Genomic DNA, 57,671 nt, shown 5'->3' with positions numbered 1-57,671 from the left:
GTAGCTGCCACCCACGTTTTAAATTCCACTACAAAAAAAGCTACCATTACGGATATTGACGGGTTTTTTAATATTGCCGCAAAGCTTAACGATACGCTTGTATTTTCTGCGGTACAGTACAAACGCAAGGAAATTGTGGTAACCCTAAGTCTCTTGGAGAGTAAACTTCTTATGATTCCTTTAGAAGAAACTCTAACGGAGCTGGATGAGGTTATAGTTATGCCATATAGTCTTTCGGGAAACATAGCCAGTGATCTAAATACTTTAAAAACAGAGCCTGTAGTTACGGCTTCAACTTTAGGATTGCCAAATGCCTATGTAAAGCCCATAAGCAAGGCCGAACGTGAATTTCAGGCCGCAACGGCAAACCCGTATATGAGTTTTGACCCGCTGATCAATATGATTACAGGCCGAAAAAAAATGTTGAAAGCCCGTGTTAAACGAAATGCAAAATATGAGAGAACGCAAAGAGTCAGGGAGTTTTATGCAGATTCACTTTATACAACAGAATTGAAAATCCCTCTGGAGAAGATTGATGAATTTATGTATTTCTGTGAGATAGACTCTTCTTTTCAGCAAATTGTAGACTCACATGACCGGCTGCGTATTTGGGCTTTTATGAAAAGGAAAAGTGTAGTGTACCGTGAGAATTATGAGGGAGAGGAATAAGTGATGTAGGTAATAAAAAGTAATTTTCAGTGTGGAAGATTGCTAAAAGCATATCCTATGAAACCATTGCAAAAATTAGTTTTTGTGAGTGTCATAACTGTGGTGGCAAACACATCATGTGCCCAAGAAACTATATCCTTAAACGGACGCGTTTTTAGCGAGAACGAAGAAGTTATGGCCACCCATGTGTTAAATACGTCTTCAAATAAGGCTACCATTACAGACACAGATGGTTTTTTTGACATAGATGTTCAACTTAATGATACCTTGGTTTTCTCGGCAATCCAATTCAAACGAAAAGAAGTGGTGGTAACCAAATCTATTTTAGAGAGCAAGTTGCTGGTTGTACCGTTGCAACAGGTGTTGAATCAACTAGAGGAGGTGGTGGTAATGCCTTATAATTTAACGGGAGATATGAGTAGGGATTTAAATAGAATTCCTGTTGGTCCCGTAATTACCGGTTTTTCTCTGGGCCTAGAGAATAGAAAAGCACGGCTAAGGCCAAGAGGAGTGGGGGAAAAACTTCAGTTGGTCAAATATTTGGACTTAGTTTCGGGTTACGATACGATAACGTTTAAGCCTAAGTTATTCTATGATTTAAAAACAGTTAAATTATATAATGATTTATCCGGAAGAACCAAAGATTTAAAAAGATACGCAACTTTTGAAAATCAGGATAAGCAGTTAGAAGAGATACGATTGTTTTTTACGGACTTCGTTTTTATAGAGACCCTTAAAATTCCGGAACACCAAATACCTGACTTTTTGAACTATTGTATGGTTGATGCGGATTTTAAGGAATTGGCAAACGCAAATGAGATGGCAGCTCTGTATGAGTTGTTAGAATCCAAAGGCCAATTGTATAGAAAAAACAACAACCTAGACTAGTACTATTTTGGCATAACATTTGCCTATTTTTGTAGTAGAAAATGAGATTATGAATTCTTTTAAACAACTATTGGTGGTATTGGTGCTACCTCTATTGGCCTTTACTGCTGCCCATAAGTTTTATGTTAGCGTAACCAATGTAAATTATTCGGAAAAGGACAAGGCATTACAGATTACGTCCCGCGTTTTTATTGATGATTTAGAGAAGTTGTTGTTAGAACGATATGACTTTAAGGCCCAATTGGCAACTGATGAAGAGTCTGCCTTGGCAGATGAATATTTAGAAAAATATTTGAGGTCCAAATTTGTGGTGCAGGTTAATGGTAGCCATGCTTCTTACACATATATTGGAAAAAAATATGATGCGGACGTGGTCATATTTTATCTGGAAGTCCCCAATGTGGATTTAGCCACCTTAAAATCCGTTCAAATAGAAAATGAAGTTTTGACAGATTTGTTCGAAGAACAGCAGAATGTTGTTCATTTAAAAATAGATGGAGATAAGAAAAGCTTTGTTTTAGTCAAATCTCGTACTAAAGGAATGTTAAAATTATAACATTTAGGTAACTATTCCTTAAAATATTATATTTTCCCACGCTTAAAACCACAGACACAAATGAATAGATTAAAGTACGGTCTAGCTACGTTACTTTTTGTATTTGCCAACATTTTAATGGCACAGAAAGGGGTTAATGCAGACAAAGAACCCGGTCATTACAATCAGAATAAGTTTAAACAGTTGTACGAGGAGTTTGCGACTCCCAACAACTATCGTTCCGCTTCGGGAGCTCCGGGCCCGGATTATTATCAGCAACAAGCCGATTACAAAATGGATATTGAGCTAGATGATAAAAATGCCAAAATCTACGGTACGGAAACCATCACCTACACCAATAATTCTCCAGACCATCTAGAATACCTTTGGTTACAGTTGGATCAAAACGTACGGGCAAAAACGTCAAAGTCGCCCTTACGGAATGGTGAAGGTGTACCTATAGCCGAACAAACCAGTGCTTTTGCACAAAAATATATGACAGAAACTTTTGACGGCGGGTTTAATATAGCGTACGTAAAGGACGCTAACGGAAAACCGTTAAAATATACCATCAACCAGACCATGATGCGTATAGATATTCCACAACCTTTAAAAAGTAAAGAACAAATTTCATTCTCTATCAAATGGGATTACAATATTCCAAACCATACTATAAACCGTGCTCGTTCTGGTTACGAATATTTTGAGAAAGACGGAAACCGAGCTTATGTTATAGCTCAATTCTTTCCTAGAATGGCCGTATATAGTGATGTAGAAGGATGGCAGAACCATCAGTTCTGGGGTAGTGGCGAGTTTGCCCTTACCTTTGGCGATTATGATGTGAACATTACAGTACCTGCCGATCACGTTTTGGATGCTTCGGGAACACTTCAAAATAGAAAGGAAGTTTTTTCAAAGGAAATGATGAGGCGTTATGAAAAGGCCAAAAAATCGTATGATAAACCGGTACTTATCGTAACCCAAGAAGAAGCAGAGGAAGCAGAAAAAGGGTTTTCGAAAAAGAAAAAGACCTGGAAGTTTAGAGCGGAGAACGTAAGGGATTATGGTTTTGCTACCTCTAGAAAGTTTATTTGGGACATGCAGGCCGTAAAGGTGGGCAGCAAAGATGTTATGGCGGTTTCGTTATATCCAAAAGAAGGTAACCCATTGTGGGAAGAGTATTCTACCAAAGCAGTGGCGCATACCTTAAAATCGTACTCATCACACACGTTTGATTATCCTTATCCAAAAGCAATTTCGGTACATGCCAAGCAACAAGGTATGGAATACCCTATGATTTGCTGGAACTATGGGCGTCCCAATGAAGATGGTACATATTCGGACCGTGTTAAGTACGGGATGATCAGTGTAATTATTCATGAGGTGGGACACAACTTTTTTCCTATGATCGTAAATTCTGATGAACGCCAATGGGGTTGGATGGATGAAGGTCTAGATACGTTCATGCAGTTTATGGCCGAGCAAGAATTTGGGGAAAAATACCCTGAAGCCATAGCGCCTAATGACAAGTACCCGTCAAGAAGGGGAGATCCTTCTAAAATTGTTCCGTACATGGCAGGTGATCAGAGTACCATTGCACCTATTATGTCCAACCCGGAAAATGTGTACCAGTTAGGTCCAAATGCCTATGGAAAACCGGCTACCGCTTTAAATATTCTTCGTGAGACCGTAATGGGCAGAGAGCTTTTTGATCATGCTTTCAAGACATATTCGCACCGTTGGATGTTCAAGCACCCAACTCCGGAGGACTTTTTCAGAACTATGGAAGACGCATCTGCCGTAGATTTGGATTGGTACTGGAGAGGATGGTTCTATACAACTGATTTTGTAGATATTGGTGTAAAGGGCATTAAGAAGTACTATGTTACGGATAAGCCCACCAAAAAAATGCAAGAGTACATGGCGGCAAGGGGTATCTCTGAGGCAGATTTACCACCTTTGGTTTACATGGCAGAGGAAGGTAGTGAAGAAATTGACCCTAACATAAAAGGAAAAATGCCATCGGAAAACTCAAAATCGCTTAAGGAGTTTATGATGGATAATTTAACTGCCGAAGAAAGAGCGGCTGTTAAGGAGCCTAAGTATTTTTATGAAGTTACTTATGATAAACCGGGCGGAATACCTATGCCTTTAATTGTTGAGTATACGTATGCGGACGGAACTACTAAAAATATTACCTACCCACCGGAAATCTGGCGCAAGAACGATAAAGAGGTGAGCGTAGTGATATCTTCGCAGACAGAACTTACCGGTGTTGTTGTTGATCCAAAGGCAGAAACGGCAGATATAGATACCTCTAACAATGCATGGCCTAAGAAAGAAGAGAAATCTGATTTTGATAAGATGAAGGAAAACGCCATTAAAGGCAAATAAATTTTTGTTAATATCACAAAAAGACCTGCTAGGTTTTCGTAACCTAGCAGGTCTTTCTATGTAAACTTCATTATATTTGTGATATGTATTCATTGCACTTTTTATTCATTAGCGGAGGCGAAATATTCTTTATCATGTTCATCGTGGTCATGGTTTTTGGCGCCGATAAGATTCCTGGCATAGCCAAAGGGCTGGGCAAGGGCATGCGTCAATTAAAGGACGCTACGGAAGATATTAAACAGGAAATTCAGAAAAGCGCCGATAAACAGGGGATAGACACCAGTTTTATAACCGACATCAAAAAGGATATTGATGAGGTTAAGGATAATATTACTTCAGGAATCGGTACCGACATCAAAAAAGGAGTAAGCGACGTTAAGAAGAGCGTTGATGATGTTACGGGAACTATCAAAAGAAGTTAGATTTGCTGGATCGTATTCTAGAATGGGACAGGGAAACTTTTATCTACCTGAACAATTTAGGCATTGAAGAGTATGATCAATTTTGGCTTATTGTAACCCAGTTTAGTACTTGGATTCCTTTATTTGCTTTATTCTTCATTCTTATTTTTATAAATTATCCAAAAAAGGAAGCAATTTATGTGGTGCTCACTATAGTTGCAATGATTTTTTTTGTGACTACCCTTACTGATTTAACCAAAGAAGTAGTAGCCAGATTACGGCCTAATAATGATGAAACTATGAATACATTGATCCGTATTCTTAAACCTTCCTCCAGTTATAGTTTCTTTTCCGGACATTCGTCTAGTTCTTTTTCGGCTACCACTATCGTGGTGCTGTTTCTAAGGAACCGCTTTAAATGGTGTTGGCTGTTTTATGTTTGGCCATTATTATTTGTATTCAGCCGTATATTTGTAGGCGTACACTTTCCTACGGATATTATAGTGGGCTCTACCGTTGGTGTTCTCTCCGCACTGTTCTTTTATAATCTATATGTTAGGTTTATAGCACCCTACTTAGGGTTAAGCCATCCCTAATAGGAAGTAGAACGGTTTCTACGCGAGGGTCTTCTTTTAACTTTTTGTTGAAGTCCAACAGAATAGGGGTTACCTTATCTTTTTTGTCCACAGCTTCAACTACTTTTCCGGACCATAGTACATTGTCGGATAGGATAACGCTGCCGGGTCGGGTCTTTTTCATGACCAGCTCAAAATAATCGGGATAATCCTTTTTTTCGGCATCAATAAAAACAAGGTCAAAGGTTGCATCTAATTGAGGTATAATATTTTTGGCATCCCCAATATGTTGTATAATTTGGTCTTTGTAGGCACTCCGTGAAAAATAACGCTCTTGTATCTCCTGTAGCTCCTCGTTAATATCTATGGTATGTAAACACCCATCTTTCTGCATGCCCTCCGCCAGACATAACGCGGAATATCCCGTATAGGTGCCAATTTCTAGAATGTTCTTCGGGTAGATTATTTTGGATAATACGCTTAGAACCCTACCTTGAAAATGTCCGGTAAGCATACGTGGGCGAACTACTTTAAGATGTGTCTCCCTGGTGAGCTCTTGAAGTAATTGAGGTTCGTTTTCTGAATGGTTTTGAATATAATCCTCTAAATCCGCAGATAAGAAATGCATGCCTGAAATTTCTGCAAATATATAGTATTTTAGAATTTCATAACCGTAGCCTATAACCGTAAATACTATGAGTGAATTTATAACACGAAGTGCCTCATTGGAAGATTTGGAAACATTGCTTGAATTTGAGCAAGGAATCATTGCTTTTGAAAGACCGTATGACCCAACCTTAAAGAAGGACCCGATTAGTTATTATGATTTGGGGGAATTGATAAAAAGTAATGAAGCCCAGATGGTAGTTGTTGAATTCAACGGGCGTTTGGTAGCATCTGGCTATGCTAAAATCAGACCGGCTAAACCGTACCTTAATCATGAAACCTATAGTTATTTGGGGTTTATGTACACGCATCCGGATTTTAGGGGGAAGGGGCTCAATAAAAAGGTGGTGAAAGCCTTGCGGGATTGGTCCATTTCAAAAGGTATTACAGAAATACGCCTTACCGTTTATGATGAAAATGATGCAGCTATTAAAGCCTATGAAAAAGCAGGTTTTAAAAAGCATATTATTGAGATGCGAATTGTTGATTTAAAGTAGCCCTGCAATAGCTTTAATATCCCTTCTGAAATCGTATTTTTGAAAAAAAGACCTTTATGACATTCGAGAACACCTTAGCGTTTGCCCAAAAGTTGGATTCTGAAGATAAATTACGAAGCTATCGCGATGAATTTTATTTTCCTAAAGTAAATGGAAAACAGGTTATCTATTTTACGGGAAACTCCCTTGGATTGCAGCCTAAGCGTACCCAAAAGTTTGTAGATGAGGTCATGACCGACTGGAAAGAGCTTGCCGTAGAAGGTCACTTTCACTCGGATAAACCATGGTGGGATTATCACGAGCAGTTAGCGGCCCCATTGGCCAAGGTAGTGGGGGCAAAAACAGAGGAAGTATCCGTAATGAACACCCTAACGGTAAACCTTCATCTTTTGATGGTTACTTTCTACAGACCTACGAGTAAACGTTATAAGATTCTTTGTGAGGAAAAAGCATTTCCGTCAGATCAGTATATGCTGCAAAGTCAGGTTAGAAATCATGGGTTAGACCCCAATGATGCTTTGGTAGAGGTAAAGAAAAGGGATGGTGAGCATTTCTGGCGTACCGAAGATGTTCTTCAAAAGATAGAAGAGTTGGGAGATGAGTTGGCATTGGTTCTTATTGGGGGCGTAAATTACTACAACGGTCAGGTTTTTGATATGGAAACCATTACCAAGGCCGGTAAGGCCGTAGGTGCCAATGTAGGGTGGGATTTGGCCCATGGTGCCGGAAATATAGAATTAAAATTACATGATTGGGATGTGGATTTTGCCGCATGGTGTAGCTATAAATATATGAATAGCGGACCCGGAAATGCTTCCGGTGTATTTATCCATGAGCGTTATTTGAATAAAAAGGACATACCCAGGTTTGAGGGATGGTGGGGAACCAAAAAGGAAACCCGATTTTTAATGAAACCGGAATTTGAACCCATGGCAAATGCCGATGCTTGGCAGTTGAGCAATCCTCCGGTACTATCCGTAGCACCATATTTGGCTTCTTTGGAGATGTTCGAGGAAGTGGGCATGGATGCCTTACTAGAGAAAAGAGATCGCATTGTGGCCTATTTGGAGTTTGTTCTTCATGAAATAGATGGCGAAATAGACGGAACCACTTTTGAGATTATAACTCCAGAGGATAGAGGTACCCAATTATCCGTTTTTCTTCACGGACAGGGCAAACCACTTTTTGATTATTTAATGGATAACGGAGTCATTACGGATTGGCGAGAGCCTAATGTTATTCGCTTGGCACCAGCTCCTTTTTACTGTTCGTATGAAGATATGTACCGCTTTGGTCAGATTTTAAAAGAAGGCATCAAGACGTTGTAATTTCTATATTCTTTCAATAGACGTTTTTACCCCATTTTTAGGGGATAGGAGCGATTTTTAGGTATTTCAAACTTTTTAATTAGTGTATTTCATCGATAATATTGACCATTCATCGGCTATTATGGTGGTTTATCTCGTACGTATAAAGTAAGTTTTGGCCCCAAAATTTAAAATGAACACTAAATTGAAAAATATGAAAAACAAAACGTTCCCTACTCGTCTTATGCTTTTATTGGCAGTAAGTACATTGGTAATGGCCTCCTGTTCCAATGATACCACTGAGCTTGATGCCGAAACTTCTGTAGCTCCCAAAGCAGAAGTTCCGGTTGATCAAGATGCTGAATTTATTACAAAATACTTTATGGGCGATGCCGTACAGGTGCAACTAGAAGAGGATGGCACCTATAGCTTGGCAGGTACGGACACACGCTTGTTCGAGGAGCAACTGACAGATTCCCCTGACAGCTATAATCCTAATCCTGTTCCCGGAGAAGAATTGTCCGGATTGGCGTTGGCGGGCGGCATTAGAAAATGGCCGGATAATACGGTGTATTATGTAATTAACGGTTTAAGTTCTAGCGTGCGCAGTGAGTTGCAAAAGTCTTTTGACGAATGGTCCAATAAAACCAACGTTAGGTTTAAAGAACGTACCAATCAATCTAATTACGTTACCATATCTTCTTCAGGTTCTAATAGTAATTCAGGGGTGGCAACTTTAGGAATGTACAATTCTCGTGGTTATATTAGATTAGGCACTCGTGCTACGGCCGTTGTCATCATACATGAACTGGGGCATACCTTGGGTTATATTCATGAACAGAACAGGGCAGATAGGGATGACCATATTATAATCCGTACGGAAAATATTCAATCCAATGCTCAGGACCAGTTCTATAAAAGTACTTCTGCAACCTTCCTTACCGGTTCTTTTGATGTAAATTCAATAATGATGTACGGTAGCTACACATTCAGTAAAAACGGACAGCCTACTATAACGGACCTGAACGGAAATACGCTGCCACAAAGACAAGCACGTTTGTCTACTTTGGATATTCAAGGAACCAATGCTGCTTATCCTTCTTCGGGTGGTGGTGGCGGTAATCCGCAACCGGAGGAAGACCTATGCGATACTACTGCTGATTACTCCTCAAGTAAAAGCTATAGGGTAGGGGATTATGTGCTTTATTATGGTCGTTTGTACCAACGGGACTATACGCGCTGGAATTATATTAAACGATGTAGCTAAAACCAAATATGGGCCAGAAACGAACTCAAAGACTATCTATAGAAGATGGTCTTTTTTTGATTTATAGGTTAGCGTTTTTAAAGTACCTTAAGTATTAAATTCGTTTCATGAAATCATTACGCCTTGTACTTGCCAATTCCCGTTATTTTGGGGCTGCCTGGGTATTTGCCAGTATAAATATTCTTTTTGGTACTTGGGCAATTTATATACCAACTGTAAAGGAGCAGCTTCAAATAGACAAGTCCCAATTGGGTTTGGCTATATTTTTTCTTTCTCTAGGGGTATTTACGGTGTTTCCTATGGCTTCATCTATCATTAATAAAATAGGGGTAGGAAAGGCAACATGGTACGGGGTGGTGTTGAGCAGTATAGCTGCCCTTTTGCCTTTGTTGGCACCTAGTTATTATACCCTTATGGCCGCACTTTTTCTATTAGGGGCTTCCAATGGGTTTACGGATATTTCTATGAATACCTTGGTAACGGAGCTGGAAAAGGAGGATAAGAAAAATTTTATGAGTGCTTCTCATGGCTTTTTCAGTTTGGGAGGGGTATTGGCCGGTCTTGGTAGTTTTCTTATCGGTCCTTTGGACAATCCACCTTTACATATGTTATTGGCGGTGATACTGGTTTTGGTCGTGAATTTTATTTTCCACGGAAAATATAAGAATGTAGTGGCAGCAGTTGAAGAAAAGGAAGCATTCAGTTTAAAATTATTTAAGCCGATGCTGTTTCTTGGGTTGATCTCATTTGTAGCGATGGGGAGTGAAGGCGCCATTGTAGACTGGAGCGGACTTTATTTAAAGGAAATAAGCCTGGCACCCGAATTGCTCTGGGGCGCCGGATTTTTAGGTTTTCAGGTTACCATGACCTTGGGGAGATTTTTAGGTGATGGTATAAGCGAAAAAATGGGCTCGGTAAAAATGGTAACTTTTGCTACTATTTTGGTGTTGGTAGGATACCTCATGGTTTTAAGTACCGAAACCTATATGGCCATTTCAGGGTTTGCTTTAAGCGGACTCGGTTTTTCCGTTATGGTACCCGAAGTTTTTCGTATTGGAGGCAAAGTGAAAGGTGTGGATTCTGCGCAAGGTGTTTCTTTTATTGCTGGCACGGGCTATACCGGATTTTTGGTAGCTCCGCCAATTTTAGGGTTTATTGCCGATAGCTCTTCACTCAAGACCTGTTTTCTGGTATTGTTCGCTTGCGCTCTTTTGGTATTGGCCGCTACTTTTAAATTGACCAGAAACCGAAAAAAACGTAATACTTAGTTTGTTTTTACTTCAATGTTGGTAAAATAGAGTTTAAAACTACCATCTTCATTTTGATGCATTTTGGCAATTTTGAGTCCACCTGCTTCGGTGTAATCTTCCCAAGTGGTGGTCATAGAAGGTTCTTCTTGGTTACCTTTTCTAAACACCCATTCTTTAACTAGATAATCATCGCCAAAATAGAAATCATAAGCATCTCCAGGGGTATAGCCACCTTCTTGCTTGTAAACTACCGTTAGTTTTTGCATGGGCTTTTTACTGATTGGTGCCTCTACATTTGGTGTAAGCTCATTGGTGCTTCCATCTTTGTCCCATAAAATATTTATAGGCGCTATGAGCCAATATTTATCATTAATGAATCCGCCATTGGTTTTATAGGCGGTACTATCCATGTCTTTTCGGTTGTAGACTAAAGTGTCTTTGGTAGATATGGCAGTAACTTGGTTAGTTTTTGGTTTCCAAATCCATGTACGTTCAAAGTGAGAAGTATCACGGTCTACATTAAAAGTAAATTTAAGCTCTTCTACCTTGTTCCAGTTTTTGTAACCATTGGCATAGGCTATTTTTTCTAGAATGGATAGCTCTTTTTCAGGTTGTGGTGCTTCAGACTTTTTGGTCTCTTTACAACCTATAACTAAAAAGGTTAAAAGTATGCAGGCAGAAAAGTACTTTGTCATAGCTAGAATTTTCCCCAAAGATAACCGCTTTTGTTTAAAGCAAAGACTGTAAAGTAAAATGGATGACGAGGTACTTTTATAAAAATGGAAAATCTATTTAGAAATAACGAGGAGATTTCATGGCTTTTAAACCTCGGTCAAAAAGTTCATAGATAAGAATGACCTCATGTGTGCCTCCGGAATAGGGTCTAAAAGTTGAGGTAGGTAAGTCATAAGCATACCCAATTCTAAAAGAATCGGAAATAGCATAATCCATTAGTAGCCCAAAACTGTCCGAGTCATTAAAACGATAGGAAGCACCGATCCAAAATTTCTCATAGAAAAGAAAATTTGCCGTTACATCGTATGATGCAGGTGCCCCGTTGGTGTATTTAAGTATTGCCGTGGGCTTGAATTTTGTGGTTTCTCCTATATCAAAAACATATCCACCAATGGCGTAATAACTATTACGTTCAAGAGCCACGAATTCACCATTGTTTAAATCGGTATTAAGAATACGAGGAGTTGAAACACCCAGATACCATTTATTGGAGCTTACATAAATTCCGGCTCCCATGTTGGGGTTCCATTTAGAAAAACCATCAAAGAAGAATGGGTCCGTTTCGTCCGGAGTATCTAATTTGTAGTTGGTAACACCACCTTTTAACCCTAAGGCCATATTAACGGTGCTACTTAAGGGAACGGTATATGAGATATCCGCATAAATGTAATTGGTTTTTTCATATCCCAATTGGTCGTTTATATAGGATAACCCAACACCTACATTACTGAACCGTATAGGCGTATGAACCGATAGGGTGCTTGTGGTAGGATTACCTTCTATACCTGCCCATTGGTTTCTGTGCAAGGCAGTAGCATTTAACGTTTGCCTGCTTCCGGCGTATGCCGGGTTTATGGACATGGTGTTGTATACGTATTGTGTAAATTGCGGTAGTTGTTGCGCATTTGAGAAAAAGGCACAGCTTATAGCTAGAACAACTAGATATTTTTTTAACGTAGTCATGACTGCCTTTTTTAGTTAGAACCGATATAGATATATCCGTTAACAGGTTTTATTTCATTGTTTCCAAAGCCAATGATATAGTAATATGTTCCTGATGAAAGCATAGCTGAGTTGCCCAATGAACTTTTAGGTGCATAGCCGCTCCAATCATTAGTGTAATCGCTATTTTCATAGACAATATTGCCCCATCTGTTAAAAACTTTTAGATGATAGGTGTAATCACAACCTTCTAATCCTGAAATTTCAAACACATCATTTATGCCATCGCCATTGGCGGTCAGGGTTTTGGAAACTACTAGATTTTCAATATCACAAGGCATATCCGCTTCAACTATAATAAGCTGGGTATGTGTAGTTTCGTTACCGTTGTTATCTACGGCAATCCATGTTCTTGTAATTTCGTAACCTGTAGTACAGTCTTCGTTATTTGTTGCGGTTTCCGTGAAAGTTACTACGGGGTCCGTATCGCAATTATCTATAGCCGTTAGCACATCTGCCTCGGGAATAGAATCACAATCTACAATAAGGTCTTGCGGAAGTTCTTCCACAAATGTTGGTGCTTCCTCGTCCATCATACATTCATCGGATATTACAGTGATAATTTGTGTATGGGTGAAGGTATTGTTGGCATTATCCGTTGCTGTCCAAGTTCGGGTTATCTCGTAACCGGTTTCACAATTTCGGTCATTGGTTGCGGTCTCCGTAAAAGTTACGGTAGGGTCCGGGTCGCAATAATCTATAGCAGTTAGGATGGCCGCATCCGGTACTCCGTTACAAGGTACCGTAATATCTTCAGGAAGATTTTCAGCAAAGACCGGTGCTTCTACATCGGTAATGCTAATGATAATAGTAGTGGGGTCTCCGTTTCCAACGCCACATTCATCAAACGTAAACGAACTGTTAGAGGTTTGTTGGGTTGTGTTGATTTCGCCGGTGTACAAAGCCACGGTTTGAGAATCCGAATTAAACGTACAAGCGGGAATACTTGAAAAGTAAGCATCATCTTTAATACGTACCGCATATTGAATAGTATAGGGCGCACTGGTAACATCAGTATAACCATCGGCTACATTAAAAGTAAGTTCTCTTGTAACCGAGTCAAAATTATAGGTAATCTCACTTGGCAACGGTTCCACACTTATAAAGTCCATTTCTTCGGGTATAGTAGTAGAGAAAGATAAATTTCTAATATTGTCGTTCCCCGTATTGGCCACATCCAAATATATCTGAATGGTTTCTCCAGTTCGTGGGTTTTCATCCGAAGCGGTGGCGTAAAGGTCTAGTGAGTTTAACGATGGTTCGTAAACTTCTACGGCCATACCTAAAAGATAAAGTCCATAAACCTCTTGGTCTGAAGTCATCCGAACCGTAGCCGATGTTTGATTGTTGGTAATTAGGGAGTTGCCCGTGTTTTCCAAATTAAACAAGCTGGCATCATACCCTAATGTATTTGAACTTGCGGGCATTCTGTCCAAAAAGTCACTGCCATTTGTGGTAATGGAACTATTGAAGAAATTATTGGCCGGTCTCATTGGAGTGGACAAAGGTTCCCATGAGTTAGAGGTATCCAATATCAATAACTGATCCCGAGAAATTCCTCTATCTCCTTCAAAAGAACCAATGACCATATTTGCTTTTACCTCACCATTAGGTACAGTTTGGAAACCATCAAAAGTAACATCAAAATTATTCTGTGTGCTTGTAATATGGGCATATCCATCAAAAAGGGTAATGTGTTTCTGTGGCATAAGCGGACTCTGCCAAACAAAGACTATTTGCCATCCACCGGATGTACCTGTTCTTCCGCCACCATGAGATAGTAATTGTCCTTCAGTGGCTTTAACATTGGCTACTTGGTAGGTGCCAAAAGGGTCGCTCAACCCTTGTACGTAACTCGTAATGTCCTTAACACAGATATAGGGGTCGTTAACAAAATGGTCGTCCCTACCGCGGTAAATAACTTCGTCTGCAGTTAGGGTGGCCTCATAGTTACTAGACCCTGGCAGCATTAATTTAATATTATCAAAACTCCAAGAAGGCTCAACGCCTCCATTGCCCGCAATTGGTGTTCCGGAACCATCTACTTCATATTCTTTATCGGCTGCAGCCCAATACAGAAAAACACGTTCTATGGTCAAGCAAGAACTGCCAGGAGAGGGGTTTGATAAATTAGCGCTACTAGAATTAAATGTAGTAGGATCACTATCTATATCTACAAATACGTTGTCCGAAAAATCATGGTTACTACCGTTCCCGTTGTATGCATTTGTTGCATGCCGGGAAAGTACGTTGTTTGCAACCATAGTAAAGTCACCTGTTATGGTTTCCGAATACCGAGGAGAGAACCCTCTTTGAAGTTGCGCACTGACGGAGTTAAAAGCGAATATGAGAAAAACGAACCCAAGAGCTCGTGTAATTTTTTTTTGGTGTAATTTTTTCTTCATAATTATAAGTTTTGTAAACATATAATTAGAAGCTACATTAAGTCTTTACCTGTAAAGGGTGTGCAATGGTGTAATTAAGGTCAAGTTCAATCTGTAGCAACTAGGTTATTTGGGATAAAAAAGTGCCGTAATTTTATAGCATATGTTTTATTTGTTCTGTACAAAGGTCACCTATACCCTTGTTAATTAGTAGACTATACGATGAACGTAGGTTTTATTCGTTAGCGGCATATATCTATAGATGAGCGGTTTATTTCTATCGATGAGAATAAATGAACGGTTTGGGACGGGTTGTAAGAAAAAGCGATGAAGGGTAATTACATTGATAATCATGTAACACTATTTTGGTACAGATAAATTGTTTAATTTTGAGATGTATAAATAATAGCAAATGAGTTCTAAAAAAGGAAAAGTTCAAGAAGCGATAGACGAAAAATTGTTAGAAGAAAGAAAGGTCTTCTTATGGGGCATGGTAGATGATGATTCCGCCAAGCACGTTATAGATCGTTTATTGTATTTAGATATGCAGAATAATGAAGAAATACAGTTATATATAAATAGTCCGGGTGGTTACGTTACTTCTGGTTTTGCTATGTATGACATCATAAAATCTTTAAAAAGCCCTGTTTCTACAATCTGTACAGGTCTTGCGGCCTCTATGGGTTCTATATTGCTTTCTGTTGGAAAAAAAGGTAGAAGGTTTATTCAGCCCCATGCGCAGGTTATGATTCACCAACCAAGTGGTGGTGCAAGAGGCCAAGCTTCAAATATTGAAATTCAGGCCAAAGAAATCATCAAGACCAAAGAATTGAGTGCGCGTATTTTAGCCGACAATTGTGGTCAGGACTATGAAAAGGTATTGAGAGATTTTGATAGGGATTATTGGATGAATGCCGAAGAATCTATTGCCTATGGCATTGTAGATGGTATTTTAGAATAGTAATTTTAATCTCCAAAAAAAAAGAAAAAGTCCTTCGTAATTAAATTATGAAGGACTTTTTTTGGGATATATAGACGCTCTCGCGAAACCATTATTGTATTTACAAAGCAAATTTTTGCGTAGGATGTTCCTTTTCCCCAAAAACTATATAACCTTAGTATAAATCGGGCTTTTCAATAATAGCATTGGCTCTTTTTTTTAAGGCTTCTAGTTCTTCTGCGGATTTTTTGTTCAACAGGCTCATCATCATGGCCATACGGTTATTATCTTTAAAATGTGCTCGCTTTTCGTCTAGAAAGTTCCAGTACAGAGCATTGAACGGACACGCCTTGTCTCCTATTTTTTTGGTGTGGGAATAATGGCAGCTACTACAATAATTGCTCATTTTGTTTATATAGTTGGCGCTACTAACATAAGGTTTGGTGGCTACAATACCACCATCTGCAAATTGGCTCATACCCCTTGTGTTGGTTATTTCTACCCATTCAATGGCATCAATATAGATGCCGAGGTACCAAGCATCTACTTGGTCGGGGTCCGTCATGTTTAAAAGTGCAAAATTACCAGTAATCATCAAGCGTTGTATATGGTGTGCATAGGCCTCGTCAAGACTTTGTTCAATGGCATGATGCAAACAATTCATTTTAGTTTTACCGGTCCAGAAGAAATCGGGTAGAGAGTTGGTGTTATTTAGTTCGTTGACCTTGGAATAGGTAGGCATCTCTTTCCAATAAATACCGCGCATATATTCTCGCCAACCTAGAATTTGACGAACAAAGCCCTCTACTTGAGAAATGTGAATGGTATCTGTATGTTCATGGTAGTATGCTATGACCGAATCAATGACTTCTTTGGGTGAAATCATCTTACTGTTCATAGCAAACGATAACCTTGAATGAAACAAAAACTTTTCATTTGTGTGAAGGGCATCTTGAAAATCACCAAAATGTTCCAGCAGGTTCTCGCAGAAGTAATCCAAGACGGCCAATGCTTCTGTTCTTGAACAGGGCCAATTAAAATTAGTAGGGTCTATGCGCCCAAATGTTTGTGCTCCACTTTCATTAATTTCGGATATAAGATGCTGCACATTATTATGAAAGTCCTTAGATGTTGGTATCGTAGGTTGACCTTTCCATTTTTTACGATTGCTATGGTCGTAATTCCACTTGCCGCCTTCTGGTTGGTTTCCGGTGGTTAGAATATGGTGTTTTTTACGCATCATGCGGTAGAAACTTTCCATGATAAGCTGTTTTTTGCCTGAGAAAAAGTTTTTGAGCTCAAATCTAGTGGTATAAAAATGCTCGGTTTCTATGGCTTTATAGTTGCAATCCAGATTTTGGCAAATGGATTGTAATTGTAGGTCCAAACGATATTCATCCGGTAATTGGTATTCAAAATTTGTCGCGGTGGTCTCCTTAATGTAATGTTTTATTATTTCTTCCAAGTTTTGAGGGTTGTTATTATCGGAAATTTTCAAATAAATACACTGATGGCCTTTGGACTTTATAGTTTCGGAGAAATTACGCATAGCTAAAAAGAATGCCACTACTTTTTGGATATGATGTTTAACATAGTCCGTTTCTTGGCGCATTTCGGCCATTAAGTAAATAACATTTTTATCTACAGCTTTAAACCAAGAATGGTTTTCGTTCAGTTGATCTCCTAAGATGAGTCGTAATGTCTTCATGAATATAATTTATATGCTGTAGTTATTTAGAAGAGGGTTTCTTGTAACCACAGATTTTGAAATTTTCCTTGAGGGTCATAAATACTTGCTTGGCGTTCTATGTTGAATTTTCTATTCCTAGGGTCGTTTCCTACACCACTTGTATACATCCAATTGCACCAATTGCTATGCACATCGTAATCTATGAGCATACTTTCAAAATAAGCGGCGCCAATACGCCAGTCTTGTTCTAGCTCTTTGGACCAAAAACTTGCTACGTTTTGGCGCCCGCGATTACTCATCCACCCTGTTGAAGACAATTCTTTCATATTGGCATTTATGAAAGGAGATTTGGTACGGCCTTCAATCCATTGTATTAATAATGTTTCAGAGCTATGCCAATTATATGGTCTTCCGGAAATACCTTTTAAGCAGAATATTTTATTTTGATGTTTTAAAGAAATGTATTTGAAATAGTCTCGCCATAACAGTTCAAAGATGAGCCAGTACGTACTCTCATTTTTGATAATTTCTTTTTCAAAATCTTTTACATGCCAGTAAATGGTTCGTGGAGATATACTACCATTTGCTAACCATGCGGAAAGTTTAGAACTATAATCCGAACCAATTAGTCCGTTACGAGTTTTTTTATAAACCGATAATTTCTGTTTTTTCCAGATATATTCTTCAATTCTTTTGATTGCTTGGTTTTCTCCGCCTTTAAAAGGAAAAGCAGTTCTGAAGTCTACTTCAAAACTCAAAAGACCTAAATCCGAAAGTTCTAAACTTTTATGACGCTGTTTAATTAAGTTGTTTTTCGGCTGGGGTAGAGGTACAGGAATAACTGGGTTGACTTTAGTTTTAGCTTCGCATGTTTTTCTAAAAACTGTAAAGACCTCGGGTATATTTTGGTAGTCTTGAAATGGAATTGCGTCCGGGTGAATTAAAAACTGACCGTATGAACATTTAAATTTTATATAATCGGGAGATGCTAGAATTACGGATTCTGAAACACTTCTTTCCTCTGTAGTCCATTCTTCTTGAAAGTAAACCGCTTCAATACTATACTTCTCAATTAGGTGTGGAATCGTATGTTCCGGTTTATCGTAAACTATTATCAAAGAAATATTAAGTTCACTAAGGTTTCTTTCTAATTCGTATACGGATTCTATTAAAAATTGAGCGCGATAATTTGAAGTCTTTTGAAAACCAAAAATATCTTTTTCATAATGCCTTGGGTCAAAACAATATACCGCAATAACATTGTCTTTAGTATTGCAGGCTTGCGATAAAGACGGATTATCGGCGATTCTTAAATCGTTTCTAAACCAGACTAAATTCATAGGATATATTTAATTAATAAAAGATTAAAATTCAATTTGCCATTTGTCTACATTTTTTACTACAATATTTTACATTTTCCCAATCGCGTTCCCATTTCTTTCGCCACACAAAAGGTCTGAGGCAGACCACACAAACTTTAGTTGGTAGATGTGTTTTTTTATGACTCATGCCAGAGAGAATTTGTCTTCTCATGAGGTTTGGCATAGGCCAACCTGTCAATAACTTTTGGTAAAGCATAGCCGTCCAAACCTACAGAGGAAATTGTATTTGCTTTGTCCAATTGTATCCAACCATCTTTTGATACGATTTCTTCATTGATGTATATATGCTTGATGGCGCCAATAATTAGGAGACATCCGTTTTCCTCTATAGTATATTCGTTTACAAATTCACAACCTATTTTAATAGAACTCTCAGCTACATAAGGAACCTTGAAATTATCCAAGAATTCTTCGGTCAAACCCGTTTTTTCAAATTCAGATGTAAGCGCATCATATTTTGCAGAGGTATGATGTGCATCTTTGTATATGGCCTCGTTAACTTGATTTACCGTGAAAAAACGATTCTTTTTGATGTTGTTGTAAGTGTCTCGGCGAACAGTTAATGGACGAGAAATAAAGCCTAACATTGCGGGATTACTCCCAATATGTACTACAGAATTAAATAAGGCCAAGTTTGTAAATTGAGGACCAGCTATTGAAGCTATAAGGTTTAGTGATTTATAACCAGTACAGCTATTTATGAGATTGGCGCGGTAACGAGAAGTTAGTTTACTTAAATCTTCGTCTTGATAGTGCAACATTGTTTGGCGTTTTGTTTAATAAAATTATGAAATATTAAAACAATATATCTTCTCTATGTGTAATTGCGTCAATTTTTAGGACTATAGGGGTACATTTAATTTTGATGTCTTATTTTAGTCCTTTATTAGCCTCTCAGCTTAAATATATGATACAATCTTCTAAGAATATAGCCATAATAGGCTCTGGCCTTGTTGGCTCTTTACTGGCCATATATCTCAAAAAAATGGGCCATACCATTACCGTTTTTGACAGGAGGCCGGATATTAGAAATATTAAATTTTCAGGACGCTCCATTAATTTGGCCATGAGCAATAGAGGCTGGCAATCTTTGGCCGAGGTAGGTATAGAGGATGAAATAAAAAAGATAGCTATCCCATTGGATAAGCGAGCCATGCATGTAATAGATAAGCCCATCTATTTTCAAAAGTATGGGAAAGAAGGAGAGGCTATTTGGTCTATTTCTAGAGGTGTGCTGAACAAAAAGATGATAGACTTGGCGGAAGATGCCGGTGTGGAGTTTCGTTTTGATGAGAAGGTCTGGAATGTAGACTTACCAGAAGCTACATTATATACAGGAGAGACCGAAAAAGGCGAGTGGAAAGAATACAACTATGATATAATTTTTGGTTGCGATGGCGCATTTTCTCGTGTACGGCATAAAATGCAACGCCGAAGCAGGTTTGATTATTCACAGGATTTTATTGACGTAGGCTACAAGGAACTTTCTATACCGGCCAACGAGGACGGCACTCACAAACTGGATAAAAATTCGTTTCACATTTGGCCTAGGGGTAAATTTATGCTGATTGCCATGCCTAATATTGATGGTAGTTTTACCTGTACCTTGTTTATGCCTTTTGAGGGAGAAGTATCCTTTGAAAGTATTGAAACAAAAGAACAAGCAAAAGACTTTTTCAAAACCTACTTTCCTAATGTTAGAAAAGAGATAGAAAACCTAACACAAGACTTTTTCAAGAACCCTACAAGTGCTATGGTAACTATGAAATGTTATCCTTGGACCTATTGGGACAAAGTGGCTTTAGTGGGAGATTCTGCCCATGCAATCGTTCCTTTTTACGGTCAAGGTATGAATGCAGGTTTTGAAGATATTTTTATGCTAAAGCAGAAAATAGAGAAGTACGGAAATGATTGGGAAGCTATTTTTAAGGAGTATCAAGAAGAACGAAAACCAAATGCAGATGCCATAGCGGAACTCAGTTACCGCAATTTTGTTGAAATGAGCAGTAAGACGGCCGACCCTAAATTTCTGTTACAGAAAAAAATAGAAAAGCGTTTTGCGGCCCTTCACCCGGATAAATGGATTCCGGCCTACTCTAGGGTTACATTTTCTAACAGACCCTATTCAGAAGCCCTAGAAATGGGTGATGCTCAGGAAGCTATTATGCAAAAAGTATTGGAAATGCCCAATATTGAGGATAAGTGGGATAGTGAAGAAGTAGAGCAGAAGATATTGAGCTTGATTTAATTTTTTCTATTCCGTAACTCGGATTGGCGCATGGGCATAGCATCTATTGTGTTGTATATAGTTTCTGGATTAACCGGCAGCGGTTTTTTTAATTTGGCACCGCCGTCCTTACCTATGAGTAAAATACCTTCATAATCGGTCATTAATTGGAATTGTTCATAGACGTGTTCAGCTTTTACATCCAATTTACTGCCATCCGTATTAAAAATATTTTTACGGTTCATTATTAGAATAATAAGATCACGGTCCTTTAATTCATTTTTATTCTCTGTAAATAGCTTTACATTTTTTTCAAGAGTAAGAGATTCATTATCAGCTATGAAAAATAATAAACGGTTCTCCCATTTGTAATCATCAAGGTTTTGACTCCATGAGTAGCACCAAGTCATAAAGAATAGGATTGGAAACAAAGGTTTAAGAATTTGCATAATTAGCTTTTCTATAGTTGTTAAGATACCAAAAAAAAGCCATCCACTTGAAAAGTAGATGGCTTTGGTTTTATTAGGGAAATGTAGAATTACATTTTAGTAAACATTTTTCCCATTTTTTCTTGCTCCTCTTCAGCTAGAACTGGATCAACCAATATTCTACCACTGTGCTCATCCGTAATTATTTTTTTACGGGAAGCAATTTCTACCTGTACCTGTGGCGGAATAGTAAAGAAAGAACCTCCTGAGGCGCCTCTTTCGATTGGCACAACAGCTAAACCGTTCTTAACGTTGTTACGGATACGTGTGTAAGCCTTAACAAGACGTTCTTCTATTTCGCTTTGGTATTTTTCAGACTGGGCAAGAAGTGCTTTTTCTTCTTTTTCGGTCTCGGCCAAAATAGCATCAAGCTCGCTTTTCTTATGCTTTAAGTGAGACTCGCGCTCAGATAAACGTTCTTTCGTTTCGGAAATAACTGCTTTTTTCTGCTCTATCTGTGCTTTGAACTCTTTAATGTTCTTTTCCGCTAATTGAATTTCAAGTTCTTGAAATTCAAGTTCTTTGCTAATAGAGTTAAATTCTCTACTGTTACGAACGTTCTTCTGTTGTTCCGTATATTTTTTTATAAGTGCTTTAGACTCATCTATAAGGTTCTTTTTTGCGCCAATCTCAAAATTGATGGTCTCAACATCTGTTTTCAACTTGTCCAATCTTGTTTTAAGACCAAGAACGTCATCTTCTAAATCTTCTACTTCTAAAGGAAGTTCGCCTCGTACATTACGTATTTCATCTACTCTTGAATCAATCAATTGCAAGTCGTACAATGCCCTTAACTTTTCCTCTACCGTTGCTTCTGATTTTTTTGCCATATATTTTATAAATACTTGATGGGATTGGTTTTACTTTCCGATAAACGGATTGCAAAATTAGGGATTTTTTTTGTAAGATACTCAACTAAAAGGTTTTTTGTAAACTGCTCGCTTTCATAGTGTCCTATATCTGCAATAATCATTTTACCTTCCGCTTTGTAAAATTCATGGTATTTTATGTCCGCTGTAATCAAAACATCCGCACCTGCTGCCATTGCAGGCGAAATGGCAAAAGCACCACTGCCGCCCAGAACAGCTATTTTTTTGATTTTTCTTCCTAGCAACTTCGAATGGCGAATACCGCCTGCATTCATTTTTTCCTTTACTTTCTTTAAAAAAGAGAAGTCTTCCATAGGTTCTTCAAGTTCACCTATCATGCCCATACCTATGTTTTGATCCGTATTTTCCAAAGTCATCACTTCATACGCCACTTCTTCATAGGGGTGGGTAGTGAACAAAGCCTTCATTATTTTTGCTTGGTTTACCTTGGAAAAAGTAACGCTTAGTTGGGTCTCTTCTTCGTAATGGGTTTTTCCTATTTCGCCAAGGGTAGGGTTGGCCTGTTCACCGGCTTTGTAACTTCCTTGGCCGTTGGTGCTAAAACTACAATTGCTGTAATTGCCAATATTTCCTGCTCCTGCACTAAAAAGGGCATCTCTAAGGGTGTTGGCATCTTTAATTGGTACGTAGGTGGTCAGTTTTTTAATGGTCTCCTTCTGGGGGATTAAAATTTGTGGTTTTTTTATGCCAAGAACCTCACATATTTTGGCATTTACACCTTCTGGAATATTATCCAGAGCCGTATGCATACTGTAAATGGCAATGTCATTTTTAATGGCTTTGATAACCACCCGCTCTACATATGATTTTCCTGTCAACTTTTTCAGTCCCCCAAAAATGATGGGGTGAAAACTTATTATTAGATTACAGTTTTGTGAAATAGCCTCATCTACCACGTTTTCCAACGTGTCCAAGGTTACAAGTATGCCGGAAACCTTTGCTTTGCTATTTCCGACCAGAAGGCCAACGTTGTCAAAACCTTCGGCATAGGCTAGAGGTGCTAAATCTTCAAGTATTTGGGTGACTTCTTTTACGGTCATAGCTATTTTTATGAGGTCTAAAGATAAAATATTATAATTTCGCCCTGTGCAAGTACTCAGAAAAATATTATTTCCCGTATCGCTGATTTATGCGTTGGTAGTTTACTTCCGGAATTATTTCTATGATAAAGGAATTTTTAGTTCCCAAAGTTTTACAACACCCACTATTTGTATTGGAAATTTAAGTGCGGGCGGAACCGGGAAAACTCCTATGGTAGAACTTTTGGTAGCTATGCTAAAAGATAGCTATAAAGTGGCGGTGTTAAGTAGAGGGTATCGCAGGAAATCAAAAGGGTTTGTACTTGCCCGTGAAAATGCAACGGTAGACCTATTGGGTGATGAACCTTATCAGATATTTTCTAAGTTTCCCGATATAGCTCTGGCCGTAGATGCAGATAGGAGGAATGGAATAAGAACTCTTAAAGAAAAAATACAACCTGAAGTAATCTTACTGGATGATGCATATCAACACCGAAAAGTGAATTGCGCGTTTTCTATTCTTTTAACCTCTTATGGTCATCTTTATGTTGATGATTGGTATTTGCCAACTGGAAATTTAAGGGATAGTAAAAAAGAGGCGGGTAGGGCCCAAGTAATAATCGTAACCAAATGCCCTAAAGATTTGAGTGCTGATGCCCGGAAGAGGATAGTAGCGAAGTTAAAACCAAAACCATATCAAGAAATTTGGTTTACTTATCTAGCTTATGAAGATGAATTAAAAACTATAGATACTACCGTTTTCTTTGATACTTTGAAAAAAAAGGAGGTAACCCTTGTAACAGGAATAGCTAACCCAGCACCTTTAGTGGATTATTTAAAAAGAAAAGGTCTAAACTTTGAACATCTGAAATTTAAGGATCATCATGATTTTAGTGAGGCTGAGTTGAATGATTTGCGGCAAAAACAATGTATTTTAACCACTGAAAAAGATTTTGTAAGACTGAAGGGTAAAATAGATAACCTTTATTACATTCCTGTAAAACATAAGTTTTTTGGAATGGGAGAAGATGCCTTAAGAGAAAGGTTACAACAATTTATGAAGTAGTATTTTTAAGCTCTTTTCTATTAAAAATGTTCTCACCTATTTTCTGGTAGAAGACTTCTGGTTTAAACGGTTTTGTAATAACATCATTACAGCCCGCGGCATAGAAGCTCTCTAAACTGTCGTCCAGCGAAATTGCGGTAAGCGCTATAATTGGTGTGACGATATCAAATTTCCGAATTTCAATAGTGGCCTCTTCACCGCCAATGCCCGGCATATGTATATCCATTAGAATGGCATCGTAATAATTCTCACGGGCCATATCTATTGCTTCTCCACCATTATTGGCAATGTCACTGGTAATCTCTTTTTTAGTGAGCATTTTCTTGGTGATGACCTGGTTAATTTTGTTGTCCTCAACAATTAGGATATTCAGGCCTTTAAAATCAAAGTCTTCTGGAGTTACTTCAAAAGGAATGTCATCAACCAGACTGTCTTTACCTTTTACGTCTAGCTCAAAGAAAAAGGTACTCCCAACCCCCAGTTCACTCTCTAATTCTATTCTACTTTCAAAAAGTCCCAATAGACTTTTTACAATAGTAAGGCCAAGTCCTGTGCCCCCATATTCCCTATTAATTTGTATTGAACCTTGTTCAAAACCGTCAAAGATATTTTGCTGTTGTTCTTTGGCTATACCTATTCCGTTATCTTTAACCTCAAAGTAAAGTTTAACGTCTTCATCTTCTTTCTTTATGAGTTTTGCGGTTACTTTAACCTCGCCGCCTTTAGTAAATTTTAAAGCATTACCCACAAGGTTCAGGAAAATCTGAGACAGTTTTAACGGGTCGCTCATTAAGTGGTAGGGTATGTTGCGGTCGTAATCTAAAGTTAATTTAGTCTTGTTACTCTGGGCACTTTGTTGAAGCGAATCAATAACTTCCTGTAGCACTTTTTTAAGGTTGAACTCAACGTTAAGAGGCTCTAATTTGTCCGCATCAATTTTATTGATTTGAAGAATATCGTTTATAAAATTCAACAGGTAATCTCCTGAGAATTTTAATGCTTTTAGATGTTCTTTTTGACCTTTGCTCGGGTTTTCCTCTAGCAACAAATGCGTTAGCCCTGTTACGGCATATAGCGGTGTTCTAAGTTCATGGCTAACCGTAGACAAGAAATTGGTCTTTGCTTCCATCGCCGTAACGGCCGCATCCCTAGCAGCTTTTAATTCATTGTTTTTGGTCTGTAATAAATCGTTGGTTTTAAGCTTGATCTGGTTGTTTCTGAATAAGGATACGGCCAAAAGTGTAATAATCGTTAATAGGGCAGAGGTAAGGATTGCCGTAATATCGGATTTGTTTTTGGACTCGTTCAGTTCTTCAATTTTTTGTTCTTGGCGCTTTATTTCATCGCTCATGAAATCAAACTGAATTTTCTCGGCAGTTTTGGCCTCGGTCTTCATTTTGGCAATGTTGAAGAGTGAATCCCGTATATGAAGCAAATTACGGTTGTTTGCCAATGACTTATCGTAGTTGCCTAATTTTTCATAAACTGTGGTCAGCATTTCATTAGCTTCCCATATTTCTTTAAAAAATTTATTTTTCTTTGCCAGTTTAAGTGCATTTTCACCGTTTTCTGCACTTTCTTCAAATTTTTCGGTCTCTAAATCCAGTTGAGCTAAGCCTAAATAAGCTTTGGTGGCTAGATAGTCGCTTTCATATATATCGGTATTGATGATAAGCGAATTAAAGTTCTTAGCAGCACTATCATATTTTTGTAGTTTGAGGAAAATATTACCTTCCGCCAGTAAAATATTGTTGAAAAAATTACGGTCGTTATTCAGCTGCTTGGCTTCGTTCAGCATAAAAATGGCCTGAAAATTTTTATCGTCGTGAAAAAGTAAAATGGCTTCAATATACTTTTGCATAGCACTACCGTAAGGGTATTCTATATCCTTAAGCAAAGCTTTTGCCCTATCCCAATAGAAATAAGTAGTTTCTTCTTTTTTAAGTTTCAGGTAGACCAACGCAAATTTATGATAGCAGTCTATGAGCGCTTTTACATCAGCTTTTTCCTCGGCTACTTTTGCGGCTTTTTCCAGAGCCTCTAGGGCTAAATCGGTTTGATCTCTATTGCGGTATGCACGGGCTTCCTCAAAATAGATACGAACATCGTTATTTTCAAGGGCAAGACTATCTTGGGCCTCTAAATTTTGAGCAACCCAAATCAATACGAATATCGAAAGTAATTTTTTTATGCCGATATGTAGAAAATCAAGCTTCAAACGTATTTATTTCTTGTCAATAGTAAAATTAAATCTATAAGTCTGCTACTATAACCGGTTTCGTTATCGTACCATCCAATTATTTTAACCATTTTTCCAATAACCGAAGTCATCATAGAGTCAAACGTACAAGAATAATAACTATTGTTTATATCAATAGATACTATTGGATCTTCTGTGTATAAAAGTATGTTTTTGAGCTCTTTATCGGATTTTTTCTTAAAAACAGTGTTGATTTGGTTTATTGAAGTTTCTTTTTTAACATTAAAGGTAATATCTGTTAATGATCCATTTGGAACAGGAACCCTTATTCCGCATCCACCGATTACATCTGCCAAGTGCGGGAAAATTTTGGTAAGGGCTTTTGCTGCTCCTGTTGTAGTGGGAACAATAGACTGAGAAGCTGCGCGAGCTCTTCTTAAGTCATGATGTGGTTGGTCATGTAGACTTTGGTCTGAAGTATATGAATGTATTGTGGTAATATATGCCTGCTCTATACCGCACAGTTCATCAATAACCTTAATCATCGGGGCGGCATTGTTGGTGGTGCATGAGGCATTGGAAATTATATCATCATCGGCATTTAGGGAAACCTCGTTAATTCCCATAACAATCATCTTTATATCCTCATCTGCGGGAGGAGCGGATAAAATCACCTTTTTTGCGCCGTTGGCCAAATGAGGTTGAAGACTCTCTTTGGTCTTGAATTTACCGGAACACTCCACAACAATATCCACATTATAATCGGACCAAATAATGTCATTTGGAGTTTTGTGATTGGTTAAGGCCACAGACTCTCCGTCAACAATTATAGTGTTTTCTTTATAAGTGATATCATGGTTAAAAACACCATGAATACTATCATATTTTAGTAAATGAGAAAGCGTTCTTGCATCTGCCAAATCATTGATGGCAACTACATTTAGGCTAGGGTGGGCGTCTAAAAGCCTAAAAAGTGTTCGACCTATTCGGCCAAATCCGTTAATGCCAATAGTGGTCTTTTTCATAAGAAAATTAGGGCTAAAGAATACGACTAACTATAGCTGTTTTTATTGTTTATAGGTAGTTGTATTAGTAACTTATACTTGGATAAACGCTTAATGAATATGTTTATGAGCCTTGTAGGACGACCTTACCAAGGCACCACTTTCAACATGTCTAAAACCCATTTCCAGACCAATTTCCTCATATTTTTTAAATTGTTCCGGAAGGATAAACTCTTTTACGGGCAGGTGTTTTTTAGAAGGTTGTAAGTATTGTCCAATAGTAACTACGTCTACGTTGGCTTCACGCAAGTCTCTCATAGTTTCAATTACTTCTTCTTCAAGTTCTCCCAAGCCCAGCATAATACCAGATTTGGTGCGGTTTACACCGTTGGCGCGTAAATAACGGAGTGCTTCAAGACTACGTTCATATTTGGCCTGTATCCGTACCTCTCGGGTAAGTCTTTTAACGGTTTCCATGTTATGGGATACCACTTCTGGTCCCACTTCAATTATACGGTCTAAATGTCTTTCTATGCCTTGAAAATCGGGAATTAAGGTTTCTAAAGTCGTATTTGGGTTCATTCTTCTAATGGCCTTTACCGTCTCGGCCCAAATTATAGATCCCATATCTTTTAGGTCATCTCTATCTACAGAAGTGATGACCGCATGTTTTATTCCCATTATTTTAATAGAACGAGCTACTTTTTCGGGTTCTGCCCAATCAACCGTATCAGGTCTGCCGGTCTGAACCCCGCAAAAGCCACATGACCTGGTACAAACATTACCAAGAATCATAAATGTAGCCGTTCCTTCTCCCCAACATTCCCCCATATTAGGGCAGCTGCCGGACGTACAGATAGTGTGAAGGTCGTACTTATCCACTAGTCCCCTAAGTTGAGTATACTTTTTACCCGTAGGAAGCTTAACTCTCAGCCATTTTGGCTTTCCTTTAGGTGGGATAACGTTATTTATGGTATCTGTGCTCATAATTTGATGCAATTTTATACAAATATACGATTTAGCCGTGCAGCACCTATGTTAATGGACTGTTTTTGCTTTGGTGTAATTTCTAATTATCTGGTAATTAATACAATATCCTTCTTAGTTGAAAGAATACAGCTTTCAGGATTAAAATGGATTAGGATAGGGGTGAGGAGGTTATTTTTTTTGGATAATCTCGGCCAACAGCTTTTTGGCCCTTAGAAGCTTAACCTTAACATTGTTTACAGGTTCGTTAAGTTCTTGTGCAATATCTGCGTAACTTAACTCTTTAAAATACCTAAGGTTAATAACCTCTTGGTAGTGCGGTTTAAGTTTTTTTATATGCAAAAGAAGGCTGGCCAGATTTTGTTCCCGTATTAACTGGTCCTCGCCAGATGGGGTATCATCCAATACTTTCTTGACCGCGTCCTGATTGCCATCCGTTTCTAAGCTTTTCTTGCGCTTTCGAATAAGGTCTACGTGTATATTTTTTGAAATGGTGATAAGCCAAGTTTTGAACTCATACTCGCTTTTATACGTGTTGAGTTTGTCAAAAGCTTTAGAAAAAGTTTGTACGGTAATATCTTCTGCGTCATTCTCGTTTTCTGTGCGTTTGAGCTGAAAGCCGTATACACTGTTCCAATAGGTGTCCAACAATGTACTGTAAGCTATTTGGCTGCCCGAAAGAGCTTTTTTTATTGTTACTTGTACGTTGTCATCGGCTTTGGCCAAAAGAGAATAATTTGAGAATGAAAGTTTTAAATTGAGGATTGAAGGTTTGTATTGTCTTCGTTTCTACAATCTTGTTCGCTAGGCAATTTGCCGCACATGCCGCATGCTTGGCCGTCTTGATTTAAATAAGGACTTTGACTTGCACAAGTGCCTGCAAATTTCCCATCTTTTTTAGCCCAGATTTTAATGGCTATTCCTGCAAATCCCAAAGCTAATAACCCGATGGTCAATAAAATGAGTTTCATAAAGATTATTTTGGGACAAAGATATAAAAATAAGCCCCGAAATGGAAGTTTCGAGGCTTAATGATATCTTAAATGAGCAATTGCTTAGTATGCAATATTCGCTACAATATTTTCAACGGTAGGGCTTTGGTTCCCTCCTTGAGGTTCAATGGTAATATAACTAATGGCATCCTCTGCATAGGGTAATGCCAATAGTTTTTCTTGACTATTAGCTTCCTTTATAATACCAAGGTTTACCATTTCGCCGTTAACCTCGGCCCACATTTGGTAGCACTGGTCTTTTGGCAAATGAGGTAGCTTGCTTACATTAATATAAGAAAGTCTCTTTACTGGGTTTATATACGCCACGGCCTTTAGTTCTTTGGCTTTTCTATTGCCCTTAACATTCACCTTTTTTGTTTCTGGGTTCTGAAGAACAATAAATTGGTTTCTTACATCTTCCAGTTGAGCACGCATTGTTTCTTCTAAATCGTCAATTTTATTATTAACGATAGAGTTCTCTTCTTCTAGGCTTTGATTTTTGTCCCAGAAGAAATAGGATGCGCCCGCAGAAACCAATACTGCAAAACTAGCGGCAACCGCCATACGGTAAAAGTTTCTTTTGAAATTGGATTCTTTGTTAATGCTCTTAAGAATTCTCTTTTTAAGGTCTTCTGGAGCTTTAACGGCATACAGTTTTGCATACGTTTCCAGGTTGTCTTGCAACTCTTCGTAGGTTTCCCGAACTTCTGGGTACATAGACAAGTAGCGTTCTACCTGCAATGTTTCTTCGGTTGTAGTAGTGCCTAAAAGATAGCTTTCCAATAAATCGGAATCTAAAAATGATTTTATCTTTTCTTTCATGGTATTAGGATATCAGGTTTAATGATAACACCAACAGTAACGTAGGGCCATATATTTTTTTGAGTTCCCTGAGCCCGATTTTAAGTCTAGATTTGATAGTTCCCAGCGGAATATTAAGCTCATCGCTCGCTTCCTGTTGTGTCATACCCTCAAAAAACAGGGCGTCTAACACAATTTGGTATTTGGTTTCTATCTTATCCAGATTCTCACGGACGTCCATAAACTCTGGTCTTGTACTGTTGACGCCTAAATTATATACGTCAGAAACATCAATTTGGATTTCCTTATCACTTTTTGTATTGACACTTCTTAATTTATCTATAGCCGTATTACGTGTTATACGAAATAACCACGTAAATAGTTTGGCTTTAGAGGAATCGTAAGAGTCTGATTTTTTCCAAATTTTTATGAAACTTTCCTGTAGGACATCCTGTGCCAATTCCTCATCGCGAACTACCTTATTGGCTACCCCCAAAAGCGTATCGCCGTAATGTTCGTACAACAGTGAAATAGCTTTTTCATCTCTTTCCTGAAGTAGTTCTACAATGTGCTTTTCAAGTAGTGTACTCATGTTTTATTTCCGGTCACGAAAAAAAATGAATGTTTGGGCATCCAATTTAGTTGGTAGTACCGTATATGTTTAAACGCTAATTTATAAAATTGATTTTTATATAGGCGTATGCAAAAATATTAATAATATAAATGTGCACTTGGTAACTGCACATTTAATTTTTGGTTAGTTTGGTTTGGTATAGCCCCCAAGATTTTCTTTGGGGGTTATTTATTTTATGATATTTACTTCCGGCGCTATTTCAATACCGAATTTTTTCTTTACTTCATCAATTATTCTAAAGGCCAAATCCAAAATTTCCTGACCTGTAGCGTTTTCATGATTAACTAGTACCAATGCTTGATTTTTGTGTACCCCGGCATCTCCAAACCTTTTTCCTTTAAAACCACACTGTTCAATAAGCCAACCGGCTGGTATCTTGTAACTGTTATCCGTTACTTTATAGGATGGGGCCTCTGGGTTGGTAGCAATAAATTGGGTGTATTCTTCTAAATTAATCACCGGATTTTTGAAAAAGCTACCGCTGTTACCCAAAACTGCCGGATCGGGCAATTTACTTTGTCTAATAGCTATAACAGCATTTGAGATGTCTTTTATTGTTGGGGTTGGAATACCCATTTTTTCAAGTTCGGATTCAATGGCGCCATAAGAAGTGTTCTTCTTGTGGTTGGTTTTGCTTAATTGAAACGTAACCGAGGTGATAATATATTTTCCCTTTCCTTCATTTTTGAAAAAAGAGTCGCGATAACCAAATTTACAGTCTTCTTTTGAAAAAGTCTTTAGGGTTTGAGTTTCAATATGCATGGCTTCGCAGGAAACAAAACAGTCTTTTAGTTCAACGCCGTAGGCACCAATATTCTGAATAGGTGCCGTACCCGTGTTACCGGGAATAAGAGACATGTTTTCTAATCCGCCATAGCCATTGGCTAACGTCCATAACACCATCTGGTGCCAATTTTCGCCGGCCATTACTTTAAGAAGAACATAATCGTCCTTTTCTTTTAGAATCTCTTTGCCTTTTAGGTTTATATGTAGTACCAATGCATCAATATCATTGGTGATTAACATATTACTTCCGCCGCTAAGAACAAATTTATTTGGGTATTCATCAAGTTGGAGCGCTTCTTTTAGGTCTTCCAAACTATTGATTTCAACAAAGAACCGTGCCTTGGCATCTATTCCAAAGGTATTGTAGGGCTTAAGGGATATATCTTTTTTAACCTCCATTACGCTATATAACTTTTTAGCGCCTCCTTTAGTATGTTAACCGCTCTCTTTAAGTTGTCTTTGTCCAGAACATAGGCAATTCTTATCTGGTTCTTGCCATAACCTTCGGATGCATAAAACCCTGCGGCAGGTGCAACCATTACCGTTTCATTGTTCAGTCTAAAATCTTCTAATAACCATTGGGCAAAATCATCTGCATCTGTAATGGGTAATTCCGCAATGCAATAGAAAGCCCCTTGAGGTTTGCCTACTTTTATACCTTCAATTTTTTCAAGTTCTTCAATAAGCAAGTTTCTACGGCCTACATACTCTTTTTTTACATCGTCAAAATAGCTTTGCGGAGTTTCCAATGCGGCTTCACTGGCAATTTGAGCGTAGGTAGGGGGCGATAATCTTGCTTGGGCAAATTTTATGGCTGTCTTAATAACGTTCTTGTTTTTGGTAACCAAGCAACCTATACGTGCGCCGCACATACTATATCTTTTACTTACGGAATCGACTATTATAGCATGCTCTTCCAGTCCTTCTTCCTGTAAAATGGAGTAATGTTCTGCTCCGTCATAGGTGAACTCTCTATAGACTTCGTCGGCAATTAAGAAAAGGTCGTGCTTTTTAACTATTGCCGCCAATTTTTTAATTTCTTCCCTTGTGTATAAATATCCTGTAGGATTGCCAGGGTTGCAGATAAGGATAGCTTTGGTCTTGGGGGTAATTAACTTCTCGAATTCTTCAATGGCCGGAAGGGCAAAATTAGAATCGATATGGGATATAACAGGAACCACTTTAACCCCTGTAGCGGTAGCAAACCCGTTGTAATTGGCATAAAAAGGTTCAGGAATAATAATCTCATCCCCATTATCGGCAATACTGCCCATTGTAAAGGCCAAAGCTTCTGAGCCACCTGTAGTTACAATAATATCATTTGCCCCTACATGAATATCGTTTTTGGCATAATAGGCGGCAAGCTTTTCACGATATTCCTCAGACCCTTCGGTACGGCTGTATGCAATAACATCTAAGGTGTTGTTTTTTACGGCATCTAAAGCTACCTGAGGTGTTTTTATATCGGGTTGACCTATGTTAAGGTGAATTACATTAACGCCCTTCTTCTTAGCTTCTTCCGCATAAGGAACCAACTTTCTAATAGGCGATTCGGGCATGGAAAGCCCTTTTTGTGATACTACTGGCATATATAAGCAATTTTGCTGCAAAAATGAGGAAACCAAACGAGAAAACCATGCGCGTTGGGAAAACGTTTATTTGTCTTTTGTTAAAAAAGGGAAGGTGTATCTGAAAAAATCGTAAATTATAGAAGGAAATATGAAAAAAGTTGAACAAGCTGCGTCTACATATCATATTCTTTCTCATGTTGCTTTCTTCTTCGGTAATGGCACAGGGCTTCAGTTTGCCTGAAGGTCAAAAGTCCGAAAAGATTAAGTTTCAACTCATCAACAATCTTATTGTAGTGCCTATTGAAGTTAACGGAACGGAACTTTCTTTTTTGCTGGATTCCGGTGTAAGTTCACCCATACTGTTCAATATCTCCGAAACGGATTCGGTGCAAATAAACCATGTTTCTGAAATTACGATTAAAGGTTTTGGTGATAATGTTCCCATTAAAGCGCTGGTGTCCGAAAAAAATCAATTTCGCTTAAAAAATATATCCAACGAGAATCAGAAACTCTTTGTGGTAATGGATAAGAGCATAAATTTTTCTACTTCCTTGGGGATTCCTGTTCATGGTATTATAGGTTATGACCTTTTTAGGGATTTTGTTGTAGACGTCAATTACATTAAAAAGCATATCCGTTTCAGTAACCCGGATACTTATGTGTACCGGGAAAAGAAAAATACTGAAGTCTTACCACTGTCCATTAGGGCTAAAAAGGCCTATTTGAATTCCGAACTTTATTTAGGGGAGGAAGATGAACTTTCTGTAAGGCTCCTTTTGGATACCGGTAGTAGTGATGCCCTATGGCTTTTTGAAAGCGATTCTATAAACGTACCTGACAAACATTATGACGATTTTTTAGGAAAAGGCCTTAACGGTAATATTTATGGAAAACGAACCAAGGTTAATGGGTTAAGGATAGGCCGTTTTTTGTTGAATGATGCCAAGGCAGCTTTTCCAGATAAAAATTCTTTTAGAGAACTCACAAACTTGGTGGAGCGCAACGGTAGTTTGGGAGGTTCGGTTTTAAAAAGGTTTCATGTGGTCTTTGATTATCGCCGCAATCGAATAATTCTACGAAAGAACTCTAATTTTGATAAGCCGTTTAAATACAACTTATCCGGCCTAGATTTACAGCATAATGGTATACGTTATATTGCCGAAAGTATAGCGGATGACCGTGGTGTGGTTTATAGTGATAAAGCTGAATTTGGCAATGTGCAATTGCTTTTTGAAAACCAGACCAGACTTAGCGTTGCACCGGAAATAATAGTGAGTGCCATTAGGGCGGGTAGCCCGGCATATGAAGCCGGTTTAAAGGAAGGTGATGTTATTTTAGCGGTAAATGGCAAAAGAATTCACCGTTACAAGCTTCAGGATATCTTGGAGATGATCAACGAAAAGGAGGGTAAACGTATTAAGTTATTGATAGAGCGCTATAATTCCGACTTGCTTTTCACCTTTGTGCTTAAAAACATGCTAAAATAAAAAGACCCGGGCATAGCCGGGTCTTTTAGTTAATTTTCTAGGAAGTTTATTTGCCTTCGGAGGCCTTTACTTCACCTTTAATTTTTAGAACCTTTGTAGGTGTGTCCGCATTGGAAATAACGGTAATGGCCTTTCTAATAGGACCTACTCGGTTAGTATCATATTTTACTGAAATTTCGCCCGTTTTGCCTGGTAAAATAGGCTCTTCAGGTTTTTTAGGAATGGTGCAACCACAGCTAGAGCTTACTTTGCTTATGATCAAAGGCGCCTGGCCGGTATTTGTAAATTCAAAAACACGAACACCATCGGATCCTTTTTGAATTTCACCGTAATCAACGGTCTCGGATTTAAATTCGATTTTTGCCGCTTTGTCCTGTGCGGTTAGGGATAATCCCATTAGGCCTACAAATAATACGAGTACTATTTTTTTCATTTTGTTAAATTTAGGGAATCTCAAAAATAAATCTTTTCAGATGAACCTCCAAAATTCTTTTGTTATCTGTTAACGTTACTTATTTTTGTTTCGTATTTAAAACTAGGCAAAATTGCCATAAACTATATATAACGTAACTTCTTATTTCGGTCTTTATTGTTAGGACCGTCATTCCTTAGACAAAAACCGTTCCAAAATATGGATATCCCTTCTAAATATGAAGCCTTAAAAGCTGAAAGCCACTGGTATGACTACTGGATGGAGCACGACTACTTTTCATCTACGCCAGATGAAAGAGAGCCATATACTATTGTAATTCCTCCGCCAAACGTAACCGGAGTGTTGCATATGGGGCACATGCTCAATAATACCATACAAGATGTATTGATTAGGAGAGCGCGCTTAATGGGTAAAAATGCATGTTGGGTACCGGGAATGGACCATGCATCTATCGCTACCGAGGCTAAGGTGGTGGCCAAGTTAAAAGCAGAAGGTATAGACAAGGCGGATTTAAGCCGAGAAGAGTTCTTGAAACACGCCTGGGAGTGGACGGATGAATATGGTGGGGTCATTCTTGAGCAACTCAAAAAACTAGGTGCTTCCTGTGATTGGAACCGTACCAAGTTTACCATGGATGATGACATGTATAAATCTGTCATTAAAGTGTTTGTTGATTTGTTCAATAAAGGTTTGATTTACAGGGGGCACCGTATGGTGAACTGGGACCCGGAGGCGCAAACAACCCTATCTGATGAGGAAGTAATCTATGAGGAAAAACAAGGGTTACTTTATTATCTTTCGTACCCGATTGAAGGTTCCGAAGAAAGGGTAACCATTGCTACTACTAGGCCAGAGACTATTTTGGGAGATACGGCTATCTGCATTAATCCTAACGATGAACGCTATCGTCATTTAAAAGGAAAAAAAGTGGTTGTGCCTATTTCTGGTAGGGTGATACCTATTATAGAGGATGAGTATGTAGATATTGAATTTGGTACCGGATGTTTAAAAATTACTCCGGCCCACGATATCAATGATAAAGCCTTAGGTGAAAAGCACAATCTTGAAACCATAGATATCTTCAATGCCAATGCCACCTTAAATTCTTTTGGTCTGCATTACGAAGGTAAAGACCGTTTTGTGGTTCGGAAAGAAATTACCAAAGAGCTGGAAGAAAAAGGGTTTTTAGTAAAAAAGGAGAACTATGTAAACAAAGTAGGTACTTCTGAGCGTACCAAGGCCGTAATTGAACCACGTCTTAGCGATCAGTGGTTCTTGAAGATGGAAGAATTGGTTAAACCCGCTATTGATTCCGTGCTTAAAACGGAAGAAGTGAAGTTTTTTCCAAAGAAGTTTGAGAATACATACCGTCATTGGATGGAAAATATTCGCGACTGGAATATTTCGCGTCAATTGTGGTGGGGGCAACAAATACCCGCGTTTTACTTTGGTGACGGACAAGAAGATTTCGTTGTTGCGGAGACTAGAACGGATGCTCTTAAATTGGCACAAGAAAAGTCTGGAAATGCCAATTTGACAGAAGCAGACCTAAGACAGGATGAAGATGCGCTGGATACTTGGTTCTCTTCATGGTTATGGCCAATAAGTGTTTTTAACGGTATACTAGAGCCGGATAATAAAGAAGTCAACTATTATTATCCAACCAATGATTTGGTGACAGGTCCGGATATTATTTTCTTTTGGGTAGCCAGAATGATTATTTCGGGTTACGAATATCGTGATGAGCGACCCTTCCAAAATGTATATTTTACAGGGTTGGTACGTGATAAGCAGCGTAGAAAAATGTCTAAGTCGCTTGGAAATTCACCCGATGCACTTAAATTAATAGAAGATTATGGGGCAGATGGTGTTCGTGTAGGGCTTCTGTTGAGTTCCGCTGCGGGTAATGATTTGATGTTTGATGAAGATTTGTGTCAACAAGGAAAGAACTTCGCAAACAAGATATGGAACGGTTTCCGATTGTTGAAAGGCTGGGAAATTGCAGACTTGCCACAACCTGAAGCATCAAAATTGGGTATTGAATGGTACAAGGCCAAGTTCAATAAAACTTTGGCAGAGATTGAAGACCACTTTAGCAAATACCGTATTTCCGATGCTTTAATGGCCATTTATAAGTTGGTTTGGGACGATTATAGTTCTTGGTTGTTAGAAATCATTAAACCGGATTATCAAAAGCCAATTGATAGGATTACCTATGAGGCGGTAATAGATATTTTTGAACAAAACCTTAAGTTGTTGCACCCCTTTATGCCTTTCCTAACAGAAGAGGTTTGGCAGCACATTACGGAACGTACACCTGAGAATGCATTGGTAGTGGCGCAATGGCCAAAAATGCAAACAGTAGATGAGGCGTTGATAGAAAGTTTTGATATAGCTGCGGAAGTGGTATCCGGCGTTAGGAACATTAGGAAGGAAAAGAACATTCCAATGAAAGAGAGTTTGGAATTAATGGTTCTAAACGAAGGAAATTTAGCGAAAACTTGGGATGTGGTCATTGAAAAACTGACAAACGTAGCTGAGGTTTCCTATGTAGATGCTACGGTAGATGGGGCTTTGTCTTTTCGTGTAAAAAGTAACGAATATTTTGTTCCCATGAGCGGTGCAATTGATGTTGAGGCCGAAATCAAAAAGATTGAGGAAGAACTCAAATACACCAAAGGGTTCTTAAAATCTGTAGAAAAGAAGCTTTCCAACGAACGTTTTGTGAGCAACGCACCAGAAAAGGTTATTGCTATAGAACGCCAAAAGCAAGCAGATGCCGAAGCAAAGATTGAAACTTTAGAGAAAAGTTTGGCCAGTCTGGGTTAAGCTATGTAGTATCATAATTACAGCCGGTTATTCTAGAAGTAGGGTATCCGGCTGTTTTGTTTTAGCTGGGCTAAGGCTGTCATTGTCATAGAAGGAAAGTAATTTGTACTTGTCCGCAAAACGTCCTCCAATGTCTTCTTGGTTGGGAGTACGGACCAATACAGTATTCCATTTGCCTTCAACTCCAATGTAAAGCTCATTAAATTGCTGGTTTTTATCGATTTGAAAAATACAGTCTTCAACAATATCTAAGATTTCTTTTCTAAATTCGGCTTTCACCTTTTTAATATCCTTTATTTTTAAAAGTACCAAGAGTTTACTTTGGTTTTGTTTGGTAAAATAGGCAATGTTCTCGGTGTCTATTCCACTTACAATATCATAATCTACACAGGCTTTTAAAGAAGCGGAGATGGAGTCTCTTTCTTTGTGGACTAATTGGGACATCTTTTTTATATCGGCATCCAATAATTCTTTCCTAGGGTCTATTGGTGTCACTTTTGCTGATTCTCCAGAACGACTATAGACCCCATAAAGTGATATGGAAAATACAATTACGAAAAGTACGGTTATAACCAAGCACCCGCAGCCATGCCATAGTGGTCTTTTTACGGGATTCGTGCTGTTTTCTACTTTAAAACTTTTTAGCATTTGCGGTGTAAATTCTGCAAATGAAAAGCTCTTTTTGCAATGGCTACATTCGGCAATATGTTTTTTGAATAGGGGGAAGAGTGGGATCCAGAATACATGAAAGTACGTGCCGTAAGTGCTAACGGTAAAAGAATCTTGGGATTGGCAATAAGAACAAGTAGTTCTTTTTAAATGGCGTTCTTTTATTTTACTGGAGCGTGTTCCGAAAAAGAAAATCATAGGTTTGTTTTAAAGGTGTAGCGTGTGGTTGTAATAACCTGTGGTTATCAATTAACGACAAAGTTATGAGGTAAATTGTAGTTTATTCTCCCTGTATTCAGTGATTTATAACCCCTTTTCAGGCATAGGTCTATATTTTTTAAAATGAACATATATTCATTTTAATTGCTATATTAGTAATGTGAGAGTTAAAGATGATACCAAGGTCAATACGATTTTTGAGGCAACTACGCAGTTGACTTCCGAATTGGGGTTGAGTAATCTCACCATGTCATCCATAGCTAAAAGGGCAAAGATGGCATGCGGAACACTCTACATCTATTTTGATAGTAAAGAGCAACTATTGAACGCGCTTTACAAGCACTTACTGTTAAGTGGGACATTTTCTATGCTTCCGTCTATTCAGCATTTTCCTTTAAAAAAACAGTTCTCTGTAATTTGGTCAAATGTTCTTCAGTTCCGTGTTTCCAATAGTTCTGAGGTTGTTTTTATGCATCAGTTTAGATATTCGTCATTTGTTTCAGAGGAAACGAGCAAGCTGGACGAGCAATTTTTAAACTTTATCAGGGGGTTGCTCGATAGAGGAAAACAAGAATTGATTATTAAAGATATAGATAATGGTTTGCTGGTTCCGCTGTTGTATGGCTATGCCAATACTCTAGCAAGGCAATTGGTGTTAGATAGGACGGAATTAACCCAAGAGAAAATAGAACAATCGTTTCAGGTGTGTTGGGACGCTATTAAATCTTAAATTTTTAACATTTATAAGTGAACTAATATTCATTTATAAAACGTATATTGTAATGTCTTAACAGTGTAATTGACATCAAAAATTAGATTATAATAGCTCCATAGTCTTACTTGGATACTTATTATTTGAGATTGTCTAATCTGCTTAAGTCATTGGAGGCCCCACTGGTCATGATTCTTTTTTGTTCCCCCACTTTATGGCTTCGGGGTCCTTCTTTTACAGTTGATAATTTTTAGCGCTCGTCCGTTAAAAATTCAGTTTTCATGTTTATATTTAGGTAAAACCAGCATCACATGAAAAAACTAACATTTGTAACAGCTCTTTTGTCTATTTCCTATGTGACTTCGCAAGAAATTAAGACTGAAATTTTATCGCCGGAAATTCAAATTAAAACAGCAGTTCTACCGGCTCCTGAGGCAGATAAGGAGGCGGCCATGGTTTACGGGTACGACCCATCTGGAAATTTAGTGGTTTTGAGGGAAGGCACTAATAATTTAGTATGTATAGGAGATGACCCTACAAAAGAGGGTGTTAGTGTAGCCTGTTATTCCAAGGCGCTGGAACCGTTTATGAAGAGAGGACGGGAATTAACGGCGGAAGGAAAAAACACAAAAGAAAAAAGGAAAATTCAAGGCGCTGAGGTTGCAGCGGGTAAATGGCAGATGCCCATAGTGCCCAGTATGCTCTATATTTATTATGGCAGTGATGAGGCCTATGACAAACAGACTGGAGAATTGGGTGATGGACAGTATAGATATGTAATCTATACTCCCTTTGCTACAACAGAATCTACGGGGTTACCTTCAAAACCTCATGAAAAAGGTATGCCATGGCTTATGGACCCGGGTACTTTTAGAGCCCATATCATGGTAGGGCCGTTCAATTAACAACATACAGATGAAACCGTAAAGGGGTTCATTTTATTCGCGATTGTACAACCGATGAAATTTAAATACTAAATAGGTGGAAACGTATGCCCAAGCACTTTTGTACGCTATTCCCTTTTTTGTGGTGCTTTTGTTAGTTGAGATAGCTTATGGTCATTTTGTAAAAGATCAGAAGCATAAAGTAATGGATTCCGTTTCTAGTATTAGCTCAGGTTTTACCAATATCATTAAAGATACTTTGGGACTAGGGTTTATTCTGGTTACCTACCCTTTTTTGTTTGAACATTTGGCCCTGTTCAAAATGGAAAGTACTTGGGTTGTATGGTTGGTGGCTTTTATAGTTATTGACTTTGCGGGGTATTGGAACCATCGGCTTAATCATAAAATAAATTTTTTCTGGAATCAGCACGTTATTCATCATAGTAGTGAAGAGTTTAATTTGGCATGCGCTCTGCGTCAGTCCATTTCTAATTTAATAGGTTATTTTCCTTTGCTTTTGATTCCTGCGGCTATTGCAGGTGTTCCTAATGAGGTTATAGCAATTCTTGCACCCGTTCACCTCTTTGCGCAGTTTTGGTATCATACGCAACATATTGGTAAAATGGGGTGGGCCGAATACATTATTGTAACTCCTTCTCAGCATAGGGTGCACCATGCGATTAATCCGGAGTACATTGATAAAAACTTAGGGCAAATACTTTGCGTTTGGGATCGTTGGTTTGGTACTTTCCAGGAAGAATTAGATGATGTTCCCCCTCAGTTTGGAGTGTTGAAACCGGCCGGGACATGGAACCCCATACCTATTAATTTTCAGCATCTATGGCGATTGATACAAGATGCTTGGCATACCCAAAGTTATTATGATAAAGTCCGCATTTGGTTTATGCCAACGGGTTGGAGACCTGAGGATGTCAAAAAGAAATTTCCCATAGAGGGTATTGTGGATGTTTACGGGTTTACACGTTATGAAACACCGGCATCTACAGGGTTAAAACTGTATGCCGTATTTCAATTGATTGCTACTACCTTATTTTTATGGTTTATGTTTTATAATTTTTCTGAGATAGGGGTAAGTGGTCTCTTGCTGTTTGGATTTATAGTGTTTACGGGTATTTATGGATATACGACATTAATGGACCGTAAAAAGTATGCGGTTTATATAGAATTGTTTAGAGGGGTATTTGGGTTGTTGTTCATTCTATTCACGAAGGATTGGTTTGGGTTGAACGGTTATTTGAATTTTGGAAGCTGGCTGGTGGCCCTCTATTTTGTTGTTACCATTATTTCTGGATTTTATTTTACTTACTTTGAATCCGTGGTTTCTGAACAAAACACAATCGCTTAAATTTTTTTGAGAGGAAGACATGTTAAAAGGAAGGGTTATAAAGTGAATCTTGCTAAGTTTGTTAATCAAGAATTACATTATGAGACCTTATATATTAGCAGAAACGAATTGGGAAGCCCTGAAGGGCGAAAAGTTTGATTTGGCCATATTACCTTGGGGCGCTACAGAAGCCCACAATTATCATTTACCGTATGCTACTGATAACATTCAGGCAGACCACATGACGGCGGAAGCTGCCCGTATTGCATGGGAGCAAGGGGTAAAGCCTATTGTATTGCCTACACTTCCGTTCGGGGTAAATACGGGGCAGTCCGATATTTATTTGGATATAAACTTAAACCCCAGTACGCAGCTTGCTATTTTAACGGATATTGTAGAAGTGCTCAACAGGCAAGGTGTACATAAATTATTGATTTTTAATGGTCACGGCGGAAACAACTTTAAGCCCTTGGTTAGGGAGCTGGGGTACAAGTTTCCTGAAATGTTCATTAGCTTTTGCTTCTTTCCACAAGCGTTGAACAAGGATTTATATTTTGATGAAAAAGGTGACCATGCCGATGAAATGGAAACTAGTCTTATGCTTTATTTAAGACCCGATTTGGTTTCCTCTAAGGATAAATGGGGAGATGGCTCATCCAAACAATATAAGATTAAATCTTTCTCCGAAGGTTGGGCTTGGGCAGAGAGAAAATGGTCTAAAATTAGTGAGGATACCGGGGTGGGTAACCCGCATAGCGCTACTAAGGAAAAAGGCGAGCGTTTTTTTAAGGATGTAACCCAGAAAATAGGTGGTTTTATCTATGAGCTTTGTAAAGCTGATATTAATGATTTGTACAAGTAGAATAATAATCCCTAGGAAATGGAATAGGGGCGGGTGATTACTTTTTTTTCCGTACCTCTGCCTTAACGAGTTTTATGTATGCTTTCATAGCATCATCTCGTTTGATGTTTTTGGCTTGAATAAGGGCATTTGCTTTAAATGCATTGATCAGTGGCGTACTGCTTCCGGGATTACTATAGTTCTTATTAGCTATTTTGTAATAGGCGTAGAGCTTTAGCAGCAGGTCGGCAGGCAACGGATCGGTATAGTTGTTCATAAACTCTACCGCCTTATCGAAATCAGTATGTAATTTCTCCTTCTTCATTCTTCTTTAGAACAGCCGCAACACAAGTTTCAGCGCCAATAACTTTCTGGTTTAATTTAACGGTAATAGCACAATCCAAAGGTAGGAATAAATCTACCCTTGATCCAAATTTAATAAAACCAGCATCTTCGCCTTGCTGAACATTGTCTCCTTCTTCCGCATAATTTACAATACGTCTGGCTAGAGCGCCTGCAATCTGTCTATAGAGAATATCCCCGAATTTAGGGGTACGGATAACCACTGTAGTTCTTTCGTTCTCCGTACTGGATTTAGGGTGCCAGGCTACTAAATATTTACCTGGGTGATATTTTGAATATTTTACGGTTCCACTAGCGGGGTAACGGGTTACGTGTACATTGGTAGGGGACATGAAAATAGAAACTTGCATGCGTTTTTCCTTAAAGAATTCGGTTTCTTCAACTTCTTCAATAACCACTACTTTCCCATCTACGGGAGCTAATATTTCATCAAAGTTTTTTGCGGCCCTACGAGTTGGGTTTCTAAAAAACTGTAGTATCAAAATTAAAAATATAACAGCAATCAACTGAATGCCCATGCGTAGCCAAGGTATTTCAATGGCGTATTGAGAACCTAGTATAACTACGGCAACTATAAAAAAGGTGGTCAGAATAATTTTTTGACCCTCTCTATGAAACATGGGCGAATATTTTTAAGGTTAAGAACGCAAACGGTGCTGCAAATATTAAACTATCTAGGCGATCTAGCATTCCGCCATGGCCGGGTAAAATAGCACCACTATCTTTTACGCCCGCCGTTCTTTTAAATTTTGACTCTATTAAATCACCTAAATTGCCCGCTACAACTATTACAACGGCTAGAATAACCCATTGTGGCGGATTTAATATAGGTTCATACTTAGCCATAAAATAAGCCGTTCCAACGGCAAAAATCAAACCACCAAGAGCACCTTCAACAGTTTTCTTGGGGGAAACCGCAGAAAACAATTTAGTACGCCCAAAGCTACGACCAACTATGTAAGCAAACGAATCGTTTACCCAAATTAAGATAAAAATACCTATAATTAGAAACTTGGCAAAGTCATTATTGGTATAAGGAATCATTGTTAGGAAAATGCATCCGCCTCCAACATAAAAAAGTCCTATTAAAAACTTTTGGGCGGTATTAAAGAGTTTCGTTCTTTTTGAGAAGAGATAAAACAGTAACATAAAGTTTACTGCCAGAGTGCACCCTAAAAGCACGTACACGAGTATCATGTCACTAACAAAATAGATAAACAACCACCATAGGATTAAGTATGCGGCATAAATGTGCAAGCCTTTTAAATCTACAAGTTTTTTGTATTCGTTGAGGCAGGCGAGCCCAAAAATCATGAATAAAAAATCAAAGGCATCTGAACTCAAAAAGACAGCGGACAACAATAAAAAGATGTAAACAGCTCCTGTAAGCGACCGTCTTAGAACTTCCTTCATGTTTTATAGGTCTTCCAAAAGTAAAAGATACAGGTTTTTAGAGCTGCTTCCGTAAGTTAGAAAATCATCTGAATTTCCTTCGTTGGCCTGAAAATGTTTTAATGTGGTAATGTTTGCAGGAATGTTATGGCCATACTTCTTTTTTATGGTCTTTAAGCCTTCCCCAATAGATTCAACTAGTTGGCTGGTAGTGGCAAAAACAATAACATTGTATGGTAATTCATTAAGCTTTTTGTCCATAAGTTGGTTGGAACACACCAAAATAGAACCGTTTTGGGCTATTAAGTGCTCACAGGTAGTAAAGAAAACTTCGCTATCCTTACTTTGGTCCGTAAAGCCAATATTTTCTTTGGAGAATTTCTTTTTGAGCGTTTCATTAATCACAAAGAAGGGGTGTTCCTGCCAACTATTCTCGTTAACGATATTTTTTACCGCTTGAGAAATCTCGGAAAACGAATCGCAGTAAAGAAATTTACCACCGTTTTGTTTAAAATGTATGGTAAATTTCTCGTCCACAGGAATGTTCAGATCGGGCATGTGTGCACCTCTGGTTTCCGCTGTTTCTTTGGAAACCTTCTTTTGCTTGCCGCCACCGAATAATTTGTCAAATAGCCCCATTTGCTCTTGTAAAACTCAATACGCGTTCTCTCTGATAAAAGAAAACGTTAAATATTCTTATTTATTTTCTTCTCCTTCTTCAGCTACTGTACCTTCGGAAGATAATAGGTCGTTAGAAATCTTTTCTTGCCCTTTTTCATCAAACTCTTCCCCAAAGGATCTTTTGCCAAATATTTTCTCTAAATCTTCTTTAAAAATCACTTCTTTTTCTAATAATCTTTCAGCAAGAATGGTAAGCTTATCCTTATTATCCGTCAATACCTGAATAGCTCTCTGGTATTGCTCTTCTATGATTTTAGAAATTTCTTCATCAATCTTTTTCGCAGTGTCTTCACTATAAGGTTTAGAAAAACCGTACGAATCCTGTCCTGAAGAATCATAATAGGTGATATTACCTATTTCATCATTAAGACCGTAGATGGTTACCATGGCTCTGGCTTGTTTGGTTACTTTTTCCAAATCGCTCAAAGCTCCGGTAGATATTTTGTTGAAGATAACTTTTTCAGCAGCTCTACCACCCATAGTAGCACACATTTCATCTAACATTTGTTCTGGCCGAACAATTAGACGTTCTTCCGGTAGATACCAGGCGGCACCTAAGGATTGTCCTCTTGGCACAATAGTAACTTTCACTAATGGAGCGGCATGCTCAAGCATCCAGCTTGTAGTAGCGTGTCCTGCTTCATGATAAGCAATAGTTTCTTTTTCTCCTGGAGTTATGATCTTGTTCTTTTTCTCTAATCCGCCAACAATTCTATCAACAGCATCTAAGAAATCTTGTTTTGAAACTGCCTTTTTCTCTTTTCTAGCTGCAATTAACGCCGCTTCGTTACAAACATTGGCAATGTCCGCACCTGAGAAACCGGGTGTTTGTCTGGCTAAAAATTCAAGGTCTAAGGCCTCGGAAGTTTTTATAGGTCTTAAGTGTACCTCAAAAATTTCTTTTCTTTCCCTGATGTCCGGTAGGTCTACATATATCTGTCTGTCAAAACGACCTGCACGCATTAAAGCTTTATCCAACACATCCGCACGGTTTGTGGCCGCTAAGACAATAACATTGGTGTTGGTTCCAAAACCGTCCATTTCGGTCAGTAATTGGTTAAGTGTGTTTTCGCGCTCATCGTTAGAGCCTGTGAAATTGTTTTTACCACGTGCACGACCAATAGCATCGATCTCATCAATAAATATAATGGCAGGCGATTTATCTTTGGCTTGTTTGAATAGGTCACGTACTCTAGATGCACCTACACCAACGAACATTTCAACAAAATCAGAACCGGATAGCGAGAAGAACGGTACTTTGGCTTCTCCTGCTACGGCTTTTGCCAAAAGGGTCTTACCTGTTCCCGGAGGGCCTACTAGCAAGGCTCCTTTAGGTATTTTACCACCCAATGAGGTGTATTTGTCCGGGTTTCTAAGGAATTCTACAATTTCTTCAACTTCCTCTTTAGCCCCTTCAAGACCAGCAACATCTTTAAACGAAGTTCTGGTGTCCGTTTTCTCATCAAAAAGTTTAGCTTTTGATTTGCCAATATTAAATATCTGACCTCCGGCACCGCCACCGCCACCGCCGGACATTCTGCGCATTAAATATATCCATATACCAATAATCAGAACAAAGGGTAATATGCCCAAAAGAAGGTCCATTAGATAGTTATTGTCTGTATCATAATCGACAATAGTATCTAAATTGTTTTCTTTCTTGATGTTCTTAATTTCGTTCTCAAAGTTCTGCAAATCACCGTAATCCAATACATATTGTGGCACAGCGCCTGTAGAAGGAAGGAAAGGTTTTTCGGCTACATCTTTGTGGACGTCCTTGGCCATAGCTTCTTCCGTAAGGAAAACTTTTGCTTGGCGTGTATTGGTAATGATCATTATTTCTTTGACATCACCATTTCTAAGGTACTCCTGTAATTCCGAAGTTGTAGTTTTTCTGGTGTTGGCCAAATTGCCACTACCTATAAATTGAAAACCTATTAAAAGAATTGCTATCAATCCATAGATCCACCACGAGCTGAACTTCGGTTTCTTGTTATTTGTATTATTATCTTTAGCCATTATTATTTTTTACTGATTCAAACTGCTACTACTTTCTATTTTGGTTACTTTGGCGTCTCCCCAAAGCCCTTCAATATCATAATATTCTCTAACTTGTCTTTGAAAAACGTGCACAACAACGTTAACGTAGTCCATTAATACCCATTCGGCATTGTCTTCGCCTTCTACGTGCCAAGGTTTGTCCTGAATGGTTTTACTAACGATTTTACGAATTGAACCTACTATAGCGTTTACGTGCGTATTTGAAGTACCATTACATATTATAAAGTAGTCGCAAACGGTGTTTTCTATATCTCTAAGATCAAGGAGATTTATATCTTGTCCCTTAACCTCTTCTATCCCCTGTAATATCAATGCAATTAGTTCATCTGCACTGGCTTTGCTTTTTTGCATTCAAAAATTTTAGTTTCTACAAAGTTATTATTTTTTTGTTCTTTTAGACCTAGTTTTTTATAATAGATACAATATATTCAAAATGAGCCTAGCATGAATATAATCAAACTTGATGCCACGGACTCTACAAACGCATATTTAAAGCGTTTGTTGTCTGATAGTAAACCAGCCGATTTTACAGTTGTTAGTGCCAAAAAACAGCAGAACGGAAAGGGGCAGATGGGTGCTAAGTGGGAATCTGATTCTGGTAAAAACCTTACCTTTAGTGTGTTAAGAACGGATTTGGCACTCCATCCCAATGATTATTTTCTTTTGAACATTTGTGTGTCATTGGCTGTTTACGACACGTTAAAGGCTTATCATGTACCTGATTTGGCCATAAAATGGCCCAACGACATTCTGTCAGGTACTTCAAAAATTTGCGGAATTCTCATTGAAAATATTCTTTCGGGAAAAGAGATAAATACCGCAATTATAGGAATAGGCCTAAATGTGAACCAAACCTTTTTTGGTGAGCTGGAGAATGCATCCTCATTAAAACTTATCTCAGGACGGAATTTTGATTTAGATGAATTGCTCTTAGAGGTAATCAAGAACCTTAAAGCTATTTTTTTAAGCTCAAGAACTGATAGAGCAACGAGCCTTTGGGAAACGTATGAGGCGGTCTTGTTTAGAAAAGACAAGCCCTCTACGTTCGAGAATAAAGAAAATGAGTTATTTATGGGTTTTATTCGCGGAGTTTCGCCCAAGGGGAAATTGCAAATAGCCCTAGAGGACAATGTGCTAAAAGAATTTGATATTAAAGAAGTAAAACTACGCTACTGATTAAATCTTGGTTAAGTTATCGGACAATGTTCCCATAAAGTTGGTAATGGGGTGCTTGATCATCATAGCCATCATTGCGTTAAACTGGCCTTCAAAACTTAAAGCTACTTTACTTTCGTTATCACTCACAGAAATAATATCTGCCGTTAGTGTAAAAGGTAACTTGTCACTTGCCGCTCCCAATACAATTTGGCTGTTAGGGGTTTGAGATTGGCGTTGTAGAACAATCTGCGGCATGCCTTTAAGGGCAAAAAGGAAACGATCCTCGTTAATAACCTCAAACTTATCAATGTTTTCGGGCATTAATTTTTCAAAGTTCTTGAGGTCTGTTAAGAATTCAAAAACTTCTTTATCTCCTTTTGCTATATCTTTTTGAGGGGTTTCTATGTGCATATCAATATTATTGTTGCCATTTAGATGGATTTTTTCTCCACTCTAATAAGGTATTTAATTGCTCTTCTTTAATGAAATGGGTCTCTGAGGCTTGCTCTATCAGGTGGTCGTAATCGCTAAGGGTGTTCAAAGAAATATTCTTTTCTTCAAAGTTGGTCTGGGCTACATCAAAACCATAGGTAAAGATAGCTAACATTCCTTTAACGTTAGCACCGGATTCCGTTAAAGCGTCTACAGCATTTAAGCTACTTTTTCCTGTACTGATCAAATCCTCGATTACCACTACCGTCTGGTTAGCTTCCAATTGCCCTTCAATCTGGTTTTTTCTACCGTGTGATTTGGGTTCAGGTCTTACGTAAATGAACGGAAGGCCAAGAAAATCAGCTACTAAGGCGCCTATTCCTATAGCTCCTGTGGCTACTCCGGCAATAATGTCCGGCTTGCCATAAAGCGTCTCTACCTGCTTTGCCATTTCTTCCCTAACAAAATTTCGGATGACAGGGTAGGAGAGGATTATTCTGTTGTCACAATATATTGGAGATTTCCAACCGGAAGCCCATGAGAAAGGATTTTCCGGTTTCAACTTAATTGCATTAATTTGCAATAGAAGTTCGGCCGTTTTTTTGGCGGTATTTTTGTCTAAAACCATGACGCAAATGTATAAAGTTTTTGTGAACGAATTGCCTTTGATCTTAACAAATAAGCTCTCAGAAACTGGCGGTGGCGAATATTTTTTGCTAAACGAAGATTCTATCCAAGAAGCCATAAAGGCATTGAGGAAGAAAAAATTGACCGAAGCTTACATCTATCATCCTAACCATGAGGATATTCTAAAGAAATTTACGCATAGAATTCCGTTAGTAGTTGCTGCTGGCGGCGTTGTTACAAATGATATGGGTGAGGTGTTGTTTATCTATAGAAACGACAAATGGGATCTGCCAAAAGGCAAACTGGACAAGGGTGAATCTATAGAAGCTTGTGCGCTAAGAGAGGTTATGGAAGAGACCGGGGTAAAAGATCTTAGAATTGAGAACTTTTTGAGAACTACCTATCATATATTCAGTAATAATGGCGTGTATACTCTAAAAGAGGTTCATTGGTACGCTATGAGAACCAGTTATACAGGTAAGCTTAAGCCAGAAAAGAAAGAGGGTATTGTAAAGGTAAAGTGGAAGGGCCCCAAAAAGATTCAGGAGGCACTACAAAATTCTTATAATAACATTAAAATTCTTTTTGGAGCATAATTTATTTCTTCAAAACTCTATACACGGGGTATTGTAAATGGGCCGCTTCGTAATGGTCCGAGTGTTTAAAAAGGTAGTCTAGTTGCGCATACCAATTAGTGTTGAAAACAGAATCGGTTGCTTTTTTGGACATGAAACTATCTTTTAAAACTTGATTTTCCTCTAATAACTTTATGGCTTCATCTTCAAAAACATAGGGTGAAAAGCCTTCTTTTTGCTGCAAAATAGAATCGAAAAAATTCCAATTGAAAAAAGAATCCTTTGTTTCTGGTTCCAAGGTTTCAATGATGTATCTAATACCTTCTTGATCCGTAGGAATTAAAACATCGCCCTGTTGAAACTTTATTTTGCTTGTTGAGATTGAAACCTGAGTGTCATAATGAGGGTAGTGACCTTCATAGGGGTAGTTCAGGGTTTTGTAACTATCTATTTTATAGGATTCCACGGCAAGCACGGTGTCTTTTTGTATGGTGTTGTAATGAATCTTGTTCAATTCTAAAAGTGAAAGAACTTTACGCCACCCTTTTTTTAGAATATAGGCCTCTGGAATTTCCACGGAATCAATAGGAGTATAAAAGTTTTGGTACGCAACTTTTTTGGTAAAAGGCTTTTCTCTGTTGTATTTTAATCGTGTGAGTCCGGTAACTTTACTGGTAAGGGTGTCTCCTTCGTATCCCTTAAAATCTAAGGTTGTAGTCTTAGTAGTGTCTATTTGCCATTGGGTAGGGTAGTGCGTCCAATCTTTATGTCTGTGCTTAGCTTCTCCCCTTAGTTGTTTTATTTCTTTATAATCGGTCTCTGCAAGATTTATCATTTGCGTCATGAGCTGGTAGGTGCCTTCAACTCTTTGTTTGTAGGGTTTTAGCATATGGGTTTCTACCATCATTCCAAAAGTGTTCCATAATGTTGTGTAACCTGTAGAGTATCTTGGGTAGTCCATGAATTGGGAAAAACCTTTTTCCGGAACTTGATTAAAAACATTAACATAAGGCGTAATGTCCCATTCTGAATCTCTAAGGGATTTTTCCAAGGACGGCATCATTTTATTATGGATATAGTTGCCTAATTCACCGCCTAATTTGTTATGTTGTGTAAATAAGTGGGTTAAAGTATATTGATAATCAGCCCCATTGCTAACATGGTTGTCGACAAATATATCCGGATTGACCATGTGGAAGATTTCAAAAAAAGTTCGGGCATTTTTGGTGTCACCTTTAATAAAATCCCTGTTTAGGTCATAGTTTAACGTATTTCCGCGAAAACCATAGGATTTTGGTCCGTTTTGGTTGGCACGTGTGGTGCTGTTTCTGTTTAAGGCTCCTCCAATATTATAAATGGGAATAGTTACCAATACCGTGTTCTTTGGGGCCGGAAGTTTACCGGTGGCCAAATCTCTGTATAGTAACATGGTAGCGTCTATTCCATCACTTTCTCCGGGGTGTATACCGTTATTGATGAAAAGTAAGGTTTTGTTATTGCTAATTTTCTGAAAATTAAAATCGCCGTCTGGGTTATAGGTGATAATATGTAGAGGATGGCCACTATCTGTATCACCAATGGTTTGCATATTTATTTCAGGAAACTCTTTGGCTAATCGAATGTAGAAGTCTATAGTTTCTAAATAGGTAGCCGTTTCGGAACCGTTACTGAGTTCAAAATGTGTTTTATAGTCGGCTGTTTTGTCCTGTTGTTCTGTTTCGCAAGAAAGAGAAAGTAATCCCAATACCAAAAGGGTGGCAGGTAGAAGAAAATAAGTAGTTGTAATTTTCCGTTGCATAAATCAAAAATAAGCAAAAACGAGTAAGCTTTTACTATGCAATTTTGGTAATCTCGGCAACGTGTTCTTTACGGATAGGTTTGTTGTTAAAGGTAATGGTGTGGCAGGTTTTCTTTTTAAAATCTTCCCAGTTGTCCAAATCAAAGGTGTCTATTGAGGATGTAATGATATTTACCCTAACTTTTTCTGTAAGAGGTAAAGTTATAAATTCATCCAAGAACTGCCAACCGTCCATAATTGGCATATTTATATCCAAGAAAATTACTTGTGGTACCTTTTTGTTTTGCTGAAGCCTATTTTTAATACCTTCAATCGCCAACTTTCCATTACGGTATACTGTAATATCATTGCAATCAACTACAAGACTCAGCATCTTTTGAATGCCAAATACCGTAATTGGGTCATCATCAATAATACAAATACTCTCAATTTTGTTCATTAAAATATATTTTGAAGGTAGTTCCTGCACCTACCTTACTGGCAACCGTTACTTTGCCGTTCATTGCTTCTATTTGGTTTTTGGTAATGTATAGACCAATTCCTCTGGAATCACTATGGTCATGGAAGGTCTTGTACATTCCAAATAACTTGCTTCCGTATTTTTTAAGATCAATACCTAATCCGTTATCTTCAATAGAAAGCACTATGTACCCATTTTCGCTTATTGCGCTTAATGTAATTAAAGGTGGTCTGTCCGGATGTCTATATTTAACGGCATTTGTAATGAAGTTCATTAAGATGCTATCAATATATGCGGGAATGACTTTAATAGTGGTATGCTCGGATATGGCGTTTACTATTTTGGCATCGTGATTTATTAAAAATGCCTTTAAGTTCCGTTTTACGGAAACAATACGCTGGTTTAACCGAACTGGCTTTTTCTCAAGATTAATATTTGTATTTATTGCTACTACTTCATTTAGGTTTTCTAAAGTCTCAAGTAAATTGTCCGAAGCTTGGGTAAGCATTTTTATGATATTGGACTTTTCTTCTTCGTTCTTTTCGCTGGCAAGAAAATCCAATAGCATGGAGAAATTAGCGGTGTGCGAGCGTAAATTATGCGAAACGATATGAGCAAAATTTACCAATTTTTTGTTCTGTTGCGAGGTTACGTTGATTAGGTCTCGAAGCTCTTGTTCCTTTTGTTTAAGGTCAGAGATATCCATGCTAATACCTACTAGTCCTTGGGCCTTACCATTATTACCTTTTAGCGGTATTTTAGACGTAAGGAAAGTTGAGACCCTACCGTCTTTGGTTTCATTAATGGTCTCTCTGCCCAACATGGGGGTTAGGGTTTCCATTACCTGTAAATCCTCTGCTCTGGAAATTAAGGCTACCTCTTTACTAAAAAGCTCAAAATCATTTTTGCCCAATAGTTCTTCGGCGCTCTGTACGCCCATATAGTCACATTCCGATTTGTTCACTAGAATTTTTCTAGATTCCGTATCCTTTATAAATACGTTTAGTGGCAAATTATCTATTAACGTGCGTAATAAGAGTTCGTTTTCTTTGGTCTTTGTTTCTGATTGAACTTGTTTTTCTATGTTTTGTAAAGTTCCTTTTATTCCTACAATTTTGCCGTCTGAGTAGGTTGGCATACCAGCTACCTGAACCCAGATTTCTTTTCCTTTAGAAGTTTTAAACTGTAATTTTTCGTTCCAACTAGTGCCTTTCGTCATGGTTTCATGAACCAGCATAGATACCGTGTTTCTGCTGTACCCGTCTTTATATGCGGATAAGGCGGAGTCAAAGGAAAATTCATAATCTTCCGGGACATCATGAATTTGGCGTATGACATCACAACAAATAAGTTTGTCATTTATTATATCATAATCCCAAACACCTATTTTGCTTATTTCGCACATGGCGTCAAGAAGCGATTGAAGTGTGTTTACTTGCTCCTCTTGAAGCTTTTTTTCTGTGATGTCTTCAAAATGAATGATGAGACCAACAATTTCATGGGTCTCGTTTTGCCATGCCGTGCAGGCCCACTTGTACCATTTTGAGCCAGTAGCACTGTTTAAATTATAGCTTACACTGGTGTCATTAGATTTGTCTGAAAGACATTGGTAAAGTGTGTTTTCCCAATTATCACTTAGAGTGGTGAAAAGTTCATTAATGGGTTTGCCAAATGTAGTTTCTGAATCAAATTCAAAATTGGAAAGGAACTTATCGGACGCGTAAATAACCTCGAACTTTTTGTTCGTGAAAACAGTGGCCGTGGGCAGCTGTTTTACTAGGGGGTTATTTAGTCTAATTTTCGTTCCGTTCAAGGTCATGGTGTAATTTCTGACTAAAATAGATGCATTTGACCTTATATCTAAACCTTTGTTGTGAATAGTATCAAACTCGTTGTGTTGTTCAAAAAAAAGGTTGTTTGGTCAAACAAAAAACTGCAATGTGTTGTATTTACCTACAAAATACAAATTTAATTTAATAAATCCTTATTTTAAAATAGATAATAGAAAGAAGAGTAAATGATTATGAGATACGTACAGTATCAGGTACAAGACTGGTATAGTTACCACCATTTCTAATTACATCTCGTACTATTGAAGAACTGATGTAAGATTTTCCTGAAGATGTTAATAAAAACACGGTTTCTATTTCTGACAATTTTCTGTTTGTATGCGCTATAGCCTTTTCAAATTCAAAATCTCCAGGGTTTCGTAAACCCCTTAAGATGAAGTCGGCATTTACTTTCTTACAAAAATCTACAGTGAGCCCTTCATAGGTGAGGACTTTTATTTTTGGTTCATCTTTAAAGGCTTCGGCTATAAACTTCATTCGCTCTTCTAAGGAAAACATATATTTTTTTTCGGCATTTACACCAATAGCGATAATGATTTCATCAAAAAGGGTAATGCCTCTTTGGATAATATCTGAATGCCCCAAAGTAAGGGGGTCAAAAGAACCAGGGAATATAGCGCGTCTCATGTATGAATGTTCTAGTTGGAGTTGTTCTCTTATAAAGTTAGCCTTTTTTATTTAAAGCTTCTTCCACGGCACTAGTGAATAATTCTTCTAGTGAAATCCCGGCTTTTTCCGCTTGCTGGGGTAGGATGCTTTCGGTAGTAAGACCAGGTGTTGTGTTCATCTCTAACATGAACGGCTCGTCTCCAATAAAAATGAATTCGCTTCTAGAGTACCCTTTCATTTTTAAAATCTCATAAGCGCGCTTTGCCAATTCTTCAACCTTTACTTGTTGTACTTTTGAAATACGGGCAGGGGTAATTTCTTGAGATTTTCCTTCGTACTTGGCTTCATAATCAAAGAAGTCGTTTTCAGATACGATTTCGGTAATAGGTAATACTTTGGTTTCTCCCTTATAGGTAATAACGCCAACGGAAACTTCGGTGCCGTCTAAAAAAGCTTCTATAATAATTTCATCATCTTCTTTATAAGCTTTTTCTATAGCGCTCTTTAAATTCTCTTGTTCATGTACTTTAGATATACCAAAGCTACTCCCGGCTTTGTTCGCCTTTACAAAACAGGGCAATCCTACCTTATTTATAATAGCTTCCTCATCTATTTCGTCGCCCAAGTTTAAATAATAGGATGGGGCGGCGTTTATTCCGTAAGGTTTTAGCACGCTTAAAAGGTCGCGTTTATTAAAGGTAAGTGCAGATTGGTAATAATCACATGAGGTCTGCGGAATATCCAGTAGTTCAAAATAAGCCTGCATTAGTCCGTCTTCACCTGGTGTACCATGTATTGCGTTAAATACACAGTCAAAACGTAAAGTTCCCGTTTCCAAACTAACGGTAAAGTCGTTTTTGTTTATAGGATGTTCGTTTTCATTATCATCTACATAAACCCATTTTTCTTTGAAAATGTGAATACGATGGGTGTTAAACTTATGTTTGTTGATGTAGTTATGTACCACATTTCCACTCTTGAGCGAAATTTTATATTCGCTACTATAGCCACCCATAATAATGGCAATATTCTTCTTCATACGACCGTTTAAATTTTACTCGATAAAACGAAACCGAAATTAAACAAAAAAAGCAACACGAGTTCACTATATTTGTTGCGTTAAAAGGAACCCAATGCGTAATTTCTTCAATTTTTTAAAAAGTAAAGTATTTTTTATCCAGATAGGTTTGGCCCTGTTGGTCTTGATTTTATTTGTTTTTTTTATGCTACGTTGGTTAAATTCAACCACTAATCACGGGGAATTTGTAGAAGTGCCCGACTTTTCCAAAATGTCCGTGCCGGAAATGCGCAAATCTGTTGAAGAGGCCAAATTGAGATATGAGGTTCTGGATTCCGCAAATTTTAATCCGGATTACCCTAGATTTTCCATTATAGAACAAAATCCGCCTGCGGGTAATAAGGTTAAGGAAAATAGAAAAATTTATTTTACGGTAAACCCTTCTGGTTATAAAAAAGTTTCTGTTCCTAATATTATACAGGTTACTCAGCGTAATGCAGAATCTATGTTACGTGCCGTTGGTCTAGATGTGCAACGTGTTACCTACATAGATCAATTGGGTAAGGACATGGTCTATTACATAAAATATAAAGGAAAGCAGATCAAGCCGGGCGATAAATTACCAAAGACTTCTAAAATTGAGTTGGTTTGTGGCAATGGTTCCATAACCGAGGAGGCGAGGGTTCAAGCAGATTCAGAATAATTTAGATGCAGACACCGGAAAATCAAGAATTGAACGATGATGAGCTTTTTGAGCACCATCGTGTCATAGCCTCAAAAGGTCAAGTGCCATTAAGAGTAGATAAATTCTTAATGAACTTTATAGAGTATGCTACCAGAAATAAAATACAGCAATCCGCTAAAAATGGACATATTTGGGTAAATGGTACTATTGTAAAGCAAAATTACAAGGTAAAGCCCAACGATGAGGTCAAGGTTTTGTTTGAGCACCCGCCCCATGAGTTTCTTTTAGTTCCAGAAGATATTCCTATTGATGTTGTTTACGAAGATGATGTTCTTCTTGTAGTAAACAAACCTGCAGGTATGGTCGTCCATCCCGGCCATGGAAATTATTCCGGGACTCTTATTAATGCCCTTTTGCATCATACAAAGGATTTGCCCAATAACAGTAATGAGCGTCCAGGGTTGGTGCATCGTATAGATAAGGATACTTCAGGGCTTTTGGTGGTTGCAAAAACAGAAGCAGCCATGACCCATTTGGCAAAGCAATTTTTTGACAAGACTTCCGAAAGGGAATATGTTGCTCTGGTTTGGGGCAATGTTCAAGATGATGAGGGTACTATAGAAGGTAATATCGCAAGAAACCCAAAGAACCGTTTGCAAATGCAGGTCTTTCCTGATGGGGAAGAAGGCAAAGAAGCCGTAACCCACTATTCCGTTACGGAAAGATTGGGGTACGTAACACTGGTATCCTGTAAGTTGGAAACGGGCCGTACCCATCAAATTAGGGTGCATATGAAGTACATTGGCCATACCCTTTTTAATGATGAGCGCTACGGTGGGGATAAAATATTAAAGGGCACTACATTTACCAAATACAAGCAATTTGTAGACAATGCGTTTAAGATTTTACCGCGTCAGGCGCTGCACGCAAAAACCTTAGGATTTGTACATCCCGTAACTGGTAAGATGATGCGTTTTGATTCTGAAATTCCTCAGGATATGGTAGAGTGTATAGAAAAGTGGAGGCATTACGCACAACACAGCAGTTAATCCATAGATAACATTGATAATCGTATCGATAACTCTTTTCTGGAGCCATAGGTTATATTGATAATCATCAGTATTTTTGTCTTACGTTTTTGAAAATAGACACGAGTATGAAGATTGTTATCTCACCCGCAAAGTCACTGGATTTTGACAAAGAATACCCTAGATTTAAGGAAACACAGCCTCAATTTTTGGAAGAAGCTTTAAAACTGAACAAAGTTTTGGCAAAGAAAAACCCTAAAGCCTTATC

Annotated in this window: 59 protein-coding genes (2 of these 59 cut by a window edge); 24 read left to right on the top strand and 35 right to left on the bottom strand. The window is 38.2% G+C overall.

Annotated features, from left to right (window positions below):
• The 6 genes from H9565_RS19115 to H9565_RS19090 all read left to right on the top strand — a co-directional run.
• Window positions 1-669 carry the 3' portion of a carboxypeptidase-like regulatory domain-containing protein gene (locus H9565_RS19115; protein WP_215441974.1) on the top strand. The gene continues 114 nt to the left of window position 1, outside the view, so 669 of the gene's 783 nt are visible here — the last part of the coding sequence; the start codon falls outside the window, past its left edge; its stop codon occupies window positions 667-669.
• A 57-nt stretch (window positions 670-726) separates the two neighbouring features.
• The gene (locus H9565_RS19110) at window positions 727-1,557 is read left to right on the top strand and encodes a carboxypeptidase-like regulatory domain-containing protein (protein ID WP_215441973.1); all 831 of its coding nucleotides are present in this window, start codon (window positions 727-729) and stop codon (window positions 1,555-1,557) included.
• Between the two features lie 49 nt (window positions 1,558-1,606).
• A complete protein-coding gene (locus tag H9565_RS19105) occupies window positions 1,607-2,113 on the top strand; it encodes a DUF6702 family protein (RefSeq protein WP_215441972.1) in 507 nt (168 codons plus the stop codon).
• Window positions 2,114-2,173: 60 nt separating this feature from the next.
• Entirely contained in the window at window positions 2,174-4,486 is a 2,313-nt protein-coding gene (locus H9565_RS19100) for a M1 family metallopeptidase (protein WP_215441971.1), read from the top strand.
• A gap of 83 nt (window positions 4,487-4,569) precedes the next feature.
• Window positions 4,570-4,908, top strand: a complete 339-nt coding sequence (locus H9565_RS19095; protein WP_215441970.1) for a Sec-independent protein translocase subunit TatA/TatB — start codon at window positions 4,570-4,572, stop codon at window positions 4,906-4,908.
• A 2-nt stretch (window positions 4,909-4,910) separates the two neighbouring features.
• Entirely contained in the window at window positions 4,911-5,483 is a 573-nt protein-coding gene (locus H9565_RS19090; protein WP_215441969.1) for a phosphatase PAP2 family protein, read from the top strand.
• Here the strand turns inward: H9565_RS19090 and H9565_RS19085 are convergent.
• Entirely contained in the window at window positions 5,449-6,090 is a 642-nt protein-coding gene (locus tag H9565_RS19085; RefSeq protein WP_215441968.1) for an O-methyltransferase, read from the bottom strand. The genes H9565_RS19090 and H9565_RS19085 overlap by 35 nt on opposite strands.
• Window positions 6,091-6,157: 67 nt before the next feature.
• On the opposite strand from H9565_RS19085, the gene H9565_RS19080 reads away from it, so the two are divergent.
• The 4 genes from H9565_RS19080 (at window position 6,158) to H9565_RS19065 (ending at window position 10,467) form a co-directional block, all read left to right on the top strand.
• Window positions 6,158-6,625: a GNAT family N-acetyltransferase gene (locus tag H9565_RS19080; protein WP_215441967.1), complete on the top strand. Its 468-nt coding sequence runs from the start codon at window positions 6,158-6,160 to the stop codon at window positions 6,623-6,625.
• 56 nt (window positions 6,626-6,681) lie between these two features.
• The gene (gene kynU / locus H9565_RS19075; RefSeq protein WP_215441966.1) at window positions 6,682-7,953 is read left to right on the top strand and encodes a kynureninase; all 1,272 of its coding nucleotides are present in this window, start codon (window positions 6,682-6,684) and stop codon (window positions 7,951-7,953) included.
• A 193-nt stretch (window positions 7,954-8,146) separates the two neighbouring features.
• Window positions 8,147-9,199 (top strand): M12 family metallopeptidase, encoded by a 1,053-nt coding sequence (locus H9565_RS19070; protein ID WP_215441965.1) that lies wholly within the window; start codon window positions 8,147-8,149, stop codon window positions 9,197-9,199.
• 107 nt (window positions 9,200-9,306) lie between these two features.
• Window positions 9,307-10,467 (top strand): MFS transporter, encoded by a 1,161-nt coding sequence (locus H9565_RS19065; protein WP_215441964.1) that lies wholly within the window; start codon window positions 9,307-9,309, stop codon window positions 10,465-10,467.
• On the opposite strand, the gene H9565_RS19060 is transcribed toward H9565_RS19065, so the two are convergent.
• From H9565_RS19060 to H9565_RS19050, 3 genes are all read right to left on the bottom strand, one after another.
• The gene (locus tag H9565_RS19060) at window positions 10,464-11,144 is read right to left on the bottom strand and encodes a hypothetical protein (protein ID WP_215441963.1); all 681 of its coding nucleotides are present in this window, start codon (window positions 11,142-11,144) and stop codon (window positions 10,464-10,466) included. The two genes, H9565_RS19065 and H9565_RS19060, sit on opposite strands and share 4 nt — an antisense overlap.
• Before the next feature lie 97 nt (window positions 11,145-11,241).
• Window positions 11,242-12,147 carry a PorP/SprF family type IX secretion system membrane protein gene (locus H9565_RS19055; RefSeq protein WP_215441962.1) on the bottom strand — a complete coding sequence of 302 codons (906 nt, stop codon included), beginning with the start codon at window positions 12,145-12,147 and terminating at the stop codon, window positions 11,242-11,244.
• Window positions 12,148-12,158: 11 nt separating this feature from the next.
• Window positions 12,159-14,591, bottom strand: a complete 2,433-nt coding sequence (locus tag H9565_RS19050) for a gliding motility-associated C-terminal domain-containing protein (RefSeq protein WP_215441961.1) — start codon at window positions 14,589-14,591, stop codon at window positions 12,159-12,161.
• Window positions 14,592-14,982: 391 nt separating this feature from the next.
• Between H9565_RS19050 and H9565_RS19045 the strand changes: the two genes are divergently transcribed.
• Entirely contained in the window at window positions 14,983-15,531 is a 549-nt protein-coding gene (locus tag H9565_RS19045) for a ClpP family protease (RefSeq protein ID WP_215441960.1), read from the top strand.
• 154 nt (window positions 15,532-15,685) lie between these two features.
• Here the strand turns inward: H9565_RS19045 and H9565_RS19040 are convergent, their stop codons facing one another.
• The 4 genes from H9565_RS19040 to H9565_RS19025 are packed head-to-tail and all read right to left on the bottom strand — an operon-like array spanning window position 15,686 to window position 19,343.
• On the bottom strand, window positions 15,686-17,218 hold the full coding sequence (locus H9565_RS19040; protein WP_215441959.1) for a cryptochrome/photolyase family protein: 1,533 nt from the start codon (window positions 17,216-17,218) through the stop codon (window positions 15,686-15,688).
• Between the two features lie 26 nt (window positions 17,219-17,244).
• Window positions 17,245-18,540: a DASH family cryptochrome gene (locus tag H9565_RS19035; RefSeq protein WP_215441958.1), complete on the bottom strand. Its 1,296-nt coding sequence runs from the start codon at window positions 18,538-18,540 to the stop codon at window positions 17,245-17,247.
• Between the two features lie 31 nt (window positions 18,541-18,571).
• Window positions 18,572-18,709, bottom strand: a complete 138-nt coding sequence (locus H9565_RS19030; protein WP_215441957.1) for a DUF2256 domain-containing protein — start codon at window positions 18,707-18,709, stop codon at window positions 18,572-18,574.
• Window positions 18,699-19,343 (bottom strand): flavin reductase family protein, encoded by a 645-nt coding sequence (locus tag H9565_RS19025; RefSeq protein ID WP_215441956.1) that lies wholly within the window; start codon window positions 19,341-19,343, stop codon window positions 18,699-18,701. Before H9565_RS19025 ends, H9565_RS19030 begins: the two co-directional genes overlap by 11 nt.
• Before the next feature lie 146 nt (window positions 19,344-19,489).
• Between H9565_RS19025 and H9565_RS19020 the strand changes: the two genes are divergently transcribed.
• Window positions 19,490-20,830, top strand: coding sequence for an FAD-dependent oxidoreductase (locus H9565_RS19020; RefSeq protein WP_215441955.1), 1,341 nt, complete (start codon window positions 19,490-19,492; stop codon window positions 20,828-20,830).
• Here the strand turns inward: H9565_RS19020 and H9565_RS19015 are convergent.
• From H9565_RS19015 to H9565_RS19005, 3 genes are all read right to left on the bottom strand, one after another.
• Window positions 20,827-21,258, bottom strand: coding sequence for a DUF4174 domain-containing protein (locus tag H9565_RS19015; protein ID WP_215441954.1), 432 nt, complete (start codon window positions 21,256-21,258; stop codon window positions 20,827-20,829). The genes H9565_RS19020 and H9565_RS19015 overlap by 4 nt on opposite strands.
• Window positions 21,259-21,347: 89 nt before the next feature.
• Window positions 21,348-22,127 (bottom strand): zinc ribbon domain-containing protein, encoded by a 780-nt coding sequence (locus tag H9565_RS19010; RefSeq protein ID WP_215441953.1) that lies wholly within the window; start codon window positions 22,125-22,127, stop codon window positions 21,348-21,350.
• Between the two features lie 5 nt (window positions 22,128-22,132).
• Window positions 22,133-23,227: a Nif3-like dinuclear metal center hexameric protein gene (locus tag H9565_RS19005; protein WP_215441952.1), complete on the bottom strand. Its 1,095-nt coding sequence runs from the start codon at window positions 23,225-23,227 to the stop codon at window positions 22,133-22,135.
• Window positions 23,228-23,273: 46 nt separating this feature from the next.
• On the opposite strand from H9565_RS19005, the gene lpxK reads away from it, so the two are divergent.
• Window positions 23,274-24,272 carry a tetraacyldisaccharide 4'-kinase gene (gene lpxK, locus H9565_RS19000; RefSeq protein WP_215441951.1) on the top strand — a complete coding sequence of 333 codons (999 nt, stop codon included), beginning with the start codon at window positions 23,274-23,276 and terminating at the stop codon, window positions 24,270-24,272.
• Here the strand turns inward: lpxK and H9565_RS18995 are convergent.
• The 9 genes from H9565_RS18995 to H9565_RS18955 form a co-directional block, all read right to left on the bottom strand.
• Window positions 24,262-26,490: a tetratricopeptide repeat-containing hybrid sensor histidine kinase/response regulator gene (locus tag H9565_RS18995; protein WP_215441950.1), complete on the bottom strand. Its 2,229-nt coding sequence runs from the start codon at window positions 26,488-26,490 to the stop codon at window positions 24,262-24,264. The two genes, lpxK and H9565_RS18995, sit on opposite strands and share 11 nt — an antisense overlap.
• The gene (gene gap / locus H9565_RS18990; RefSeq protein ID WP_215441949.1) at window positions 26,487-27,497 is read right to left on the bottom strand and encodes a type I glyceraldehyde-3-phosphate dehydrogenase; all 1,011 of its coding nucleotides are present in this window, start codon (window positions 27,495-27,497) and stop codon (window positions 26,487-26,489) included. Before gap ends, H9565_RS18995 begins: the two co-directional genes overlap by 4 nt.
• Window positions 27,498-27,587: 90 nt before the next feature.
• Window positions 27,588-28,463 carry a lipoyl synthase gene (gene lipA / locus H9565_RS18985; protein WP_215441948.1) on the bottom strand — a complete coding sequence of 292 codons (876 nt, stop codon included), beginning with the start codon at window positions 28,461-28,463 and terminating at the stop codon, window positions 27,588-27,590.
• A 171-nt stretch (window positions 28,464-28,634) separates the two neighbouring features.
• Window positions 28,635-29,189 carry an RNA polymerase sigma factor gene (locus H9565_RS18980; protein ID WP_215441947.1) on the bottom strand — a complete coding sequence of 185 codons (555 nt, stop codon included), beginning with the start codon at window positions 29,187-29,189 and terminating at the stop codon, window positions 28,635-28,637.
• Window positions 29,190-29,215: 26 nt separating this feature from the next.
• Entirely contained in the window at window positions 29,216-29,434 is a 219-nt protein-coding gene (locus tag H9565_RS18975) for a membrane or secreted protein (protein WP_215441946.1), read from the bottom strand.
• Between the two features lie 84 nt (window positions 29,435-29,518).
• A complete protein-coding gene (locus H9565_RS18970) occupies window positions 29,519-30,277 on the bottom strand; it encodes an anti-sigma factor (protein WP_215441945.1) in 759 nt (252 codons plus the stop codon).
• Between the two features lie 4 nt (window positions 30,278-30,281).
• Window positions 30,282-30,848, bottom strand: coding sequence for an RNA polymerase sigma factor (locus tag H9565_RS18965; RefSeq protein ID WP_215441944.1), 567 nt, complete (start codon window positions 30,846-30,848; stop codon window positions 30,282-30,284).
• 210 nt (window positions 30,849-31,058) lie between these two features.
• Window positions 31,059-32,075, bottom strand: a complete 1,017-nt coding sequence (gene murB, locus H9565_RS18960; protein WP_215441943.1) for a UDP-N-acetylmuramate dehydrogenase — start codon at window positions 32,073-32,075, stop codon at window positions 31,059-31,061.
• Entirely contained in the window at window positions 32,075-33,265 is a 1,191-nt protein-coding gene (locus H9565_RS18955; protein ID WP_215441942.1) for a pyridoxal phosphate-dependent aminotransferase, read from the bottom strand. The genes murB and H9565_RS18955 overlap by 1 nt, the downstream gene beginning before the upstream one ends.
• 140 nt (window positions 33,266-33,405) lie before the next feature.
• Between H9565_RS18955 and H9565_RS18950 the strand changes: the two genes are divergently transcribed.
• Entirely contained in the window at window positions 33,406-34,734 is a 1,329-nt protein-coding gene (locus H9565_RS18950; protein WP_246560812.1) for a PDZ domain-containing protein, read from the top strand.
• 46 nt (window positions 34,735-34,780) lie between these two features.
• On the opposite strand, the gene H9565_RS18945 is transcribed toward H9565_RS18950, so the two are convergent.
• Window positions 34,781-35,167 (bottom strand): DUF1573 domain-containing protein, encoded by a 387-nt coding sequence (locus H9565_RS18945; protein ID WP_215441941.1) that lies wholly within the window; start codon window positions 35,165-35,167, stop codon window positions 34,781-34,783.
• 198 nt (window positions 35,168-35,365) lie between these two features.
• On the opposite strand from H9565_RS18945, the gene H9565_RS18940 reads away from it, so the two are divergent.
• Window positions 35,366-37,996 (top strand): valine--tRNA ligase, encoded by a 2,631-nt coding sequence (locus tag H9565_RS18940; RefSeq protein WP_215441940.1) that lies wholly within the window; start codon window positions 35,366-35,368, stop codon window positions 37,994-37,996.
• Window positions 37,997-38,023: 27 nt separating this feature from the next.
• Here H9565_RS18940 and H9565_RS18935 read toward each other — a convergent pair whose 3' ends face one another.
• Window positions 38,024-38,863 carry a zinc ribbon domain-containing protein gene (locus tag H9565_RS18935; RefSeq protein WP_215441939.1) on the bottom strand — a complete coding sequence of 280 codons (840 nt, stop codon included), beginning with the start codon at window positions 38,861-38,863 and terminating at the stop codon, window positions 38,024-38,026.
• 181 nt (window positions 38,864-39,044) lie between these two features.
• On the opposite strand from H9565_RS18935, the gene H9565_RS20305 reads away from it, so the two are divergent.
• The 4 genes from H9565_RS20305 to H9565_RS18915 all read left to right on the top strand — a co-directional run bounded on the left by H9565_RS20305 (window position 39,045) and on the right by H9565_RS18915 (window position 42,687).
• Window positions 39,045-39,614 carry a TetR/AcrR family transcriptional regulator gene (locus tag H9565_RS20305; RefSeq protein ID WP_215441938.1) on the top strand — a complete coding sequence of 190 codons (570 nt, stop codon included), beginning with the start codon at window positions 39,045-39,047 and terminating at the stop codon, window positions 39,612-39,614.
• Window positions 39,615-39,907: 293 nt separating this feature from the next.
• Entirely contained in the window at window positions 39,908-40,501 is a 594-nt protein-coding gene (locus H9565_RS18925; protein WP_215441937.1) for a hypothetical protein, read from the top strand.
• Window positions 40,502-40,577: 76 nt separating this feature from the next.
• Window positions 40,578-41,846 (top strand): sterol desaturase family protein, encoded by a 1,269-nt coding sequence (locus H9565_RS18920; RefSeq protein WP_215441936.1) that lies wholly within the window; start codon window positions 40,578-40,580, stop codon window positions 41,844-41,846.
• A 79-nt stretch (window positions 41,847-41,925) separates the two neighbouring features.
• Window positions 41,926-42,687, top strand: a complete 762-nt coding sequence (locus H9565_RS18915) for a creatininase family protein (RefSeq protein WP_215441935.1) — start codon at window positions 41,926-41,928, stop codon at window positions 42,685-42,687.
• Window positions 42,688-42,724: 37 nt separating this feature from the next.
• On the opposite strand, the gene H9565_RS18910 is transcribed toward H9565_RS18915, so the two are convergent.
• The 6 genes from H9565_RS18910 to rsfS are packed head-to-tail and all read right to left on the bottom strand — an operon-like array spanning window position 42,725 to window position 47,514.
• The gene (locus tag H9565_RS18910) at window positions 42,725-42,991 is read right to left on the bottom strand and encodes an acyl-CoA-binding protein (protein WP_215441934.1); all 267 of its coding nucleotides are present in this window, start codon (window positions 42,989-42,991) and stop codon (window positions 42,725-42,727) included.
• Window positions 42,966-43,649 (bottom strand): phosphatidylserine decarboxylase family protein, encoded by a 684-nt coding sequence (locus H9565_RS18905; protein WP_215441933.1) that lies wholly within the window; start codon window positions 43,647-43,649, stop codon window positions 42,966-42,968. Before H9565_RS18905 ends, H9565_RS18910 begins: the two co-directional genes overlap by 26 nt.
• Complete coding sequence (locus H9565_RS18900) at window positions 43,639-44,442, bottom strand: phosphatidate cytidylyltransferase (RefSeq protein WP_215441932.1); 804 nt, start codon at window positions 44,440-44,442, stop codon at window positions 43,639-43,641. The genes H9565_RS18905 and H9565_RS18900 overlap by 11 nt, the downstream gene beginning before the upstream one ends.
• Window positions 44,443-44,445: 3 nt before the next feature.
• Window positions 44,446-45,060: an LUD domain-containing protein gene (locus tag H9565_RS18895; protein ID WP_215441931.1), complete on the bottom strand. Its 615-nt coding sequence runs from the start codon at window positions 45,058-45,060 to the stop codon at window positions 44,446-44,448.
• Window positions 45,061-45,117: 57 nt separating this feature from the next.
• Window positions 45,118-47,121, bottom strand: coding sequence for an ATP-dependent zinc metalloprotease FtsH (ftsH, locus tag H9565_RS18890; RefSeq protein WP_215441930.1), 2,004 nt, complete (start codon window positions 47,119-47,121; stop codon window positions 45,118-45,120).
• Between the two features lie 9 nt (window positions 47,122-47,130).
• Window positions 47,131-47,514 carry a ribosome silencing factor gene (gene rsfS, locus H9565_RS18885; RefSeq protein ID WP_215441929.1) on the bottom strand — a complete coding sequence of 128 codons (384 nt, stop codon included), beginning with the start codon at window positions 47,512-47,514 and terminating at the stop codon, window positions 47,131-47,133.
• A 93-nt stretch (window positions 47,515-47,607) separates the two neighbouring features.
• Here rsfS and H9565_RS18880 point away from each other — a divergent pair, with 93 nt between their 5' ends.
• On the top strand, window positions 47,608-48,339 hold the full coding sequence (locus H9565_RS18880) for a biotin--[acetyl-CoA-carboxylase] ligase (RefSeq protein WP_215441928.1): 732 nt from the start codon (window positions 47,608-47,610) through the stop codon (window positions 48,337-48,339).
• On the opposite strand, the gene H9565_RS18875 is transcribed toward H9565_RS18880, so the two are convergent.
• Window positions 48,340-48,732, bottom strand: a complete 393-nt coding sequence (locus tag H9565_RS18875; RefSeq protein WP_215441927.1) for an SRPBCC family protein — start codon at window positions 48,730-48,732, stop codon at window positions 48,340-48,342.
• Between the two features lie 7 nt (window positions 48,733-48,739).
• Window positions 48,740-49,381 (bottom strand): orotate phosphoribosyltransferase, encoded by a 642-nt coding sequence (gene pyrE / locus H9565_RS18870; protein WP_215441926.1) that lies wholly within the window; start codon window positions 49,379-49,381, stop codon window positions 48,740-48,742.
• 7 nt (window positions 49,382-49,388) lie between these two features.
• On the opposite strand from pyrE, the gene H9565_RS18865 reads away from it, so the two are divergent.
• A complete protein-coding gene (locus H9565_RS18865; RefSeq protein WP_215441925.1) occupies window positions 49,389-49,976 on the top strand; it encodes an NUDIX hydrolase in 588 nt (195 codons plus the stop codon).
• A 1-nt stretch (window position 49,977) separates the two neighbouring features.
• Here the strand turns inward: H9565_RS18865 and H9565_RS18860 are convergent, their stop codons facing one another.
• The 5 genes from H9565_RS18860 to H9565_RS18840 all read right to left on the bottom strand — a co-directional run bounded on the left by H9565_RS18860 (window position 49,978) and on the right by H9565_RS18840 (window position 55,711).
• Entirely contained in the window at window positions 49,978-51,753 is a 1,776-nt protein-coding gene (locus H9565_RS18860) for a M14 family metallopeptidase (RefSeq protein WP_215441924.1), read from the bottom strand.
• 34 nt (window positions 51,754-51,787) lie between these two features.
• The gene (locus tag H9565_RS18855; protein WP_215441923.1) at window positions 51,788-52,192 is read right to left on the bottom strand and encodes a response regulator; all 405 of its coding nucleotides are present in this window, start codon (window positions 52,190-52,192) and stop codon (window positions 51,788-51,790) included.
• Window positions 52,179-54,032 carry a PAS domain S-box protein gene (locus H9565_RS18850; protein WP_215441922.1) on the bottom strand — a complete coding sequence of 618 codons (1,854 nt, stop codon included), beginning with the start codon at window positions 54,030-54,032 and terminating at the stop codon, window positions 52,179-52,181. The genes H9565_RS18855 and H9565_RS18850 overlap by 14 nt, the downstream gene beginning before the upstream one ends.
• Before the next feature lie 202 nt (window positions 54,033-54,234).
• A complete protein-coding gene (gene coaD / locus H9565_RS18845; protein ID WP_215441921.1) occupies window positions 54,235-54,690 on the bottom strand; it encodes a pantetheine-phosphate adenylyltransferase in 456 nt (151 codons plus the stop codon).
• A gap of 37 nt (window positions 54,691-54,727) precedes the next feature.
• Window positions 54,728-55,711 (bottom strand): D-alanine--D-alanine ligase, encoded by a 984-nt coding sequence (locus H9565_RS18840; RefSeq protein ID WP_215441920.1) that lies wholly within the window; start codon window positions 55,709-55,711, stop codon window positions 54,728-54,730.
• A gap of 94 nt (window positions 55,712-55,805) precedes the next feature.
• Between H9565_RS18840 and H9565_RS18835 the strand changes: the two genes are divergently transcribed.
• The 3 genes from H9565_RS18835 to yaaA form a co-directional block, all read left to right on the top strand.
• A complete protein-coding gene (locus tag H9565_RS18835) occupies window positions 55,806-56,393 on the top strand; it encodes a PASTA domain-containing protein (RefSeq protein ID WP_215441919.1) in 588 nt (195 codons plus the stop codon).
• A 5-nt stretch (window positions 56,394-56,398) separates the two neighbouring features.
• On the top strand, window positions 56,399-57,424 hold the full coding sequence (locus tag H9565_RS18830) for an RluA family pseudouridine synthase (RefSeq protein ID WP_215441918.1): 1,026 nt from the start codon (window positions 56,399-56,401) through the stop codon (window positions 57,422-57,424).
• A gap of 107 nt (window positions 57,425-57,531) precedes the next feature.
• On the top strand, window positions 57,532-57,671 hold the beginning of the coding sequence (yaaA, locus tag H9565_RS18825) for a peroxide stress protein YaaA (protein ID WP_215441917.1). Its footprint extends 622 nt past the window's final position; 140 of the gene's 762 nt are visible here — the first part of the coding sequence; its start codon is at window positions 57,532-57,534; the stop codon falls past the right edge of the window.

The sequence above is a fragment of the Zobellia russellii genome (genome assembly GCF_018728565.1).
Taxonomy (GTDB): Bacteria; Bacteroidota; Bacteroidia; order Flavobacteriales; family Flavobacteriaceae; genus Zobellia; species Zobellia russellii.
The sequence above is the reverse complement of the archived record's forward strand: the minus strand, read 5'-3'. Positions and strand labels throughout refer to the sequence as shown.

Excerpts from the sequence above, each read along its gene's own strand:
- H9565_RS19110 (WP_215441973.1), top strand. The coding sequence starts at position 727 with ATGAAACCATTGCAAAAATTAGTTTTTGTGAGTGTCATAACTGTGGTG.
- H9565_RS19105 (WP_215441972.1), top strand. The coding sequence starts at position 1,607 with ATGAATTCTTTTAAACAACTATTGGTGGTATTGGTGCTACCTCTATTG.
- H9565_RS19100 (WP_215441971.1), top strand. The coding sequence starts at position 2,174 with ATGAATAGATTAAAGTACGGTCTAGCTACGTTACTTTTTGTATTTGCC.
- H9565_RS19095 (WP_215441970.1), top strand. The coding sequence starts at position 4,570 with ATGTATTCATTGCACTTTTTATTCATTAGCGGAGGCGAAATATTCTTT.
- H9565_RS19085 (WP_215441968.1), bottom strand. The coding sequence starts at position 6,090 with ATGCATTTCTTATCTGCGGATTTAGAGGATTATATTCAAAACCATTCA.
- H9565_RS19080 (WP_215441967.1), top strand. The coding sequence starts at position 6,158 with ATGAGTGAATTTATAACACGAAGTGCCTCATTGGAAGATTTGGAAACA.
- kynU (WP_215441966.1), top strand. The coding sequence starts at position 6,682 with ATGACATTCGAGAACACCTTAGCGTTTGCCCAAAAGTTGGATTCTGAA.
- H9565_RS19070 (WP_215441965.1), top strand. The coding sequence starts at position 8,147 with ATGAAAAACAAAACGTTCCCTACTCGTCTTATGCTTTTATTGGCAGTA.
- H9565_RS19065 (WP_215441964.1), top strand. The coding sequence starts at position 9,307 with ATGAAATCATTACGCCTTGTACTTGCCAATTCCCGTTATTTTGGGGCT.
- H9565_RS19060 (WP_215441963.1), bottom strand. The coding sequence starts at position 11,144 with ATGACAAAGTACTTTTCTGCCTGCATACTTTTAACCTTTTTAGTTATA.
- H9565_RS19055 (WP_215441962.1), bottom strand. The coding sequence starts at position 12,147 with ATGACTACGTTAAAAAAATATCTAGTTGTTCTAGCTATAAGCTGTGCC.
- H9565_RS19050 (WP_215441961.1), bottom strand. The coding sequence starts at position 14,591 with ATGAAGAAAAAATTACACCAAAAAAAAATTACACGAGCTCTTGGGTTC.
- H9565_RS19045 (WP_215441960.1), top strand. The coding sequence starts at position 14,983 with ATGAGTTCTAAAAAAGGAAAAGTTCAAGAAGCGATAGACGAAAAATTG.
- H9565_RS19040 (WP_215441959.1), bottom strand. The coding sequence starts at position 17,218 with ATGAAGACATTACGACTCATCTTAGGAGATCAACTGAACGAAAACCAT.
- H9565_RS19035 (WP_215441958.1), bottom strand. The coding sequence starts at position 18,540 with ATGAATTTAGTCTGGTTTAGAAACGATTTAAGAATCGCCGATAATCCG.
- H9565_RS19030 (WP_215441957.1), bottom strand. The coding sequence starts at position 18,709 with ATGAGTCATAAAAAAACACATCTACCAACTAAAGTTTGTGTGGTCTGC.
- H9565_RS19025 (WP_215441956.1), bottom strand. The coding sequence starts at position 19,343 with ATGTTGCACTATCAAGACGAAGATTTAAGTAAACTAACTTCTCGTTAC.
- H9565_RS19020 (WP_215441955.1), top strand. The coding sequence starts at position 19,490 with ATGATACAATCTTCTAAGAATATAGCCATAATAGGCTCTGGCCTTGTT.
- H9565_RS19015 (WP_215441954.1), bottom strand. The coding sequence starts at position 21,258 with ATGCAAATTCTTAAACCTTTGTTTCCAATCCTATTCTTTATGACTTGG.
- H9565_RS19010 (WP_215441953.1), bottom strand. The coding sequence starts at position 22,127 with ATGGCAAAAAAATCAGAAGCAACGGTAGAGGAAAAGTTAAGGGCATTG.
- H9565_RS19005 (WP_215441952.1), bottom strand. The coding sequence starts at position 23,227 with ATGACCGTAAAAGAAGTCACCCAAATACTTGAAGATTTAGCACCTCTA.
- gap (WP_215441949.1), bottom strand. The coding sequence starts at position 27,497 with ATGAAAAAGACCACTATTGGCATTAACGGATTTGGCCGAATAGGTCGA.
- lipA (WP_215441948.1), bottom strand. The coding sequence starts at position 28,463 with ATGAGCACAGATACCATAAATAACGTTATCCCACCTAAAGGAAAGCCA.
- H9565_RS18975 (WP_215441946.1), bottom strand. The coding sequence starts at position 29,434 with ATGAAACTCATTTTATTGACCATCGGGTTATTAGCTTTGGGATTTGCA.
- H9565_RS18970 (WP_215441945.1), bottom strand. The coding sequence starts at position 30,277 with ATGAAAGAAAAGATAAAATCATTTTTAGATTCCGATTTATTGGAAAGC.
- H9565_RS18965 (WP_215441944.1), bottom strand. The coding sequence starts at position 30,848 with ATGAGTACACTACTTGAAAAGCACATTGTAGAACTACTTCAGGAAAGA.
- murB (WP_215441943.1), bottom strand. The coding sequence starts at position 32,075 with ATGGAGGTTAAAAAAGATATATCCCTTAAGCCCTACAATACCTTTGGA.
- H9565_RS18955 (WP_215441942.1), bottom strand. The coding sequence starts at position 33,265 with ATGCCAGTAGTATCACAAAAAGGGCTTTCCATGCCCGAATCGCCTATT.
- H9565_RS18945 (WP_215441941.1), bottom strand. The coding sequence starts at position 35,167 with ATGAAAAAAATAGTACTCGTATTATTTGTAGGCCTAATGGGATTATCC.
- H9565_RS18940 (WP_215441940.1), top strand. The coding sequence starts at position 35,366 with ATGGATATCCCTTCTAAATATGAAGCCTTAAAAGCTGAAAGCCACTGG.
- H9565_RS18935 (WP_215441939.1), bottom strand. The coding sequence starts at position 38,863 with ATGATTTTCTTTTTCGGAACACGCTCCAGTAAAATAAAAGAACGCCAT.
- H9565_RS18925 (WP_215441937.1), top strand. The coding sequence starts at position 39,908 with ATGAAAAAACTAACATTTGTAACAGCTCTTTTGTCTATTTCCTATGTG.
- H9565_RS18915 (WP_215441935.1), top strand. The coding sequence starts at position 41,926 with ATGAGACCTTATATATTAGCAGAAACGAATTGGGAAGCCCTGAAGGGC.
- H9565_RS18910 (WP_215441934.1), bottom strand. The coding sequence starts at position 42,991 with ATGAAGAAGGAGAAATTACATACTGATTTCGATAAGGCGGTAGAGTTT.
- H9565_RS18905 (WP_215441933.1), bottom strand. The coding sequence starts at position 43,649 with ATGTTTCATAGAGAGGGTCAAAAAATTATTCTGACCACCTTTTTTATA.
- H9565_RS18900 (WP_215441932.1), bottom strand. The coding sequence starts at position 44,442 with ATGAAGGAAGTTCTAAGACGGTCGCTTACAGGAGCTGTTTACATCTTT.
- H9565_RS18895 (WP_215441931.1), bottom strand. The coding sequence starts at position 45,060 with ATGGGGCTATTTGACAAATTATTCGGTGGCGGCAAGCAAAAGAAGGTT.
- ftsH (WP_215441930.1), bottom strand. The coding sequence starts at position 47,121 with ATGGCTAAAGATAATAATACAAATAACAAGAAACCGAAGTTCAGCTCG.
- rsfS (WP_215441929.1), bottom strand. The coding sequence starts at position 47,514 with ATGCAAAAAAGCAAAGCCAGTGCAGATGAACTAATTGCATTGATATTA.
- H9565_RS18880 (WP_215441928.1), top strand. The coding sequence starts at position 47,608 with ATGAATATAATCAAACTTGATGCCACGGACTCTACAAACGCATATTTA.
- H9565_RS18875 (WP_215441927.1), bottom strand. The coding sequence starts at position 48,732 with ATGCACATAGAAACCCCTCAAAAAGATATAGCAAAAGGAGATAAAGAA.
- pyrE (WP_215441926.1), bottom strand. The coding sequence starts at position 49,381 with ATGGTTTTAGACAAAAATACCGCCAAAAAAACGGCCGAACTTCTATTG.
- H9565_RS18865 (WP_215441925.1), top strand. The coding sequence starts at position 49,389 with ATGTATAAAGTTTTTGTGAACGAATTGCCTTTGATCTTAACAAATAAG.
- H9565_RS18860 (WP_215441924.1), bottom strand. The coding sequence starts at position 51,753 with ATGCAACGGAAAATTACAACTACTTATTTTCTTCTACCTGCCACCCTT.
- H9565_RS18855 (WP_215441923.1), bottom strand. The coding sequence starts at position 52,192 with ATGAACAAAATTGAGAGTATTTGTATTATTGATGATGACCCAATTACG.
- H9565_RS18850 (WP_215441922.1), bottom strand. The coding sequence starts at position 54,032 with ATGACCTTGAACGGAACGAAAATTAGACTAAATAACCCCCTAGTAAAA.
- coaD (WP_215441921.1), bottom strand. The coding sequence starts at position 54,690 with ATGAGACGCGCTATATTCCCTGGTTCTTTTGACCCCCTTACTTTGGGG.
- H9565_RS18840 (WP_215441920.1), bottom strand. The coding sequence starts at position 55,711 with ATGAAGAAGAATATTGCCATTATTATGGGTGGCTATAGTAGCGAATAT.
- H9565_RS18835 (WP_215441919.1), top strand. The coding sequence starts at position 55,806 with ATGCGTAATTTCTTCAATTTTTTAAAAAGTAAAGTATTTTTTATCCAG.
- H9565_RS18830 (WP_215441918.1), top strand. The coding sequence starts at position 56,399 with ATGCAGACACCGGAAAATCAAGAATTGAACGATGATGAGCTTTTTGAG.